General features: G+C 63.9%; 52 protein-coding genes and 1 other RNA gene (1 of these 53 cut by a window edge). 43 read left to right on the forward strand and 10 right to left on the reverse strand.

Annotation, left to right across the window (positions count from 1 at the left end; genetic code table 11):
• Nucleotides 1-140: 140 nt before the first annotated feature.
• The 12 genes from BTO32_RS13170 (at nt 141) to BTO32_RS13225 (ending at nt 10544) form a co-directional block, all read left to right on the forward strand.
• Complete coding sequence (locus BTO32_RS13170; RefSeq protein WP_076725113.1) at nt 141-1691, forward strand: 2-isopropylmalate synthase; 1551 nt, start codon at nt 141-143, stop codon at nt 1689-1691.
• 15 nt (nt 1692-1706) lie between these two features.
• Nucleotides 1707-2519, forward strand: coding sequence for a hypothetical protein (locus tag BTO32_RS13175; protein ID WP_076725114.1), 813 nt, complete (start codon nt 1707-1709; stop codon nt 2517-2519).
• Nucleotides 2519-3031 (forward strand): ribosomal protein S18-alanine N-acetyltransferase, encoded by a 513-nt coding sequence (rimI, locus tag BTO32_RS13180; RefSeq protein ID WP_076725396.1) that lies wholly within the window; start codon nt 2519-2521, stop codon nt 3029-3031. The genes BTO32_RS13175 and rimI overlap by 1 nt, the downstream gene beginning before the upstream one ends.
• Nucleotides 3032-3075: 44 nt before the next feature.
• Nucleotides 3076-4656: a peptide chain release factor 3 gene (gene prfC, locus BTO32_RS13185; protein ID WP_076725115.1), complete on the forward strand. Its 1581-nt coding sequence runs from the start codon at nt 3076-3078 to the stop codon at nt 4654-4656.
• A 15-nt stretch (nt 4657-4671) separates the two neighbouring features.
• Nucleotides 4672-5475 carry a TatD family hydrolase gene (locus BTO32_RS13190; protein ID WP_076725116.1) on the forward strand — a complete coding sequence of 268 codons (804 nt, stop codon included), beginning with the start codon at nt 4672-4674 and terminating at the stop codon, nt 5473-5475.
• A gap of 196 nt (nt 5476-5671) precedes the next feature.
• Complete coding sequence (gene rplM, locus BTO32_RS13195; protein ID WP_076725117.1) at nt 5672-6100, forward strand: 50S ribosomal protein L13; 429 nt, start codon at nt 5672-5674, stop codon at nt 6098-6100.
• A 12-nt stretch (nt 6101-6112) separates the two neighbouring features.
• A complete protein-coding gene (rpsI, locus tag BTO32_RS13200) occupies nt 6113-6505 on the forward strand; it encodes a 30S ribosomal protein S9 (protein ID WP_076725118.1) in 393 nt (130 codons plus the stop codon).
• Between the two features lie 239 nt (nt 6506-6744).
• On the forward strand, nt 6745-7338 hold the full coding sequence (gene petA, locus BTO32_RS13205; protein WP_076725119.1) for a ubiquinol-cytochrome c reductase iron-sulfur subunit: 594 nt from the start codon (nt 6745-6747) through the stop codon (nt 7336-7338).
• Nucleotides 7338-8570 carry a cytochrome b gene (locus BTO32_RS13210; protein ID WP_076725120.1) on the forward strand — a complete coding sequence of 411 codons (1233 nt, stop codon included), beginning with the start codon at nt 7338-7340 and terminating at the stop codon, nt 8568-8570. The genes petA and BTO32_RS13210 overlap by 1 nt, the downstream gene beginning before the upstream one ends.
• On the forward strand, nt 8570-9325 hold the full coding sequence (locus BTO32_RS13215; protein ID WP_076725121.1) for a cytochrome c1: 756 nt from the start codon (nt 8570-8572) through the stop codon (nt 9323-9325). The genes BTO32_RS13210 and BTO32_RS13215 overlap by 1 nt, the downstream gene beginning before the upstream one ends.
• A gap of 111 nt (nt 9326-9436) precedes the next feature.
• A complete protein-coding gene (sspA, locus tag BTO32_RS13220; protein WP_076725122.1) occupies nt 9437-10066 on the forward strand; it encodes a stringent starvation protein SspA in 630 nt (209 codons plus the stop codon).
• 58 nt (nt 10067-10124) lie between these two features.
• A complete protein-coding gene (locus BTO32_RS13225) occupies nt 10125-10544 on the forward strand; it encodes a ClpXP protease specificity-enhancing factor (RefSeq protein WP_217904786.1) in 420 nt (139 codons plus the stop codon).
• A 31-nt stretch (nt 10545-10575) separates the two neighbouring features.
• Here the strand turns inward: BTO32_RS13225 and BTO32_RS13230 are convergent, their stop codons facing one another.
• Genes BTO32_RS13230 through BTO32_RS13240 form a run of 3 tightly spaced genes read right to left on the reverse strand, consistent with a single transcriptional unit; the run spans nt 10576 to nt 13393 of the window.
• Nucleotides 10576-11166, reverse strand: coding sequence for a D-sedoheptulose-7-phosphate isomerase (locus BTO32_RS13230; RefSeq protein ID WP_076725124.1), 591 nt, complete (start codon nt 11164-11166; stop codon nt 10576-10578).
• An 8-nt stretch (nt 11167-11174) separates the two neighbouring features.
• Nucleotides 11175-11540, reverse strand: a complete 366-nt coding sequence (locus BTO32_RS13235) for a YraN family protein (protein WP_076725125.1) — start codon at nt 11538-11540, stop codon at nt 11175-11177.
• A gap of 14 nt (nt 11541-11554) precedes the next feature.
• Nucleotides 11555-13393, reverse strand: coding sequence for a penicillin-binding protein activator (locus BTO32_RS13240; RefSeq protein ID WP_076725126.1), 1839 nt, complete (start codon nt 13391-13393; stop codon nt 11555-11557).
• 136 nt (nt 13394-13529) lie between these two features.
• Between BTO32_RS13240 and rsmI the strand changes: the two genes are divergently transcribed.
• The 18 genes from rsmI to lpxC all read left to right on the forward strand — a co-directional run bounded on the left by rsmI (nt 13530) and on the right by lpxC (nt 33237).
• Nucleotides 13530-14438: a 16S rRNA (cytidine(1402)-2'-O)-methyltransferase gene (gene rsmI / locus BTO32_RS13245; RefSeq protein ID WP_076725127.1), complete on the forward strand. Its 909-nt coding sequence runs from the start codon at nt 13530-13532 to the stop codon at nt 14436-14438.
• Nucleotides 14439-14479: 41 nt separating this feature from the next.
• Nucleotides 14480-14832: RNase P RNA component class A (gene rnpB / locus BTO32_RS13250), an RNA gene on the forward strand.
• A 306-nt stretch (nt 14833-15138) separates the two neighbouring features.
• Nucleotides 15139-15591, forward strand: a complete 453-nt coding sequence (mraZ, locus tag BTO32_RS13255) for a division/cell wall cluster transcriptional repressor MraZ (protein WP_076725128.1) — start codon at nt 15139-15141, stop codon at nt 15589-15591.
• Nucleotides 15588-16571, forward strand: a complete 984-nt coding sequence (rsmH, locus tag BTO32_RS13260) for a 16S rRNA (cytosine(1402)-N(4))-methyltransferase RsmH (protein WP_076725129.1) — start codon at nt 15588-15590, stop codon at nt 16569-16571. The genes mraZ and rsmH overlap by 4 nt, the downstream gene beginning before the upstream one ends.
• A gap of 2 nt (nt 16572-16573) precedes the next feature.
• Nucleotides 16574-16978, forward strand: a complete 405-nt coding sequence (ftsL, locus tag BTO32_RS13265) for a cell division protein FtsL (protein ID WP_076725130.1) — start codon at nt 16574-16576, stop codon at nt 16976-16978.
• Nucleotides 16979-17070: 92 nt separating this feature from the next.
• Nucleotides 17071-18759, forward strand: coding sequence for a peptidoglycan D,D-transpeptidase FtsI family protein (locus BTO32_RS13270; protein ID WP_245820339.1), 1689 nt, complete (start codon nt 17071-17073; stop codon nt 18757-18759).
• 3 nt (nt 18760-18762) lie between these two features.
• The gene (locus BTO32_RS13275) at nt 18763-20247 is read left to right on the forward strand and encodes a UDP-N-acetylmuramoyl-L-alanyl-D-glutamate--2,6-diaminopimelate ligase (protein ID WP_076725131.1); all 1485 of its coding nucleotides are present in this window, start codon (nt 18763-18765) and stop codon (nt 20245-20247) included.
• Nucleotides 20244-21632, forward strand: a complete 1389-nt coding sequence (locus tag BTO32_RS13280) for a UDP-N-acetylmuramoyl-tripeptide--D-alanyl-D-alanine ligase (protein WP_076725132.1) — start codon at nt 20244-20246, stop codon at nt 21630-21632. The genes BTO32_RS13275 and BTO32_RS13280 overlap by 4 nt, the downstream gene beginning before the upstream one ends.
• A complete protein-coding gene (mraY, locus tag BTO32_RS13285; RefSeq protein ID WP_076725133.1) occupies nt 21617-22702 on the forward strand; it encodes a phospho-N-acetylmuramoyl-pentapeptide-transferase in 1086 nt (361 codons plus the stop codon). The genes BTO32_RS13280 and mraY overlap by 16 nt, the downstream gene beginning before the upstream one ends.
• A 13-nt stretch (nt 22703-22715) precedes the next feature.
• Nucleotides 22716-24059: a UDP-N-acetylmuramoyl-L-alanine--D-glutamate ligase gene (gene murD / locus BTO32_RS13290; RefSeq protein ID WP_076725134.1), complete on the forward strand. Its 1344-nt coding sequence runs from the start codon at nt 22716-22718 to the stop codon at nt 24057-24059.
• Complete coding sequence (gene ftsW / locus BTO32_RS13295; RefSeq protein WP_076725135.1) at nt 24059-25258, forward strand: putative lipid II flippase FtsW; 1200 nt, start codon at nt 24059-24061, stop codon at nt 25256-25258. Before murD ends, ftsW begins: the two co-directional genes overlap by 1 nt.
• A complete protein-coding gene (gene murG / locus BTO32_RS13300; RefSeq protein WP_076725136.1) occupies nt 25255-26340 on the forward strand; it encodes an undecaprenyldiphospho-muramoylpentapeptide beta-N-acetylglucosaminyltransferase in 1086 nt (361 codons plus the stop codon). Before ftsW ends, murG begins: the two co-directional genes overlap by 4 nt.
• Nucleotides 26333-27778, forward strand: coding sequence for a UDP-N-acetylmuramate--L-alanine ligase (gene murC, locus BTO32_RS13305; protein WP_076725137.1), 1446 nt, complete (start codon nt 26333-26335; stop codon nt 27776-27778). Before murG ends, murC begins: the two co-directional genes overlap by 8 nt.
• Nucleotides 27771-28745 (forward strand): D-alanine--D-alanine ligase, encoded by a 975-nt coding sequence (locus tag BTO32_RS13310; RefSeq protein ID WP_076725138.1) that lies wholly within the window; start codon nt 27771-27773, stop codon nt 28743-28745. Before murC ends, BTO32_RS13310 begins: the two co-directional genes overlap by 8 nt.
• Nucleotides 28738-29577: a cell division protein FtsQ/DivIB gene (locus tag BTO32_RS13315; RefSeq protein ID WP_076725139.1), complete on the forward strand. Its 840-nt coding sequence runs from the start codon at nt 28738-28740 to the stop codon at nt 29575-29577. The genes BTO32_RS13310 and BTO32_RS13315 overlap by 8 nt, the downstream gene beginning before the upstream one ends.
• Nucleotides 29578-29611: 34 nt before the next feature.
• Nucleotides 29612-30847 (forward strand): cell division protein FtsA, encoded by a 1236-nt coding sequence (ftsA, locus tag BTO32_RS13320; protein ID WP_076725140.1) that lies wholly within the window; start codon nt 29612-29614, stop codon nt 30845-30847.
• Nucleotides 30848-30942: 95 nt separating this feature from the next.
• The gene (gene ftsZ / locus BTO32_RS13330) at nt 30943-32100 is read left to right on the forward strand and encodes a cell division protein FtsZ (protein WP_076725141.1); all 1158 of its coding nucleotides are present in this window, start codon (nt 30943-30945) and stop codon (nt 32098-32100) included.
• A gap of 219 nt (nt 32101-32319) precedes the next feature.
• On the forward strand, nt 32320-33237 hold the full coding sequence (gene lpxC / locus BTO32_RS13335; RefSeq protein ID WP_076725142.1) for a UDP-3-O-acyl-N-acetylglucosamine deacetylase: 918 nt from the start codon (nt 32320-32322) through the stop codon (nt 33235-33237).
• Nucleotides 33238-33248: 11 nt separating this feature from the next.
• On the opposite strand, the gene BTO32_RS13340 is transcribed toward lpxC, so the two are convergent.
• Nucleotides 33249-33695, reverse strand: a complete 447-nt coding sequence (locus BTO32_RS13340; protein ID WP_076725143.1) for a DciA family protein — start codon at nt 33693-33695, stop codon at nt 33249-33251.
• Nucleotides 33696-33926: 231 nt separating this feature from the next.
• Between BTO32_RS13340 and BTO32_RS13345 the strand changes: the two genes are divergently transcribed.
• From BTO32_RS13345 to ribA, 6 genes are all read left to right on the forward strand, one after another.
• Nucleotides 33927-34862 (forward strand): M23 family metallopeptidase, encoded by a 936-nt coding sequence (locus BTO32_RS13345; protein WP_245820340.1) that lies wholly within the window; start codon nt 33927-33929, stop codon nt 34860-34862.
• Between the two features lie 175 nt (nt 34863-35037).
• Nucleotides 35038-37785, forward strand: coding sequence for a preprotein translocase subunit SecA (gene secA, locus BTO32_RS13350; protein ID WP_076725145.1), 2748 nt, complete (start codon nt 35038-35040; stop codon nt 37783-37785).
• A gap of 105 nt (nt 37786-37890) precedes the next feature.
• A complete protein-coding gene (argJ, locus tag BTO32_RS13355) occupies nt 37891-39108 on the forward strand; it encodes a bifunctional glutamate N-acetyltransferase/amino-acid acetyltransferase ArgJ (protein WP_076725146.1) in 1218 nt (405 codons plus the stop codon).
• A gap of 1 nt (nt 39109) precedes the next feature.
• Nucleotides 39110-40078, forward strand: a complete 969-nt coding sequence (locus tag BTO32_RS13360; RefSeq protein ID WP_076725147.1) for a Nudix family hydrolase — start codon at nt 39110-39112, stop codon at nt 40076-40078.
• Nucleotides 40079-40143: 65 nt separating this feature from the next.
• Nucleotides 40144-40626: a cyclic pyranopterin monophosphate synthase MoaC gene (moaC, locus tag BTO32_RS13365; RefSeq protein WP_076725148.1), complete on the forward strand. Its 483-nt coding sequence runs from the start codon at nt 40144-40146 to the stop codon at nt 40624-40626.
• An 80-nt stretch (nt 40627-40706) separates the two neighbouring features.
• Complete coding sequence (gene ribA, locus BTO32_RS13370) at nt 40707-41318, forward strand: GTP cyclohydrolase II (RefSeq protein ID WP_076725149.1); 612 nt, start codon at nt 40707-40709, stop codon at nt 41316-41318.
• Nucleotides 41319-41390: 72 nt separating this feature from the next.
• Here the strand turns inward: ribA and dxs are convergent, their stop codons facing one another.
• The 4 genes from dxs to BTO32_RS13390 all read right to left on the reverse strand — a co-directional run bounded on the left by dxs (nt 41391) and on the right by BTO32_RS13390 (nt 45374).
• Complete coding sequence (dxs, locus tag BTO32_RS13375) at nt 41391-43322, reverse strand: 1-deoxy-D-xylulose-5-phosphate synthase (protein WP_076725150.1); 1932 nt, start codon at nt 43320-43322, stop codon at nt 41391-41393.
• A gap of 73 nt (nt 43323-43395) precedes the next feature.
• On the reverse strand, nt 43396-44292 hold the full coding sequence (locus BTO32_RS13380) for a polyprenyl synthetase family protein (protein WP_076725151.1): 897 nt from the start codon (nt 44290-44292) through the stop codon (nt 43396-43398).
• Nucleotides 44292-44546 carry an exodeoxyribonuclease VII small subunit gene (locus BTO32_RS13385; RefSeq protein ID WP_076725152.1) on the reverse strand — a complete coding sequence of 85 codons (255 nt, stop codon included), beginning with the start codon at nt 44544-44546 and terminating at the stop codon, nt 44292-44294. The genes BTO32_RS13380 and BTO32_RS13385 overlap by 1 nt, the downstream gene beginning before the upstream one ends.
• 54 nt (nt 44547-44600) lie before the next feature.
• Entirely contained in the window at nt 44601-45374 is a 774-nt protein-coding gene (locus BTO32_RS13390; protein ID WP_076725153.1) for an NRDE family protein, read from the reverse strand.
• A 97-nt stretch (nt 45375-45471) separates the two neighbouring features.
• Here BTO32_RS13390 and BTO32_RS13395 point away from each other — a divergent pair, with 97 nt between their 5' ends.
• From BTO32_RS13395 to BTO32_RS13410, 4 genes are read left to right on the forward strand one after another with little or no spacing between them, the layout of a single operon-like run.
• On the forward strand, nt 45472-46269 hold the full coding sequence (locus BTO32_RS13395; RefSeq protein WP_076725154.1) for a sulfite exporter TauE/SafE family protein: 798 nt from the start codon (nt 45472-45474) through the stop codon (nt 46267-46269).
• Nucleotides 46270-46279: 10 nt separating this feature from the next.
• Nucleotides 46280-47068: a prolipoprotein diacylglyceryl transferase gene (lgt, locus tag BTO32_RS13400; protein ID WP_076725155.1), complete on the forward strand. Its 789-nt coding sequence runs from the start codon at nt 46280-46282 to the stop codon at nt 47066-47068.
• Nucleotides 47065-47904 (forward strand): thymidylate synthase, encoded by an 840-nt coding sequence (locus BTO32_RS13405; protein WP_076725156.1) that lies wholly within the window; start codon nt 47065-47067, stop codon nt 47902-47904. Before lgt ends, BTO32_RS13405 begins: the two co-directional genes overlap by 4 nt.
• Nucleotides 47905-47923: 19 nt before the next feature.
• Nucleotides 47924-48439: a dihydrofolate reductase gene (locus BTO32_RS13410; protein ID WP_076725157.1), complete on the forward strand. Its 516-nt coding sequence runs from the start codon at nt 47924-47926 to the stop codon at nt 48437-48439.
• On the opposite strand, the gene BTO32_RS13415 is transcribed toward BTO32_RS13410, so the two are convergent.
• Nucleotides 48436-49920: a DEAD/DEAH box helicase gene (locus BTO32_RS13415; protein ID WP_076725158.1), complete on the reverse strand. Its 1485-nt coding sequence runs from the start codon at nt 49918-49920 to the stop codon at nt 48436-48438. The genes BTO32_RS13410 and BTO32_RS13415 overlap by 4 nt on opposite strands.
• 147 nt (nt 49921-50067) lie before the next feature.
• The gene (locus BTO32_RS13420) at nt 50068-50538 is read right to left on the reverse strand and encodes an Lrp/AsnC family transcriptional regulator (protein ID WP_076725159.1); all 471 of its coding nucleotides are present in this window, start codon (nt 50536-50538) and stop codon (nt 50068-50070) included.
• A 157-nt stretch (nt 50539-50695) separates the two neighbouring features.
• On the opposite strand from BTO32_RS13420, the gene BTO32_RS13425 reads away from it, so the two are divergent.
• The 3 genes in view from BTO32_RS13425 to BTO32_RS13435 are tightly spaced (at most 51 nt apart) and all read left to right on the forward strand, a layout consistent with a single transcriptional unit that may run on beyond the window.
• On the forward strand, nt 50696-54214 hold the full coding sequence (locus BTO32_RS13425) for an indolepyruvate ferredoxin oxidoreductase family protein (protein ID WP_076725160.1): 3519 nt from the start codon (nt 50696-50698) through the stop codon (nt 54212-54214).
• Nucleotides 54207-55388, forward strand: coding sequence for an amino acid aminotransferase (locus BTO32_RS13430; protein WP_076725161.1), 1182 nt, complete (start codon nt 54207-54209; stop codon nt 55386-55388). Before BTO32_RS13425 ends, BTO32_RS13430 begins: the two co-directional genes overlap by 8 nt.
• Before the next feature lie 51 nt (nt 55389-55439).
• Nucleotides 55440-56413: the 5' portion of a sodium-dependent transporter gene (locus tag BTO32_RS13435; protein WP_076725162.1), read on the forward strand. 409 nt of this gene lie beyond the right edge of the window; the window shows 974 of its 1383 coding nt (coding positions 1-974); the start codon lies at nt 55440-55442; its stop codon lies off the right edge, out of view.

Consider the following 56413-nt stretch of genomic DNA (forward strand, 5'->3'; position numbering starts at 1 on the left):
TGGCATGGCCCATGCGAGAGTAGGTCATCGTCAGGCTCCTAATCAACAAGCCCCGACAGCGTATGCTGCCGGGGCTTTTTTCGTTGGTTTCGGTGATATACTGGTCCGACACGTAACCACAACCCTGATGAGGCGCTCCGATGTCCGCAACCGACCACCTCGTGATTTTCGACACCACCCTGCGCGACGGTGAGCAGAGTCCCGGTGCAACGATGAACAAGGCCGAGAAGCTCCGTATCGCCAAAGTGCTGGAGAAGCTTCGAGTGGATGTCATTGAAGCGGGGTTTGCGATCGCCAGCCAGGGCGATTTCGAGGCGGTGAAGAGCATCGCCGAGAACATCAGGGAATCCACCGTATGCAGCCTTGCCCGGGCGCTCGACAAGGATATCGACCGCGCCGCCGAGGCCATTCGCCCAGCGGAACGGGGGCGTATTCACACCTTCATTGCCACCTCGCCCATTCACATGAAATACAAGCTGCAGATGGAGCCGGAGGCGGTGATTGAGCAAGCGGTCCGGGCGGTCAAGCGTGCTCGTGGACACGTGGATGATGTTGAGTTTTCCTGCGAGGATGCGGGGCGCTCCGAACTCGACTTCCTGTGCCGAATCATCGAGGCGGCAATCGCCGCCGGTGCTCGGACCATTAACATTCCCGACACCGTGGGCTATGCCATTCCGGAGCAGTTCGGTGACACCATCCGACAAATCATGACCCGGGTGCCCAACGCTGACCAAGCGATTTTCTCGGTACACTGCCATAACGATCTGGGCCTTGCCGTAGCCAACTCCTTGGCGGCGGTGGTTCAGGGTGCCCGGCAGGTGGAGTGCACGATCAACGGTCTGGGCGAGCGCGCGGGCAACGCTTCCCTGGAGGAAATCGTGATGGCCGTTCGTACCCGTCAGGACCTGTTCCATCTCGATACCCGCATCGATACCCGCCACATTGTTCCTGCGTCCCGGCTGGTTTCCACCATCACTGGTTTTCCGGTTCAGCCTAACAAGGCCATCGTCGGGGCCAACGCCTTTGCCCACGAGTCCGGCATCCATCAGGATGGCGTGCTCAAGCATCGCGAGACCTATGAAATCATGCGCGCCGAAGATGTCGGTTGGCATACCAACAGCCTGGTGTTGGGTAAGCACTCCGGCCGCAACGCCTTTCGCACCCGGCTGCTGGAACTGGGTATTCAGTTTGAAACCGAAACCGAACTCAATGAAGCCTTCGCGCGTTTCAAGGCGCTGGCCGATCTCAAGCATGAAATCTTTGACGAGGACCTCCAGGCAATTGCCAGTGACACCCGACAGAAAGAAGAAGCAGGCCGCTACGGTTTGGTGTGCATGCGGGTATGCTCTGAAACCGGCGTGGTACCGAGATCCAGCATCACCATGACCGTCGACGGCAAGGAGCATACGGTGGAGGCTGAAGGCAGCGGTCCGGTGGATGCCACCTTCAAGGCCATTGAGTCCCTGGTGGATTCCGGCTGCACGCTGCAGCTCTATTCGGTCAATGCCATCACCAGCGGGACCGATGCTCAGGGCGAAGTTACGGTGCGTCTGGAGCGGGGAGGGCGAATCGTCAATGGTGTCGGTGCGGACACGGACATCATCATTGCCTCCGCCAAGGCGTATATCGAAGCCCTCAACCTCATAAGCCGGGAGGGCATTCGGCAGCATCCGCAAATCGCGGATGTCTGAGGCGGTGGCACGGCTATGGTACTGACCGAAGCAGAGCGCCAGTTCTATTTGGGGGTCGCGGGTATCCGGATGTGGTATGCACGCGAGCCCCTGGCCGGCGCGGCTCCGAGTCCGGAATTCCAGTTTCCGGCGGAGACCGAGGTCCGGCCCTGGTTGGAGTCGGCGCCTTCCGACTTGCCAGAGCCTGCACCCGCTCAAACCCGGGGTGCGGCTGCCGTTCGTGTTGCCGACCTGCAGTCGCTGGTGACGGAAGGGAAGCGCGCAGCGAACCGAGTCATGAAACCGTCCCCGGCAGCCTTGGACTCGGGGAAAACCGGGCGTGTGTCGGAGCCGGCGCGCCCCGAGCCGGAACGTGCGCCGGTGCCGGATGCCAGCACTGAAGCCGGCACGCTGGCACCCACCCAGCCCCTGCAGCTTCAGCTCTGGCTCGGAGAGCGCTTTGCATTGCTGGCCAAGCTGTCGGATGAGACCAGTCTCCGGCTGCAGGAAACCCTGGCCGTCAACATTCTGGCAAGCCTGGGGGAAGAGGCGCCCGAGGGGCATGGACCGGTGCATTGGCCGGTGTTCAATAACCCGCTGGTACCCGGTTGCCAGGTCGAGGACCTGGTTGCAATTGTGGGCAGCCTGCTCGAGCCGGTATCCGGACGCCGGTTGCTGTTATTGGGACTCCCGGAATGGTCCGATGGTGGCCAGGGGGGGCACTGGCTGGCCCGGGCCGGAAACTGGAGCCCCTCGCTGGTCTTCCCCCATTCCCTGGCCGAGCTTGCCGGGCAGCCGGCCCTGAAACGCGCCCTGTGGCAACGTTTGAAACCCTTGGTCGCGTGCTGATGTCGGGGGGGGGTTGCTATCGGGATGTGGCCGCGACCGGCTTGGCCATTCGTCCACTGAGCTTGGCCGACTTGCCCCGGGTGCTCGAAATCGAGCGTCTGGCGTATTCCCATCCCTGGTCGGAAGGTGTATTTCAGGACTGTTTCAAGGACAGTTACCGGTGTTGGGCTCTGTCGGAGGAGCTGGGCCTGGTGGGATATGCCATCGTCAACTATTTGGTGGACGAAGCACATCTGCTGAATCTGTGTGTTGCTCCCGACAAGCGCCGGCTCGGCGGAGGCCGTTGCTTGCTTCGTCATGTGCTGGCCCGGGCCCGGGCCGAAGGCATGGTGCAGGTTCTGCTGGAGGTCCGGGAGAGCAATGACGCGGCGTACCGCCTGTATCGACAGGAGGGGTTCCGGGAAATCGGGCGGCGCAAGGGCTATTATCCGGCGGCATCCGGCCGCGAGGATGCGCGGGTAATGGCCCTGTCCCTGGATTCCTGTTCACTGCCCGGTGCCTGCCCCCTATAATACCGGGTTTCGCAAATCCGCAGACCTAGAGTTCCATTCTGATTATGTCCAATCTTTCCCAGGAAGTGGCCAAACGCCGGACGTTTGCCATCATCTCACACCCGGATGCGGGTAAGACCACGATTACCGAAAAAGTGCTGCTGTTTGGCCAGGCCATTCAGAAGGCCGGCACGGTCAAGGGCAAGAAGTCCGGCCAGCATGCCAAGTCGGACTGGATGGAAATGGAAAAGGAACGGGGGATTTCCGTTACCACTTCGGTGATGCAGTTTCCTTATGGCGGTGCGCTGGTCAATCTGCTGGATACGCCGGGCCACGAGGACTTTTCCGAAGACACCTACCGGACCCTGACGGCGGTGGACTCCTGCCTGATGGTGATTGACAGTGCCAAGGGGGTCGAGGAGCGGACCATCAAGCTGATGGACGTCACTCGTCTGCGGGACACGCCGATCCTGACGTTCATGAACAAGCTGGATCGCGATACCCGGGATCCGATCGAGCTGATGGACGAAGTCGAGGAGGTGCTGAAGATTGCCTGTGCCCCGATCACCTGGCCGATCGGCATGGGTAAGAATTTCAAGGGGGTCTATCACCTGCTGCGGGACGAGGTCATCCTTTATCAGTCCGGCCAGGGCCACACCATTCAGGAAAAGCGGGTGGTGGCCGGGCTCGACAACCCACAGCTGGACGAGGTGCTGGGCAGCTATGCGGCGGATCTGCGCGATGAGATAGAGCTGGTCAAGGGGGCCTCTCATGAGTTTGACCGGGATGCGTTCCTGGCTGGCCGGCTGACTCCGGTGTTTTTCGGGACCGCGCTTGGTAACTTCGGGGTCGACCACATGCTGGACGGCCTGGTCGAGTGGGCGCCGGCGCCTCAGGCGCGGGAGACCGATGTCCGCCGGGTCGAGCCGACGGAAGCCGGGTTTTCCGGGTTCGTGTTCAAGATTCAGGCGAATATGGATCCCCAGCACCGCGACCGCATTGCCTTCCTGAGGATCGTTTCCGGGAAATACCAGCAGGGAATGAAGGCCCGCCACGTCCGCCTGGGTAAGGAGGTCCGTTTCGCCGATGCGCTGACATTTATGGCGGGAGACCGGGAGCACGCCGAGGAAGCCTACGCCGGTGACATCATCGGGCTGCACAATCATGGCACCATTCAGTTAGGGGATACGTTTACCGCTGGCGAGGACATGAAGTTCACCGGTATTCCCAACTTCGCGCCGGAGCTGTTCCGCCGGATTCGCCTGAAGGATCCGCTGAAGGCGAAACAGCTGCAGAAAGGCCTGATCCAGCTGTCTGAAGAGGGGGCAGTCCAGGTGTTCCGCCCGCTCAAGAACAACGACCTGATTGTTGGGGCTGTGGGGGTGTTGCAGTTTGATGTGGTGGTGAGCCGCCTGAAAAGCGAATACAAAGTCGATGCGGTTTACGAGCCGATCCATGTGGCGACTGCCCGCTGGGTAACCTGTGATGACGCCCGCAAGCTTGACGAATTCGCCCGCAAGAACAACGACTACTTGGCTCTGGACGGGGCTGACCGGTTGGCCTACATCGCGCCGACCATGGTCAACCTGAGTCTGGCCCAGGAGCGTTACCCTGAGGTACGCTTTCACAAGACGCGGGAGCACTGACGGGAGGGGCCAGCCATGCAGCTGGTGGATGCCCACTGCCATTTCGACGTTCCCCATTTCGAGGGGACCCGGGCGCGGGAGCTGGCAAAGGCCCGGGCACAGGGTGTCGTTGCCATTGTGTTGGCCGGCGTCCGTCGAGCGGATTGGGACCGGGTGCAGTCGGTGGCGGAGTCGCTTCCGGGCGCTTGGTATTGCCTGGGTATCCACCCCTGGTTCGTACAGGAGCATGAGCCGGGTGACCTGGCCATTCTGGAACAGCGGCTGTGTCGCCGCCCGGCGCGTTGTGTCGGACTGGGGGAGTGTGGTCTGGACCGGCTTCGGGGCGATCTGGCCGAACAGGAGCCCTGGTTCGAACAGCAGGTGGTGCTGGCCGCCCGTCTTCGGCTTCCCCTGGTCATCCACTCGGTGAAGGCCCATGATCAGGTGGCTGCGGTTCTGCGCCGGCGGCACTGGTCCGGTCAGGCTCTGGTGCATGGCTTCGCCGGCAGCTACCAGCAGGCGTGCCGGCTGGTGGGCCTGGGGTGTCGCATCGGTGTGGGGGGCGTGATCACCCACCCGCGGGCCCACAAAACCCGGGACGCCATCGCCCGCCTGCCCGTCGACGCACTGGTTCTGGAGACGGATGCCCCCGACATGGCGCCGGCCGGTGTCGAACGGGGGCAAAATTCGCCCGCCCGGCTGCCGAAGATTCTGGCGGCCCTGGCCGAGCTGCGGGGGGAATCTGCCGAAGCCCTGGCACCACGGCTGCTGGACAATGCCTGTGAACTCTATGGCTGGCAACGACAGGACCTGGGGCTTCCGGACGATATAGGGGAATGACGAAGCCCCCGCTGGCGGGGTTGGCTTTCGTCGGGTCTTCGAGTATACTTCGCGCCCTGGCTTTTCAAGGCGATGTCACTATCTCAGCCCCGAATGGTGCCACTGCCGACAAAAAATGGTGCGAACCGCCTCCGGACGCCAAGCGTTGGCCGGTGGTGGTTTTTAACGTTTATTTTTAGCGTTCAAGGCGGAATCAATGAAGACTCTGAGTGCGAAACCAGAAACTGTAAAACGTGACTGGTACGTTGTAGACGCAGCCGGCAAGACGCTGGGCCGTCTGTCAACAGAAATCGCCCGTCGTCTGCGGGGCAAGCATAAGCCTGAGTACACCCCTCACGTGGACACCGGTGACTACATTGTCGTAATCAACGCCAGTCAGGTGAAGGTGACCGGCAAGAAAGCATCTGCAAAGATGTACTACAGCCATACCGGCTTCCCGGGCGGAATCAAGTCCATCAGCTTCGAAAAGCTGGTTGACAAGGCTCCCGAGCAAATCATCCAGAAGGCCGTTAAGGGCATGCTCCCGAAAGGCCCGCTCGGCCGTGCCATGTTCAAGAAGCTGAAAGTATACGCAGGCGCTGAGCATCCTCACGCAGCCCAGCAGCCCAAAGAACTCGACATTTAACGGAAGGCGGATATGTCTGTAGCACAAAATTACGGTACTGGTCGCCGCAAAACCTCCACGGCTCGGGTTTTCATCAAGCCGGGAAGCGGTAACATCACTATCAATGGTCGTTCCATCGATGACTTCTTCGGTCGCGAAACCCTGCGGATGATCGTGCGTCAGCCGCTGGTGGTCGCCGAGTCCACGGATCGCTTTGACATCAGCATCACCGTCAAGGGTGGTGGCATCAGTGGCCAGGCCGGCGCCATCCGTCACGGTCTGACCCGTGCCCTGATGGACTACGATGAGACCCTGCGTCCGGCGCTGCGCAAGGCCGGTTACGTGACCCGCGACGCTCGTAAGGTTGAGCGTAAAAAAGTGGGTCTGCGCAAGGCGCGGAAGCGTCCGCAGTACTCCAAGCGTTGATCCTGGTTTCAGGATGGAAAAACCCGGCCCATGGCCGGGTTTTTTTATGCCCGGCGCCGGGTGGGGCAAATTTGATCTGGAGCAGGCCCGCGCCTTGCCGGGCGGCTTTCCGACTTGTAAGCCCTTAGCAATTTAATTACCATTTGGGCGCTTATATTTTTGGGTTGTGAAGTCCTTTTAAGATGCACATTGCCGGCTTTTGGGCGGGCTGTGACATCGCCTGATGGGAGAAAACCATAATGAGTAATGGCGACGTGAGCCAAGGCCGGCGCCGGTTCCTGATCGGCGCTACGTCCGTGGTGGGTGGAGTCGGCGTCGTCGGTGCAGCTGTCCCGTTCGTGGCATCCTGGAATCCCAGTGCCAAGGCGGAAGCAGCAGGTGCACCGGTAACCGTCAACATCAGCAAGATTGAGCCAGGCCAGCAAGTGACCGTCGAGTGGCGAGGCAAGCCGGTCTGGATCATCCGCCGTACCCCGGAAATGCTGGAAAACATCAAGAAACTGAGCGAGCGAGTGAAAGACCCCGAGTCGGAATCTCCTCAGCAGCCGCCCTATATCGAAGGTGAGTTCCGGGCCCTGAACCCGGAGTACGGCGTCTATATTGGCCTGTGCACCCATCTGGGTTGTGTACCCACCTACCGCCCTGAAGTGGCGCCGGCCGATCTCGGCGAGAACTGGCTGGGAGGCCTGTTCTGTCCGTGCCACGGTTCTCGCTATGACCTGGCGGGCCGGGTATTCCAGGCGCAGCCCGCTCCCCTGAACCTTGAGGTGCCGCCGTATCGTTTCGATGACGACTCGACCCTCACGATTGGTCTTGATCCGGAGGCTGCGTAATGCAAAAACTGATTCAGTGGGTAGACGAGCGTCTGCCGATCGTTGACGCCTGGAACAAACACCTGGCCAAGTATTACGCGCCGAAGAACTTCAACGTGTGGTACTTCTTTGGCTCTCTGGCCATGCTGGTGCTGGTGAACCAGCTGGTAACCGGCATTTGGCTCACCATGAGTTACAACCCGTCCTCAGAAGGTGCCTTCGCCTCCGTTGAATACATCATGCGTGACGTGGAGTGGGGTTGGCTGCTGCGCTACCTGCATTCCACCGGCGCATCCGCTTTCTTCATCGTGGTGTACCTGCACATGTTCCGTGGTCTGATGTATGGCTCCTATCAGAAGCCGCGGGAACTGATCTGGATCTTCGGTATGCTGATCTACCTGGTCCTGATGGCGGAAGCCTTCATGGGCTACCTGCTGCCGTGGGGGCAGATGTCCTACTGGGGGGCCCAGGTTATCGTCAACCTGTTCGGTGCCATCCCAGTGATTGGTGACGACTTGTCGCTGTGGATTCGTGGCGACTACCTGATCTCCGGCATTACCTTGAACCGCTTCTTTGCGCTGCATGTGGTGGCCCTGCCGATCGTGCTGCTTGGTTTGGTGGTCCTGCACATTCTGGCCCTGCACGAGGTGGGTTCCAACAACCCAGACGGTATCGAGATCAAGAAGAACAAGGACGAGAATGGCATCCCTAAAGATGGCATCCCGTTCCACCCCTACTACACCGTGCATGATCTGCTGGGTGTGGCTGTGTTCTTCTTCGTGTTCTTCCTGGTCGTGTTCTTCTTCCCGGAAATGGGCGGCCTGTTCCTTGAGAAGCCCAACTTCGAACCGGCCAACGCGCTGAAAACGCCCGCGCATATTGCTCCGGTCTGGTACTTCACGCCCTTCTACGCCATGCTGCGCGCAGTGACTGTCGACCTCTTCGGCCTGCCAGCCAAGTTCTGGGGCGTGGTGGTGATGGGCGGCGCCATTGCCATCCTGTTCGTGCTGCCATGGCTTGATCGCAGCCCGGTGCGCTCCATTCGCTACAAGGGCTGGCTGAGCCGGATTGCCTTGGTACTGTTCGCGATCAGTTTCGTCATCCTGGGCTATCTTGGCCTGGTTCCGGCGACCGAGGGGCGCACCATGGTCGCCCAGATCCTGACCGTAGTGTACTTCCTCTACTTCATTCTGATGCCGTTCTATACGCGCATTGAGAAAACCAAGCCAGTACCAGAGAGGGTGACAGGATAATGAGAAAGCTGATTTTTGGTCTTTTCATCGCAGTCCTGCCAGCACTCGGGCTGGCAGCCGGTGGCACTGTTCCTCTGGACCATATCGAGACAGACCACTCCGATAAGGCTTCACTGCAGCGTGGTGCGGCTCTTTTCACCAACTACTGCATGGGTTGCCACTCTCTGGAGTATGCCCGCTACAAGAGGGTGGCAGAGGATCTGGAGATTCCGGAAGACCTGTACAAGGAAAATCTGATTTTCACCGGTGCCAAGATCGGTGAGCTGATGAAGAATGCCATGAACAAGGAAATGGCTGCAGGCTGGTTCGGTGCGCCGCCACCTGATCTGACGCTGGAGTCGCGCCTGCGTGGTGAATCCTGGATCTACTCCTATCTGCGCGGATTCTACCAGGACGATACCCGCCCGTTGGGGGTTAACAATGTCGTGTTCCCTAATGTGGGTATGCCCCACGTGCTGGTTGACCTGCAGGGTCTGTGTGCAGTTGAGCCGAACATCGGTGTCAAGGCGACCGTGGAGCCGCTCAGCGGCAATGTGAAAAACGGTGAGCTGTGCCCGCAGTACGCGCTTGAGGGCTCCATGACCGAGGCGGAGTTCGATCAGGCCATGTATGACCTGACCAACTTCCTCTCCTACATGGGGGATCCGGTGAAGGAAGAGCGGGAGCGTCTGGGGATCTTCGTACTGATCTTCGTGGCGATCTTCTTTATCTTCGCCTACCTGCTCAATCGTGAGTACTGGAAAGACGTACATTAAGAAATAGGATATAATCCCGTTTCTTATGAAAGCTCCAGCGGGCCTCGAGGCCCGCTGGATTTTTGCGTTTGTTCAGGGTTATTTCGGTTTGTTTACTCGTGAGGTAGTTCTATGGGCGTTGTGACCAAGCGGTCATCAATGACGTTTTTCTCCGATCCGGCCAGCCACTACAGCCATCGAGTTCGCATCGTTCTCGCCGAGAAAGGCGTGACCGTTGATATCGTCGACGTGGACCCCGACAATCCGCCCGAGGAACTGGCGGACCTCAACCCCTATAATGCCTTGCCGACACTGGTGGACCGGGATCTGGTGCTCTATGAGCCCAACATCATGATGGAATACCTGGATGAGCGTTTCCCGCATCCGCCGCTGCTGCCGGTGTATCCGGTTGCCCGGGCCAACAGTCGTCTGATGATTCACCGGATTCAGCGTGACTGGTGTGGTCTGGTGGACCAGATCCTGGCCCAGCCCAACGCAAAAGCCTCCGAGTCCGCCCGCAAGGAACTGAAGGAGAGCCTGCTGGCGACCGCGCCGGTGTTTGCCGAAATGCCGTATTTCCTGTCGGAAGAGTTCACGATTGTTGATTGCTGCATCGCTCCCATTCTCTGGCGGTTGCCTGCGCTGGGCATCGAGCTGACTGAAAAGCAGGCGAAGCCTATCCTTAAATACATGGACAACATCTTCGGCCGGGAAAGCTTCAAGGCAAGCCTCTCGGATCTGGAAGAGGATATCCGCAGCTGAACTTCCGGAATCCCGTCACCGGGGGAGGAGACAGGCAGTGGCAGAGAGTAAAATCGCCATGACATCCAGCCGGCCCTATCTGGTTCGCGCCTTCAACGAATGGATCCTGGATAACGACTGCACGCCGTATATCGTTGTTGATGCCGGCGTTCAGGGCGTTCAGGTGCCGGCCGAGCATGTAGCGAACGGTCAGATCGTGCTCAACATCAGCCCGGGCGCGGTTCGCGGGCTGGTTATCGGCAACAGCGCGCTGGAATTCAGTGCCCGCTTCGGCGGTGTGCCGATGCAGGTATTCATCCCGCTCCAGGCCGTTATGGCCATCTACGCGAAGGAGAACGGGGAAGGCATGGTCTTCGGCAGCGAGCCTGGAACGCCGGATCCCGGTGGTCCGGGGTCCAGGGAGCGGGACGTAGGGCGCAATGCCGGCGTGCCCGAGGAACGCCCATCCGGGCGGCCCACCCTGAAAGTGGTCAAGTAGAAAAAATGCCAGGGATATCCCTGGCATTTTTTTATCCTCCGAACAGCTTGGCGTCCACCAGTCGGCACAGCATGTTAACGATCAGCAACAGCAATGGGGCCGCATCCGATGGGGGGAGGTTGCTGAGGGCGATTTCATGATCTTCCGGGTGCAGCAGGGAGGTGATGTCTGATTTCTCCCGGGCACTGAGCACCACCACCTGCATTTCCCGATCGTGAGCGGCCTGAATGGCCTGGATCAAGTTGGCCTTGTGGCCATCGTCTACGATCACGAACAGCAGGTCGCCCGGTTTCCCCAGTGCCCGGACCTGGCGTGAGAAGGTATCGTTAAACCGGTTGTCCCGGCAGATGGCGGAATAGGTGGTGGCGTCGGCTCCCAGATTGATGGCCGGGAGGGCCGGCCGGTCATGCTCCAGGCGGTTGAGCAGAGTGGTGCAGAAGTACTGAGCCAGGATGTTGGCGCTGCCATTGGCGCAGGTGATGATCTTGCCGTCCTGGAGCAGGGCCTGGACGAATGCGTCGGCTACCGGTTCGATCGGGCTCACCACCGTGGACGCTGCCTGGGCGGTCTGTTCCATGTGCGTGGCAAACCACTGACTGATTTGCTGTTCGGTCTCTGTCATCTTGCCTGTTACTCTGCCTGGATAGCGTTCTTGATCCACTGTACCCGGTACTTTTTGGCGGTGCCGGGCATTATACCTACGACATCGATACGGCTGGGCTGGTTCCACAGGCCGTGGCGATGAAGGTAGTAGGAAACGGCGCGAACAAGCGTCCGTGTCTTGCTGCGGGTTATGGAATCCAATGGGCTGGTCAGGCTTCCGGCGCCGCGGAAGCGAACTTCGAAAAATACCAGCGTGTCACCGTCCCTGCCAATCAGGTCAATTTCGCCACCCCGGTTGTAGACGTTGCGGGCAATGATGCTCACGCCCCGGCTTTGCAAGTAGCGGGCGGCTACGCCTTCGTAGTGGTTTCCGAGCTCCCGTTTGCCTTCCATGGCGTTTGGGCTGTCTAGTCCGTTGCCGCCGGCTCCTCCGGCGTCGGGGTGAGCAGCTTCGGTCGCCCATTTTCAAATCGGGCCCAGAGCTGCTCCCGGTGCACGCGGCCGTCCGGAGTCATGGTGAGGCGCCCGGTCTGACCGTCGATGGCGGCGCCGTCGACTTGTCGCAGCAGGGGGAGGCGTTTGCTCAGCTGCCAGGCATCGGCACCCATGGCGAACAGGCGCCCCAACTGGCCGTGGGTGCCGCTGAGATGGGCTTGGGCTTGCCGCCGCAAGGCATCCTGCTCCGCCAACACCCAGGGGATGTCGGTGAAGGTGACGCCGTTCAGGTCTCGGTCCCGGGCCGGGTTGGGGGTGCCCTCGTAAACAATGGACGGAGCGTAGACCGGCAAGTCGCCGCCGAAATAGAAGGCGAACAGCGGCTTGAACTGGCGGGCCACCGTCGGTTCGGCCACCATGACGATGGCGTCGGCATCCTGGCGGCGCCTGGGCTCGAATTCAACATTCACTCCGATCGTGCGCTCCACCTGGATCGCACGCTCCCGTGAGGCGGTGATGCCCAACACGTCGGCGGTCACCGTGCGCAGATTGTCTTCCCGGAAGAATCGCTCGACATCGAGAGCCGCGCCACCGTCCTCGCGCAGGCGGGAGAGAAGGGCCTTCTCCACCCGGTCTCCCCAGTCGCCCCGGGGGATGAGCACCAGAACCTGATTCAGGTGTTCCTGGGACAGGCGGTCGGCAATCTGGCGGGCTTCGTCCTCGGCGGAGAGTCCGTACTGATACAACCCCTCTGGTGCCACGGTGCCTTCTGGCAGGTAATTCAGGCCGAGCACCGGAACCGGTAGCGTATTCATGCCGGCGACGGCCGACAAGGCCTCCTTTTCAAGGGGGCCGACAATCAGATCGAAGTCCTGGCTGGCCAGTTCGCTGTAGAGACTGGCGAACGAACGGGTGGCCGTATTGAACACCCGGATGTCTGTTTTGCTCCGGTCCGCGGAGGCGTCCAGATAGTACGCCGCGAGGAAGCCGTCGCGAATGGCCTTGCCTGCACTGGCGAAGGCGCCATCCAGGGGGAGGGCCAGGGCGATTTTTTCCGGCCGGCTGGCGGCCAGTCCCGCGATCAGCTGCAACTCCGAGGGCAACACCTGGGCGGCGGGATGCCCGGGCCAGTGGTTCTGCCAGCGCCGGATTATTCGTCCCTGGTCGTCCAGGCTTAGGCCGGGCTGCCGTAATTGGGCCGCCAACTCCAGCCAGCCCTGGGACTCGTAGCCGATGGCCTGGCTACTGGCCTCGGCCAGACGGGGCTCCGGCACCCGCTTGAGGGCTTGCCAGATTTGATCGTGCAGGGCCTGAACGTCGGCCTCCGGATCGGCCTGGGCCAACAGAATCAGGGTCTGTGCACCGTCCAGGGGACGACCGGCCAGGGTATAGGTCTGTGCCTGGAGGTTGGCTGCCCGGGCCATCAAGTCACCGGGGTAACCCGTGAAGGTATCGGGTGACATCTGTGCCGCCAGTTCCCCGGCCCAGCCGGCATCGTCCAGCGCCACCGCGCTGGCCATGGACAGCAGCCACGCCTGCAGGCGCACGGTGTCGACCGGTGACTGTAGCTGGCTGCTGCGCAGCACGGTGCGGGCGGCGACGTGATTGCCTTGTTCCTGGAACCGGCTTGCCATGCGCAGCAGATAGCGTTGAGCCGCTTCGCGGTCGCTTTCCTGGGCGGCCACGTCCAGAGCCTCCGCCGGCGACTGGGCAATGTGGGATTGCAAGTTGACGTTGGCGCACCCGGAAATCAGCAGGAACGCCAGGGACAGGCAGGCCAGGGCATGGGGCCTGTATGACTTTTTCATCATGGCAAGCTCGACGTACTTCGGATGGTTGGGCTTGTGGCGTCGCGTTAACGGTGGCAAGTTTAACAGTTCCCGGGGCATTTCACATGACGTTCGTGTCACTCGCTCCGGCTTTCCCAAACCCTGATATGGAGCCTGGATGTCCGAACACGATCACGAACAGTCGGCCGTGACGGGCGCTGCCACCGCGGCTGGCGCCGGCACCCTGTACATCGTCGCAACGCCGATCGGCAATCTGGATGACCTGTCTGCCCGAGCCGGTCGAATTCTGGCGGCCGCGGACTTGGTTGTCGCGGAGGATACCCGCCGTACCGGCCAGCTGTTGCAACATCTGGGGGTTCGCAAATCCATGCTGGCCCTGCACGATCATAACGAGCGGGACCGGGTACCGCGGGTGCTGGCGGAATTGCGAGCAGGCCGGAACCTGGCGCTGGTATCGGATGCCGGCACGCCCTTGATTTCAGACCCCGGTTATGTGGTGGTCCGTGAAGCTAGGGCCGCTGGGATTGCCGTGGTCCCGGTGCCGGGGCCCTGCGCCTTGGTGGCGGCCCTGAGTGCGGCCGGGCTTCCGACCGACCGCTTCCTGTTCGCCGGTTTCCTGCCGGCCAAGCGGGCCGGGCGCCGCGCTGAACTGGAGTCGTTACGGCGCGAGGCCGCGACGCTGGTGTTCTATGAGTCGCCCCATCGAATTCTGGAAACGCTGGACGATATCCTTTCGGTCATGGGCGAAACCCGAGAGTTGGTGGTGGCGCGGGAGCTGACGAAAACGTTCGAAACCTTCTACGCGGGCCCGGTGGCGCAAGTCCGGGCGTGTCTGGCCGGGGACCCGAATGCAACGCGGGGTGAGTTTGTGCTGGTGCTGCGGGGCGCGGACCCGGAGTCGGCGGGTGCCGGTGCCGACGGACTGGATGTGGATCGCATGTTGCGCCTGCTGATGGCGGAGCTGCCGGTGAAAACGGTGGCGAAGATCGTGGCGGAGGCCACGGGTTTGGCCAAAAACGCGCTGTATCAGCGGGCGCTTGCCCTGAAAGGGGCGGAGTCGGAGTGACGGAGCTTGCAACCGCGCCGCCGGCGGAGTATTGTCTCGGCCGAGCTCGCCAGACAGTCGCCGCCGGTGGTTTACCGGGGGAGGAAAGTCCGGGCTCCGCAGGGCAAGGTGCCAGGTAACGCCTGGGCGGCGTGAGCCGACGGAAAGTGCAACAGAAAGTATACCGCCTAAGCGCCCACGGGCGCCGGTAAGGGTGAAATGGTGCGGTAAGAGCGCACCGCATGGCTGGTAACAGTCCATGGCGATGGTAAACCCCACCTGGAGCAAGACCAAATAGGAGTCCAATGGCGTGGCCCGCGCTGGACTCGGGTAGGTTGCTTGAGGCCTGTGGTGACGCAGGTCCTAGATGAATGACTGTCCTCGACAGAACCCGGCTTATCGGCGGGCTCAATTTCCCCATCTCTCCCTGCCTGTAGGTGTTGGTACCTATAGGCGGTCGGTTATAGCCAAAAAATCTTAGACCTCACTTTCTGTCTTCAGAACTTATTGCAGGTAGTTGATTTTTCTTCTTTTCTTTTCCGTAATCTGCGTTTCTTGGTAAGTCTTCGCGTGTAACCCCTTGTCATTAAAGGAAGTTTTTCCAGTGCGACGCAGTTTGCGGCGCTTGCATTGTCTATTGCGTGTTTCTATAGTGTGCATAAGTGGGAAAAAGTGGTTTCTAGTGGTTTTTTGTGGTTTCCGGCACCCAGAGACAGCGTAAATGGGCAATTTTCTCGGCAGTCATGCCATCAACATGGATGCGAAGGGACGCGTCGCGATCCCGGCCAAGGTCCGCGAGGAACTCTCGCAGATCTGCAGCGGGCGCATTGTGTTGACGGCCAACGCCGACGAGGAGCGCTGCCTGTTGCTGTATCCGGAACCCGAGTGGGAAACGCTGAGGCCGAAGATTGAGGCTCTGCCCAACATGAATCGGGCGGCGCGCCGCCTGCAGCGTCTGTTGTTGGGAAACGCGGCGCCCATGGAGCTGGACTCTGCGGGACGCATCCTGATACCGCCGCCCCTGCGCAGCTACGCGCATCTGGAAAAGAAGCTGATGCTGATCGGGCAAGGCAAAAAACTGGAACTGTGGAGCGAAGAGCGTTGGTATGCATGGCTGGACGAGTCCAGTGGCGATGACGAGATGCCGCCGGAGATGGAGGCGTTGTCACTATGATGGCCGGAGCTGACGATCGGGGGGCTTCGGCGTTTCCCCACCGTTCCGTGTTGCTGGACGCGTCCGTCGAGGCGTTGGTCCGAAAACCGGATGGCCGGTACATCGACGGCACCTTCGGCCGTGGTGGCCACAGCCGTCTGATCCTCGGGCGCCTGGGTGCGCAGGGCCGGTTGCTGGCGTTCGACAAGGACCCGGACGCCATTCGCGAAGCCGAGGCGCTGGCGGCCGAAGACGCGCGCTTTTCCTGGTTTCACGGCTCCTTTGCCGAGATCGCCCTGGCCATGGCGCGACGGGGCTGGGCGTCGGTGGACGGGGTGTTGCTGGATTTGGGGGTGTCGTCACCCCAGCTGGATGACCCCGCCCGTGGCTTCAGCTTCATGCGGGACGGCCCGCTCGACATGAGAATGGACCCCCGGCAGTCGCCCAGTGCCGCGGAGTGGCTGGCGACGGCGGAGGAGCAGGACATCGCGGACGTGATCTGGCGATACGGCGAGGAGAAGTTTTCCCGGCGTATCGCCCGGTTGCTTGTGGAACGCCGCCAGGAGGCGCCCATCGAAACCACGCGCCAGCTCGCGGAACTGGTATCGGAAGCTGTGCCCAGGAAGGAGCGCCACAAACATCCGGCGACCCGGACGTTTCAGGCGATCCGGATCTTCATCAATCGCGAGCTCGAAGACCTTGAAGTGTGTCTCCGGGCTGCCGCGGAGCGGTTGGCGCCCGGTGGCCGGCTGGTGGTGATCAGCTTTCATTCGTTGGAAGACCGGCTGGTCAAGCGTTTCATGAGGGACCTGGCCCGAGGGCCAAAGTTGCCGAGGGGCGTGCCGGTGACGGCGGATCAGGAACGGTCGGATTTCCGGTTGGTGGGCCGGGCCAACCGGGCCGATGAGCATGAAGTGAACGAGAACATCCGGGCGCGCAGCGCCGTCATGCGGGTGTTGGAACGAATCGAACGAACAGACTCAGAGCAGGGGAGCGCGTAACCATGGGCGCGGTAGTGATCGAGCGGCCGGCCAAGACGGCCAGGCTCAACAAGCAGAGAGTGCGCGACGGCGTCGCAACCGCGGTCCGGCTTTCCCGCCAGGTCTTCGAGGCGACCCGTCGCAGGGAGGTTCTGGTGTCCCTGGGGCTGGTGGGTGTGTTGCTTGCCTCGTCGGTGGGCGTGGTGGTGGCGGCCCATGAAAACCGGACTCTGTTCAACACGCTTGCGGAACTCCAGGGCGAACGGGATCGCTATCAACGGGAATGGAGCCAGCTGCTGCTGGAGCAAAGTGCCCTGAGCGCGCACGGCCGGGTGGAGAAACTGGCTGCGGAGCGTCTTGGCATGGTGGTGCCGGGGCGCGAGGACATCGTGCTGGTGCCCCTGATGTCGCCAGTGGCAAGCCGTTGATTCGATAACAACAAACGACAGACATTGTCAGGGTGGCCGACTTGTCCGATCACGGAGCACAGTCAAAGTGGCGTCGCAGGCTTGCCGCCGGCATGAAGGCCTGGCGGTTTGGCTCCGTGCTGGGCGCGTTTTTGCTGGTGGTCGGTGTATTGGGCTGGCGCCTGGTTGACCTCCAGGTGGTCGATAAGGACTTTCTCCGCAAGCAGGGGGATGTCCGGACCATACGGGTGGAAACGATCGACGCCCATCGCGGCGTGATTCTGGATCGCCACGGTGAACCGCTGGCGGTCAGTACACCGGTCCAGACCGTCTGGGCCAATCCCTCGGAAATGGATCCGGATGAGCCCCGCCTGGCCAACCTCGCGCGTTTGCTGGACCTGAACGAAGCCCGGCTGCGCGAGCGCCTACGTTCCTACGCCTCCCGGGAGTTCATTTATCTGCGCCGTAAAATTCAGCCGTCGCTGGCACGCCAGGTGATGGACCTGAACATCGCCGGTGTCTACAGTCGCCAGGAGTATCGCCGCTATTATCCCGCCGGTGAGGTGACGGCCCATGTGGTCGGCTTCACCAACATCGACGAGCATGGCCAGGAAGGCATTGAGCTGGCCTACGACCAGTGGCTGTCCGGGGAGCCCGGCCGCAAGCGTGTGCTCAAGGACAACCGGGGCCGGGTCATCAAGGACCTGACTCTGATCCGCGACGCCCAGCCGGGGCATGATCTGTCGCTCAGTATTGATCTGCGCCTGCAGTACCTCGCCTATCGCGAGTTGAAAGCGGTGGTCAGCGCCCATCATGCTCATGGCGGTACGCTGGTGATGCTGGATGTGGACACCGGTGAGGTCCTGGCCATGGTCAATCAGGGCTCCTACAACCCGAACGACCGCAGCCAGCTGGCGCCGGAAAATCTTCGCAACAAGGCCCTCACCGACCTGTTCGAACCGGGCTCCACCATGAAGCCCGTCAGCATGGCCGCCGCCCTCGAGTCCGGGCGCTATCCGGTCAACACCACCATCGACACCTCGCCGGGCTACCGCCGGTTCGGTCGGTTCACGATCCGGGATCACCGCAACTATGGCGTTTTGTCGTTGACCGACATCATCGTCAAGTCCAGTAACGTTGGCATCAGTAAGATCGCCACCGAGCTGGGTGGCGATCTGATCCGCGACCTGTACGCCCGCATGGGCTTCGGCCAGCCCACCGGTGTCGGTTTCCCCGGCGAGGCGGTGGGGGTGCTGCCGGCGCCGCCGAAGTGGCGGCCGGTGGAAGAGGCCACCATGTCTTATGGCTACGGAATGAGTGTCAACGCGTTGCAGTTGGCCCAGGCGTACATGGTCCTGGCCAATGGCGGCATCCGCTACCCGCTCAGCCTGATCAAGGTGGACGAGCCACCGGTGGGGGAACGGGTACTGTCGGAGAAGGTCACATATCAGGTGCGTGAAATGCTACGGCAAGTGGTGGAACGGGGTACCGGAACCCGGGCGCGCCCGGGCTTCTATTCGGCTGGCGGCAAAACCGGAACCGTTCACCTGGTGGGCTCCCATGGCTATGAAGACAGCCAGTACAAGGCGATCTTCGCCGGCATGGCGCCGATCGAGGACCCGAGAATCGTGACGGTGGTGGCCGTGGACGCGCCTCAGTCCGGTGAATACTACGGCGGCGAAGTGGCTGCTCCGGTATTTGCCCGGGTCATGAGCGACGCCCTGAGATTGCTCAACGTGAAGCCGGAGCTGGACGTGTCCGGGTCCGGCGAGGCCCCGGGTTCGGTCGGGGCGAGGGGGTAAGCTGTGTGCATCACATCTCTCAGCACCCTGTTGCATGGCATTGTCGATGTGCCCTCGGTGTTTGATGCCACCATCCACGGGCTCGTCAGCGACAGCCGTGAGGTCCGCCCCGGCGATGCCTTCGTGGCGGTATCCGGGGCGCGAACACCGGCCGATCGCTATGTGGATCAGGCCATTGCGGCCGGGGCCAACGTAGTGCTTTTGGAAACGGACGCGCCTCGGGCCTGTTTCGAGCGGCGGGGAGCCCTGGTGGTTCCTGTGCCCGGTCTCAAGCAAAATCTCGGTCGGATCGCTGACCGCTTTTTTGAACATCCATCCCGCCGGCTGCGGTTGATCGGTGTCACCGGGACCAATGGCAAGACCTCGGTGAGTCAGTACATTGCCCGGTTGCTTGGCGACACCGGCACACCCTGCGGCGTCCTGGGGACCCTGGGATATGGCATGCCGGGAGCCTTGCTGCCGGCCACGCATACCACGCCGGACGTGGTGCAGATCAATCGGATCCTGCACCGGATTCTGGACAAGGGCGCGCGCGCCGCCGCCATGGAAGTGTCCTCCCATGCCCTGGATCAGGGGCGGGTGGACGGTCTTACCATGACGGGCGCCGTCTTTACCAATCTGACCCGCGACCACTTGGACTACCACGGTTCCATGGAGGCCTATGGCGCCGCCAAGGCCAAACTGTTCACCCGCGAGGGGCTGCATTTTGCCGTGATCAATTTCGATGACCCGTTTGGTCGCCAGTTGTATGGCCAGCTGGACGGGCGTTGTGACCGAGTTCGTTACAGCCTCCACGAGTCCCAGACCGAGCTGTGGCTGCAGGACTTCCGCCCGACCGAGGGCGGTTTCGAGGCGCAGGTGGATGGTCAGTGGGGGCGCTTCGACATCCAGGTACCGCTGATGGGGAGTTTCAATGCCAGCAACGTGCTGGCCGCCATGGCCGCCGTTCTGACCCTGGGGGTGCCGGTCGAGCGGGTGCGGGGAGCGGTCGCGCGCCTGACGCCTCCGCCCGGGCGCCTGGAAGTGTTCGGCAATGGCGACGGGGTCCGGGTCGTAGTCGACTACGCCCACACTCCGGATGCCCTGGCCAATGCGCTGGCGGCCTTGCGGCCTCACGTGTCGGGCCGACTGATCTGCGTGTTCGGCTGTGGCGGCGACCGGGACCGGGGCAAGCGCCCGGACATGGCGCGGGAAGCGGAAGCGGTGGCGGACTGGGTGATCGTGACCGACGACAACCCCCGAACCGAGGCGCCGGCGGCCATTGTCGCGGACATCCTTGAGGGATTCCGCCATCCGGACCGTGTGGCCGTGATCCATGACCGGGCAGAGGCCATCCGGCGGGCCATCGCCTCGGCGGTGCCGGGTGACTTGGTACTGGTGGCTGGCAAGGGGCATGAAGATTACCAAGAGATTCAGGGGCAGAAGCTGCCATTCAGCGACGCGGAGCATGTACGCCACTGCTTGAACCTGAACGGAGGTGTGGCATGATGCGCGCCTTTTCCCTGGCGGAGGCCCGGCAATGGCTGGGCCTGGCGCCGGATCCGGGGACCGGGCTGTTGTCCTTCACCGGAGTTTGCACCGATACCCGGCGCCTGCAGCCGGGAGACCTGTTTGTGGCGTTGCGGGGCGACCGTTTCGACGGCCACCGCTTCCTTTCACAGGCCCGAGCCACCGGTGCGGTGGCCGCCGTGGTGGAAACGCCGGATCCGGCAGTGGCGCTGCCCCAGTTGGTGGTGCCGGACGCGGTCCAGGCGCTGGCCCGCCTGGCGCTTGGCAACCGGAACGAAAGCCAGGTCGGGCTGGTGGCCGTCACCGGCAGCAGTGGCAAGACCACCGTCCGGGAGATGACCGCGTCGATCCTGTCGGAAATGGGGCCGACCCTGGCGACCGAAGGCAATCTCAACAACCACATTGGGGTGCCCCTGACCCTGTTCCGGCTGGCACCGGAACACCGTTTTGCCGCAGTGGAGCTGGGCGCCAGTGGCCTGGGTGAGATTGCCCATACCGTGGCCATCGTCCGCCCCCGGGTGGTGATTCTGACCAATGCCGGTCAGGCCCATCTGGAAGGTTTCGGCAGTTACGACAACATTGTCCGGGCCAAGGGCGAGATCATCGAAGGGGTGACCCCGGGGGGACTGGTGCTGCTGAACCGGGATGATCCCGCCTTCGCGCGCTGGCGCGAACGGGCGGGGAAGCGCCGGGTAGCCTGCGTCAGTGCTCAGGGACACCCGGAAGCGGATTACGTGATCACCGGTGCCACCATGACCGGCGAGGGGCAGCGCCTGTCCGTCTCCGGCCCGAACGGGTGGCACAGTGAACCGGTGCTGCCGCTGCTGGGAGAGCACAACCGGCTCAACGCCCTGTTGGCCGTAGCGGCCGCCCGGGAGCTGGGGGCCTCGGACGCTCAGGTGATCGCTGGCCTGCAAGCGGTTAAGCCGGTGCCCGGCCGTCTCCAGCCCCTGACCTTGACCAAGGACCTGACGGTCATTGACGACAGTTACAACGCGAATCCGGCCTCGATGAAAGCGGCGCTGGCGGTACTGGCCGGTTTCCCTGGGCAGCGTATCGCGGTGCTGGGTGCCATGGCGGAACTGGGGACGGAGGCCCGGCGCTGGCACCAGGATGTGGGGGCCACGGCGCGGGCGTGCGGCATCGAACGTCTGCTCGTGGTGGGGCCGGGCTGCGAAGGGTATCTGGAAGGGTATGGACCGGCGGCGGAGTTTCATCCCGGACACGAGGCCGCGGTCGCCGCCATTTTGCGCCATCAGGCGGGGCCGACCACCGTGCTGGTGAAGGGATCCCGAAGTTCCGCCATGGATCGCGTGGTGGATGGGTTGAAAGAAAAGGTGAACAACGCATGCTGCTCTGGCTGACAGAGATACTCTCACAGTACTTTTCCGCGCTGACGGTGTTTCAGTATCTGACGCTGCGCGCGATTCTCGGTATCTTGACGGCGCTGTTGCTGTCGCTGGTGATCGGGCCGACCATGATCCGCAAGCTGAGTCAGTACCAGATCGGCCAGGCGGTACGCGACGACGGCCCCAAAACGCACCTGAGCAAGGCCGGCACGCCCACCATGGGCGGCGCTTTGATTCTGGTGGCCATTGCTGTGAGCACGCTGCTTTGGGCGGACCTGAGCAATCGTTATGTCTGGATCACCCTGCTGGTCACCTTGATGTTCGGCGCCATCGGCTGGGTCGACGACTATCGCAAGGTGGTGGAACGCAATCCCCGGGGCCTGCCTGCCCGCTGGAAGTATTTTTGGCAGTCGGTGATTGGCGCCGGCGCGGCCATCCTGCTGTTTTACAGTTCCGCGCTGCCCCAGGAAACGTCCCTGTACGTGCCGTTCGTCAAACAGGTCTCCCTGACGCTGGGGCCGGTGATGTTCGTGCTGCTGTCCTATTTCGTGATTGTCGGCAGCAGCAATGCCGTCAACCTGACCGACGGCCTCGACGGCCTGGCAATCATGCCGACGGTGATGGTGGCCGGTGCGCTCGCCATCTTTGCATACGTGTCCGGCCATGCCCAGTTCGCCAATTATCTGCTGATTCCCCACCTGCCGGGGACCGGCGAGCTGATCGTCTTCTGTGGCGCCATTGTCGGCGCCGGTCTCGGTTTTCTGTGGTTCAACACCTACCCGGCCCAGGTTTTCATGGGGGATGTGGGCGCGCTGGCTCTCGGTGCCGCGTTGGGGGTGGTCGCGGTCATCGTGCGCCAGGAAATCGTGCTGTTCATCATGGGCGGTGTGTTCGTGATGGAGACCATTTCCGTCATCCTGCAGGTGGCGTCGTACCGGCTGACCGGCCGGCGCATCTTCCGGATGGCCCCCCTGCATCACCATTTCGAACTTAAGGGTTGGCCGGAGCCCCGGGTCATCGTGCGCTTTTGGGTGGTCACGGTGGTGCTGGTGCTGATCGGCTTGGCCAGCCTGAAGATTCGGTAGGAGCAGCAGGTTTATGGGCGTCATTGCATCGGATCGTCGCACACTGGTGGTCGGGCTCGGGAAGACCGGGCTTTCGGTGGTGCGTCATCTGTCGGCGCAGGGGCGGGCGTTTGCGGTGGCCGACAACCGATCGAGCCCGCCTGGGCTGGCCGAGTTGAAGGCTGGGTGGCCGGATGTGCCGGTTTACCTCGGGCCGTTCGATGCCGAACGCTTTGCCCAGTTCAACGAACTGGTGGTCAGTCCTGGTATCAGCATCGCGGAACCGGCCATCGCTGCGGCGGTGGCTTCAGGCGCCCGGATCCGGGGTGACATCGACCTGTTTGCCGAGGTGGCGGATGCTCCGGTGGTGGCGATTACCGGTTCCAACGGCAAGACCACGGTGACCACGCTGGTCGGCGAGATGGCCCGGGCCGCCGGGCGCAAGGTGGCGGTTGGCGGCAACATCGGCACGCCGGCGCTGGATCTGTTGGGGCAGGGCGCGGAGCTGTATGTGCTGGAACTGTCGAGCTTCCAGCTGGAAACCACCGACCGGCTCAATGCGCTGGTGGCGACGATCCTCAATGTCAGCGATGACCATATGGACCGCTATCCGAACAAGATGGCGTATTTCCAGGCCAAGCAGCGGATTTTCCGGGGGGCCCGGCATGCGGTGGTCAACCTGGACGATCCGCTGAGCACACCCATGGTACGGGATGGCCTTGCCGTGCATTGCTACGGCTTCCATCGGGTCAATCCGGAGACCTTCAGCACCCGGGACGACGATCAGGGCACCTGGATCACCTATGGGTTCGACAACCTGCTGCTGACCCGTGAGCTGAAACTGATGGGGCAGCACAACGTCAGTAATGTGATGGCTGCGCTGGCGCTGGGGCGGGTGGCGGGCCTGCCGATGGCGGCGATGTTGGCGGTGGTTCGGGAATTCCGTGGCCTGCCGCACCGGTGCGAGTTTGTGCGCAGCCTTGATGGCGTCGACTACATCAACGACTCCAAGGGCACCAACGTGGGGGCCACGGTCGCGGCCATCCAGAGCCTGATGCCGGAACAGGGACAGGTGGTGCTGATTGCCGGTGGCGATGGTAAGGGCGCCGATTTCTCGCCCATGGCTGAACCGGTTGCCCGCTGCTGCCGGCGGGTCCTCGTTCTGGGGGCCGATGCCGACCGCCTGGCGTCCGCCCTGGCCGACACCGTTCCGGTGGAGCGGGTCGGCAGTCTGGATGAGGCCGTGGCGCGAGCCCGAGCGGTGGCTCGGCCGGGCGACCGGGTGTTGCTGTCCCCGGCCTGCGCCAGTTTCGACATGTTCCGGGACTATCAGGACCGGGGTGACCAGTTCCGGCAACGGGTGGAGGCGCTGTTGTGATGCGTAGCGACACTCTGGTTCAGGACCGGTCTCCATGGCTGGGCGAGCTGCAACCGCTGCCGGCGCTGGTGATCAGCGCGGCGGCGCTGATGGTGATCGGTATCGTCATGATCGCCTCGGCGTCCATGGACATGGCGTCGGAGACGCTGGGCAATAGCTATCACTACGTGATCCGGCAGCTGCTGTTCGCAGCCCTGGGTTGCGCGCTGGCACTGGTGGCGGTGAATGTGCCGGTGGCCTGGTGGCAGCGCAGCGGCTGGTTGTTGCTGGGCATTGGGCTGCTGGTGCTGGTGCTGGTGCTGACCCCGCTGGGGCGGACCGTGAACGGCTCCACTCGCTGGATTCCGTTCGGCCTGTTCAATGTACAGGTGTCCGAAGTGGCCAAGCTGTGCCTGATTGCCTATCTGGCCGGTTACGTGGTCCGGCGCCGGGAGGAACTGCTGAACACCTGGCCGGGCTTCCTGAAACCGCTGGTGGTGCTGGGCGTCGCGTCTGTGTTGCTGGTGATCCAGCCGGACTTCGGGGCAACGGTGGTGTTGGTTACCGCCGCCGCGGGCATGATTTTTCTCAGCGGCGTTCGGCTCAGCCGTTTTCTGCCGTTGATCGCGGTGCTCGTGGTGCTGGGGGTGGTGCTGGTGCTGACCCAGCCCTACCGGCTGAAGCGGGTGGTGAGTTATCTGGATCCCTGGAAAGATCAGTTCGACAGTGGTTATCAGCTGACCCAGTCGCTGATTGCCTTCGGCCGGGGTGAGTGGGCCGGTGTCGGCCTGGGCAACTCCATCCAGAAGCTGTTTTATCTGCCGGAGGCCCACACCGATTTCATTTTCGCGATCATCGCGGAAGAGTTCGGCCTGTTCGGTTCGCTCACGGTGTTGGCCCTGTTTGCCGTACTGGTGGTGTCCGGCCTGGTCATCGCCCGGCGGGCGGAGCGGGCCGGCATGGAGTTTGGCGCCTGCTTCGCCTACGGCATCACCCTGCTGATCGGGCTGCAGGCGGGTATCAACATGGCGGTCAGTACCGGTTTGCTGCCCACCAAGGGGCTGACTCTGCCGCTGGTCAGCTATGGCGGCTCGAGTCTGATGATTTCCTGTATCTGCATTGGCGTGCTGGCCCGGATCGAGCTGGAGCGCCTGGACCAGGCACGGGTTGCCCGGGAAGGACAGGGGAGCCGCCGACCGCGGAGAGGGGGGGCGTCATGACCCGGCCGCGTCGTTTCCTGATGATGGCCGGTGGCACCGGAGGGCACGTGTTCCCGGCCCTGGCGACCGCCCGCGCCCTGCAGGCCCTGGGGCATGAAGTGCACTGGCTGGGGGCCAGCGGCGGTATGGAACAGCGGCTGGTCGGGGAAACCGATATCCCGTTGTCGCTGATTCACGTGTCCGGCCTGAGGGGCAAGGGCAAGCTGGCGCTGGTGCTGGCGCCGTTCCGGCTGATGCGGGCGCTGGGTGAGGCATTTACGGTGCTGCGCAGGGTGCGTCCGGACTGTGTTGTCGGCATGGGGGGCTTTGTGACCGGCCCGGGTGGGCTGGCGGCCTGGCTGCGGGGAATCCCGCTGGTGATTCATGAGCAGAATGCCATCGCGGGGCTGACCAACCGTATCCTGGTGCGTTTTGCCAAGACGGTGCTGGAAGCCTTCCCCGGCAGTTTTGGCGCCGGGGTGGTGACCCGCTGTACCGGCAACCCGGTCCGCCAGGGGCTGACGGATCTGCCGGCTCCGGCGCAGCGTCTGGCCGGCCGGAGTGGCCGTCTGAAGTTGCTGGTGGTTGGCGGCAGCCTGGGGGCCCAGGTGTTCAATGAACGGGTACCGCAGGCACTGGCCCGGATTCCTGAGCCACAGCGTCCGGAAGTGCGTCACCAATGTGGCGAGCGGAACCTGGAGGCGGCCCGGGCAGCATATGAGGCGCAGGGGGTGACGGCGTCGGTAGAGCCGTTCATCAAGGACATGGCCGCGGCTTACGCCTGGGCCGACGTCGTGCTCTGTCGTTCCGGGGCGCTGACGGTGTCGGAACTGTGCGCGGCGGGTGCGGCCTCGATACTGGTGCCGTTCCCCCATGCCGTCGACGACCATCAGACCGCCAACGCCCGCCAGCTGGTGGCCGCCGGCGCGGCGGTGCTGATACCCCAGCCCCGGTTTTCCGTCGAGGCCCTGACGGAGCTGCTGCAGGACCTGGCCGGGGACCGGGCCCGAATCGAGAATATGGCGACGGCCGCCCGCGAGCTGGCCCGCCCGGATGCAACGGAGAGAGTCGTGAATTACTGTCTGGAGGCCGCTCATGGCTGACGTGACCAACCCGCCGCTGGTGTATCAGGTGCCGGAGATGCGCAGGATTCGTCGCATCCACTTTGTCGGCATCGGCGGTGCCGGCATGAGCGGCATTGCCGAAGTGCTGAAGAATCAGGGCTATGAGGTTTCCGGATCCGACTTGAGGGAGGGGCCGGTGACCGAGCGTCTCAAGGCCCTGGGGGTGGATGTCCGGATCGGGCACCGCGAGGAGAACAGTGCCCACGCCGATGTGGTGGTGGTCTCCTCTGCCGTGAAACCGGACAACCCGGAGGTGGCGGCGGCCCGTATCCGCCGGGTGCCGATCGTGCCCCGGGCGGAGATGCTGGCGGAAATCATGCGCTACCGCCACGGCATCGCGGTGGCGGGTACCCATGGTAAGACCACCACCACCAGCCTGATCGCCTCCATTCTTGGCGAGGCCGGCCTGGACCCGACGTTCGTGATCGGCGGCAAACTCAACAGTGCCGGCACCAACGCCCAGCTGGGTGGTTCCCGCTATCTGGTGGCGGAAGCGGACGAAAGTGACGCCTCGTTCCTGCACCTGACGCCGGTGATCTCGGTGGTGACCAACATCGAGGCGGACCACATGGACACCTACGGCGGCGATGTCGAAAAGCTGAAGCAGACGTTCGTCGACTTTTTGCACAATCTGCCGTTCTACGGGGTCGCGGTCATGTGCGTGGACGATGGCTACGTCCGCGAGATCATTCCACGTATTTCCCGGGCCATCATCACCTATGGCATCGACAATCTTGACGCCGATTATCGTGCCGAGGGGATCGTCACGGACGGCCTGAAAACCCGCTTCGTCGTCAAGCGCCCGGGGGGGCGTCCCGACCTGGCCGTGGAACTGGGCATGCCGGGGCGCCACAACGTGCTGAATGCCCTGGCGGCCATCGCCGTCGCCACCGACGAGGGGGTGGCGGATGCTGCCATTTGCCGGGGGCTGGCGGCTTTCGCCGGCGTTGGCCGGCGGTTCCAGGTCTATGGCGACTACCAGACGCCCAGGGGCCGGGTAACCCTGGTGGACGACTACGGTCACCATCCCACCGAGGTCGAGGCGGTGATCCGCGCGGCCCGGGATGCCTGGCCCGGACGGCGACTGGTGATGCTGTATCAGCCGCACCGGTTCACCCGCACCCGCGACCTGTACGAGGACTTTGTCCGGGTACTTTCGGAAGTCGATGCGCTGCTGCTGATGGATGTCTATTCCGCCGGTGAACCGGCCATCCCGGGCGCCGACGGTCGCTCCTTGTGCCGCAGCATCCGGCAACGCGGGCTCATTGAACCGGTGTTCGTCGAGGACAACGGCAAGATCGAGGGCCTGCTGGCCAATGTCTTGAAGGACGGCGACCTGCTCATTACTCAGGGCGCCGGGGATATCGGTGGCGTGGCCGCTCGGCTGGCGGCGGGGGGGGTAATTTCCAGTGACTGACAAGCATCACGGTGAAACCTTGAGTTTTCAGGCAGACCCTGCCCTGGTCAGGGCGCTGGGGCGGGTGGCGGTGTTCATGGGGGGGGATTCCGCCGAACGCGAGGTGTCGCTGAAAAGCGGCCAGGCCGTTCTCGCCGCGCTGCAGTCCGCCGGGGTCGATGCCTACGGAGTGGATGTGCGTGGCTGTCTGCTGAAGGTGGCCGAGTCGCCCCAGTACGACCGGGTGTTTATCGCCCTGCACGGCCGGCGCGGTGAGGATGGCACCCTTCAGGCGATTCTGGCGCAGGCTGGCATCCCCTATACCGGCAGTGGCGTTCTGGCCTCGGCCCTGGCCATGGATAAGTTGCGCACCAAGTATGTGTTCCAGGGCTACGGCCTGCCGACGCCTCGGTTTCGTGCCATGACCGGAGCCGGCCAGGCGGCTCAGATCCTGAAGGAGCTGCGTCCGCCCCTGAGCGTGAAGCCGGCCCACGAAGGCTCCAGCATCGGGGTGCGGAAAGTGTCCACCGAAGCGGAGCTGATCGACGCCTACAACGCCGCTGCGGCACTGGACGACTTAGTGCTGGTGGAAGAATGGATCGAAGGGGCGGAGTTCACGGTCAGTTTGCTGCAGGACAGAGCGCTGCCGGCGATTGGCCTGAGCACAGACCATCCGTTCTACGATTACGACGCCAAGTACCTCGCCGATGACACTCGCTACCGTATTCCCTGTGGTTTGGCGCCGGAGGATGAAGTACGGCTGCAGACGCTGGCGCTGGAGGCTTTCCGGGTCGTGGGCTGCCGGACCTGGGGCCGGGTGGATGTGATGCAGGATCGCGACGGGCAGTTCTGGCTGTTGGAGGTGAATACCGTACCCGGCATGACGGACCACAGCCTGGTACCGATGGCTGCGCGCGCGGCGGGGATCAGTTTCGAGGAGCTGGTGGTCCGGATTCTGGCCGACACGCTGGAGGATGCGGATGCTTGACAACCTGCGGGTCCGAAGCCGGGCGTTTCCGTCCGAGCCGCCGCGGCGCCGGGGGGCCACCTCCCTGGAGCCGGAGCGGGATCGGCTGGGCGTGCTCAGGGCCATTCTCGCGTCCGTGCCCTGGCTGCAGGTTGGGTTGGGAGCCCTGATCGTGCTCCTGGCCGCTCTGGTGCCCTGGGGCACCGGCAAGGTTCTGGAAGCGATGGACCAGCAGATTCTGGCCATCGACGTGAAGGGTGAATTCATCGGTGACAGTCGCGTGGCCATCGAGCGCGAGGCCAGCCGCTGGCTCGGCAAGAGCTATTTCGCCACCGATCTGTCCGAGATCAAGGCGGAACTGGAGCGCCGTCCCTGGGTGGCTTCGGCGGCCATCCGCCGGGTCTGGCCGGATCGCCTGGTGATTGACATCCGCGAGAAGAAACCGCTGGCGTACTGGAACGGCGGGCGCTTGGTCAGCCGAACCGGTGAATTGTTTGCCCCGGCCAATCCGGAGGTGGCGGGGCGATTGCCCCGACTGTCCGGACCGGATGAGCGGGTGCGGGACGTGATCCGCATGGCGCAGGACCTGAGTGGCCGGCTTGCCCGTCACGGGCTCGGTTTCGCCGGCCTGTCGCTGGAGGCCCGGGGGGCCTGGACCCTGAATCTGGCCAACGGTATCGAGGTGGTCCTGGGGCGGGACCATGTGGACGAACGGTTTGAGCGCTTTCTGGCGGTCTACGAGGCCCGGCTGGTGTCCCGTTCGGATGAAGTGAAACGCATCGATGCCCGCTACACCAATGGTGTGGCGGTGCAGTGGAAGCCGGCCCCGGCCGCTTCCGAACCGAATTCCTAGAACTTAACGGCAGACCTACGGTTTGGTGAAACACATGTCATCGGTTGAAACGGAAAACATGATTGTGGGCCTGGACATCGGAACCTCGAAGGTGGTTGCGATCGTCGGCAAGCGCAAGATGGACGGCACCATCGAAGTGGTGGGGATCGGTTCCCATCCGTCCCGGGGGCTCAAGCGTGGCGTGGTGGTCAATATCGAGACTACGGTCCAGGCCATTCAGCGCGCGGTGGAGGAGGCGGAGCTGATGGCAGGTTGCCGCATTCACTCGGTCTATGCCGGGATCGCCGGCAGCCACATCAAGAGCCTCAACTCCCACGGTATCGTGGCGATCCGTGACCGGGAAGTGACCCAGGCCGACATCGATCGTGTCATCGATGCGGCCCAAGCGGTGGCCATCCCTGCCGACCAGAAAATCCTGCACATTCTGCCGCAGGAGTTCGTGATCGACAGCCAGGAAGGGATCAAGGAGCCCCTGGGCATGTCCGGCGTGCGGCTGGAGGCCAAAGTCCATCTGGTGACCTGCGCCGTCAACGCCGCCCAGAACATTGAAAAGTGCGTCAGGCGCTGCGGCCTGGAGGTGGACGACATCATCCTTGAGCAGCTGGCTTCCAGTCACGCCATCCTGACCGAGGACGAAAAGGAGCTGGGCGTGTGTGTGGTGGACATCGGTGGCGGTACCACCGACATCGCCGTGTTCACCGGTGGCGCCATCCGCCACACCGCAGTCATTCCCATCGCCGGTGACCAAGTGACCAACGACATCGCCATGGCCCTGCGGACACCGACCCAGAATGCCGAGGAAATCAAGATCAAGTATGCCTGCGCGCTGACCCAGCTGGCTGGGGCCGACGAGACCATTAAGGTCCCGAGTGTCGGCGACCGCCCGCCCCGGGACCTATCGCGTCAGGCACTGGCGGAAGTGGTGGAGCCCCGTTACGAGGAGCTGTTCACCCTGGTCCAGTCGGAGCTGCGCCGCTCCGGTTTCGAGGACCTGATTCCGGCGGGCATCGTATTGACTGGCGGCTCATCCACCATGGAAGGGGTGGTGGAGCTGGCGGAGGAAATCTTCCACATGCCGGTCCGGCTGGCTTCGCCGCAGGCCGTGTCCGGCATGACGGAGGTGGTCAACAACCCGATTTACGCCACCGGCGTGGGCTTGTTGATCCATGGCTTCCGGCAAATGGATCTTGGCCGGACGCCGGTGCTCAAGGGGGAAGATGCGCCCTCGTTGTTTGAGCGCATGAAGGCCTGGTTCACCGGTCATTTCTGATTGGCCGGACGGGCAGTACACGAAGGTATCTCGAACAGACAAAACTCGATAAGCGGCCTGGACAAGGCCGCAGACAGCACGAAGGAGTAAGGGAAATGTTTGAACTCGTCGATAATGTCCAGCAGAACGCGGTCATTAAGGTCGTCGGTGTCGGTGGCGGTGGCGGTAACGCGGTACGTCACATGCTCAACAGCGACATCGAAGGCGTGGAATTCATCTGTGCCAACACCGATGCCCAGGCCCTGACCGATCTGGATCCGCGCCAGGTCATTCAGCTTGGCGGCAACATCACCAAGGGGCTTGGCGCCGGCGCCAATCCGGAAGTGGGCCGCCAGTCCGCGCTGGAAGACCGGGACCGGATCTCCGAAGCTCTGCAGGGTGCGGATATGGTGTTCATCACGGCCGGCATGGGGGGCGGCACGGGAACCGGCGCGGCGCCGGTGGTAGCCGAGGTGGCCCGGGAGCTGGGCATCCTGACCGTGGCGGTGGTCACCAAGCCGTTCATGTTCGAAGGCGGCAAGCGCATGAGCATCGCCGAGGCCGGCCTGAAGGAGCTGGAAGAAAACGTGGACTCGCTGATCACCATCCCGAACGAAAAGCTGCTGGCGGTGATGGGCAAGAAAACCAGTCTGCTGGATGCGTTCGCCGCAGCCAACGACGTGCTGCTGGGGGCGGTCCAGGGCATTGCTGACCTGATTACCCGCAACGGCATGATCAACGTCGACTTCGCCGACGTGAAGACGGTGATGTCCGAGATGGGCATGGCGATGATGGGCACCGGCCGGGCCACCGGCGAAAACCGTGCCCGCGAGGCCGCCGAGGCCGCGGTCCGCAGCCCGCTGCTGGAAGACATCAACCTGCAGGGCGCCAAGGGCATCCTGGTCAATATCACGGCTGGCATGGATCTCAACCTGGGCGAGTTCTCTGAGGTGGGTGACATCGTTCGTGAGTTCGCCTCCGACTCCGCGACCGTGGTTGTCGGTACCGTGATCGACCCGGAAATGACCGACGAACTGAAGGTGACCGTGGTGGCGACCGGCTTGGGTGGCGATCGGGAGAAACCGGCGAAGGTGGTCGACAACACCCGTACGCTGGATGGCAAGACCGACTACCGGCAACTGGATCGTCCGGCGGTGCTGCGTCGTCGTGCGGTGTCTTCCGGCAACGTGGCGATCGATCAGAGCAAGGAGAGCGAGGAGCAGGGCGTCGACTATCTCGATATTCCCGCATTCCTCCGTCGGCAGGCGGATTGATAATCTGTCTCAACTTTGAGCCAGACTCGTGCCGGCCCGTCGCTTCGCGCGATGGCGGGCGGGCCTGGTGGACGTGAGCCGAGAACCGGCCGGGCCCGGGCGATTGCAAAAGTTTCGCAAAGGCCGACCTGGTCAAATGGTACTCAGCTCCGAATTCTGATATTCTCCAGGCAGATTTTTGCCCAGAATATCGCTATTTTGTGACGGAATGATGAACCGATGATCAGACAACGGACACTCAAGAACACCATCCGCGCGACCGGTGTCGGCCTGCACTCGGGGGAAAAGGTCTACCTGACCCTCAAGCCCGCGCCGGCGGACACGGGCATCATTTTCCGCCGCACGGACCTGGACCCGATGGTCGAGATCCGCGCCTGTGCGGAAAACGTGGGCGAGACCATGTTGTCCACGACGCTGGTCAAGGACGGTGTCCGGGTGGCAACCGTTGAGCACCTGCTGTCCGCCATGGCGGGTCTCGGTATCGACAACTGCTACGTGGAACTGAGCGCGGCGGAAGTGCCGATCATGGACGGCTCCGCCGGTCCCTTCGTCTTCCTGCTGCAGTCGGCCGGCATCGCCGAGCAGGATGCGCCCAAGCGGTTCATCCGGATCAAGCGCGAAGTCAGTGTTCAGGAAGGCGACAAAAGTGCCACCTTCCTGCCGTTCGATGGCTTCAAGGTCAGCTTCGGCATCGACTTTGATCACCCGGTCTTCAAGGGCCGGGCCCAGACCGCAACCGTGGACTTTTCCAGCACCTCTTTCGTGAAGGAAGTGTCCCGGGCCCGGACCTTCGGTTTCATGCGCGACATCGAGAAGCTGCGCGCTATGAACCTGGCCCTGGGCGGCAGTGTCGACAATGCGATCGTGGTGGACGACTACAAGATCCTCAACGAGGACGGGCTGCGCTACGATGACGAATTCGTCAAGCACAAGGTGCTGGATGCCATCGGCGACCTGTATCTGCTGGGCAACAGCCTGATCGGCGAGTTCCGCGGCGTCAAATCCGGTCACGACCTGAACAACAAGCTGCTGCGCAAGCTCCGGGCGGAAGAGGATGCCTGGGAAGTGGTCACCTTCGATGATGAGGAAGCCGCTCCCATCTCCTACATGAAACCGGTGCTGGCGGCCCAGGGCTGAGGCAGGACGCCTCAGTCCCGGACGTGGCTTGCGAGTTTTTCGAGAACCTCCCGTAACGCTTTATCCTTCGTGTGCCCGGCTTCTTCCGCAAGAAGCCGGGCATTTTCCTTGCTCAGCCGGGGTTTGATCCGGCGGCGTTTTTCCCGGGCCTTCGGCGGCACGACTTTTACCTTCAGTTTCCAGACGTACTGGAAGGCTTCGTCCTGGCGCACACTGGCCATGATCTCGTGCTGACGGAAACGGATCTGACTGGCCTGGGTGGCGTTTTCCGCCGACAGGGTCAGTTCGCCGTCCTGGCAGGCCAGAAAGCGAACGCCCTGAGCCAAGTCCCGGGGCAATGCCCTCAGGACCGTCTGTTCGGCTTCCCGATGCTGTTCCGCCTTGGCGATCAGCTGGCGCAGCGTGGGTGGTCCCCGAAATTTGTCGAAGCTCAGTTTTTGATCGTTTTTTGACGCCATGGGTGCGGTTTTGCTCGACGGGTCCAATTACGATTGGTTACACTTCGGCACGGTTTGTGCGTAGTGCCTGCCTGACACTCGTTTTACATTGTCCGAAATGGGTGTGTCTACCGGGCGCTGCGATTTTTCAGCACGCAGTTGTTGCCAAGGATCGGCAGACCCGCGCGAAGACTCCGGGGCGCAACTCGACAGGATCAGGTTGGCGGCTCCCCGATGAAACCAGAAGACGATATGAACATTATTCTCGTTGGCAAGCGCCACGGCAAAGCCCGGGTGGTCTCCCTCGGTGGCGGACTCGTCGCCGGCATGACCCTGATGGTCCTGGGGCTGCTGGCTGCCGCTGCGTGGGCAGGCTATTACGCGGCCACGCTGGCGGCCAGTGCCGAGCAGCCGGAGCCGTCCGAGCTGGTGGCGCGGTGGCAGGCGAAGCTGGCGGAGCAGCAGCAGGCGCTGGCGGAGGTCAAGGAAGGGGCCCAGCAGCAGATTGATGCACTGACCCTGCGGCTGGGTGAACTGCAGGGGCGGATGCTGCGCCTGGATGCCCTGGGACAGCGCTTCGTCGAATCCGGACTGGTGGCGGCGGAGGAGTTCAACTTTGAGGAGCCGGCGGCCGTCGGTGGCCCGGAAGGTGCGTCGTCCAAGGAGCCGTTCACGGTGCCGGCTCTGACCGATATGATCGAGCGCCTGGAGGCTCAGCTGGAGGATCGGGAGCAGCAGCTGCGCCTGCTTGACACGCTGGCCTCCCGGCAGAAGCTCGAAGAGGAACGGTACGTGGCGGGACGCCCGATTACCTGGGGCTGGCTGTCCTCCAAGTACGGTTACCGTTCCGACCCCTTCACCGGCAAGCGCACCTGGCATGACGGCGTCGATCTGGCCGGTAAGGAAGGCAGTGACATCATTTCCGTGGCCGGCGGCGTCGTGACCTGGGCCGGGGAACGGTATGGTTACGGCAACCTGGTGGAAATCGACCATGGCGACGGCCTGGTGACGCGCTACGGTCACTGCAAGACGGTCAAGGTGAAGGTCGGAGATGTGGTGCAAAAGGGGCAGGTGATCGCCCTGATGGGCAGCACCGGACGCTCCACCGGGCCACACGTGCATTTCGAGGTGCTTCAGAACGGCCATTCCCGGGACCCGCTGAAATACATCGCCCGGGCCGATCGTTGATCGTTGGTTTCTCACGGCCAGCCGCCGCTGCCGTCCTCCCCGCCTCGCCGGGCTTTTCGAATACCGCTCAACCCGCGCACCCCGGCCGTTCACAGGCCGGGGTGCGACTTTTGTCTTGCCGGAAAATAAGGTTAGAATGCCGGCTCCCTTCGATTAATTAAAGAAGCAGTGGTCTATGTTCACAAAGCTTGCAACGAAAATTTTCGGAAGTAAAAATGCCAGAGAAATCAAGCGGATGCGCAAGATTGTCGAGCGTGTCAATGAACTTGAGGAGTCGTTTGGCAATCTCTCCGATGCCGAGTTGCAGGGCAAGACCGCTGAGTTCCGGCGCCGGCTCGCGGAGGGCGAATCCCTGGACGCCCTGCTGCCCGAAGCCTTTGCGACCGTGCGCGAGGCCAGTCGCCGGGTCATGGGCATGCGCCACTACGATGTCCAGCTGATTGGCGGCATCACGCTGCACGAGGGGCGGATCGCCGAGATGAAAACCGGGGAGGGCAAGACGCTGGTGGCCACGGCCCCGGTCTACCTGAATGCCCTGACCGGCCAAGGGGTGCACGTGGTCACGGTGAACGACTACCTGGCCCGCCGGGACGCCGAGTGGATGGGTAAGTTGTACCGCTTCCTCGGCCTGGAGGTGGGCGTGGTGGTTTCGGGCCAGTCCCCGGAGGAAAAACGGGCCGCCTACCAGGCGGACATCACCTACGGTACCAATAACGAGTTCGGCTTCGACTACCTGCGCGACAACATGGCCTTCAGTACCGCGGACAAGGTCCAACGCGGCCTGCATTTTGCGATCGTGGACGAAGTGGACTCCATCCTCATCGACGAGGCCCGGACGCCACTGATCATCTCAGGCGCGGCTGAGGACAGCTCCAAGCTCTATCAGGCGATCAATGCGCTGGTCCCCAAACTGCACAAGGGGGAAGCTCGGGAAGACGGCGAGCCCACCGGTGATTTCATCATCGACGAGAAGTCCCGGCAGGTGGAGCTGACCGAGGTGGGGCACGAGAAGGTCGAGCAGCTGCTGCTGGAACAGGGGTTGCTCAAGGAGGGCGACAGCCTCTACTCGGCAGCCAATCTGGGCCTGCTGCACCACGTCCATTCGGCACTCAGGGCCCATCACCTGTTCCAGAAGGACGTGGACTACATTGTTCAGGGTGGTCAGGTCATCATCGTGGATGAGCACACCGGCCGTACCATGCCCGGTCGCCGCTGGAGCGAGGGGCTGCACCAGGCCATCGAGGCCAAGGAAGGGGTGAGGATCCAGGCCGAGAGCCAGACCCTGGCCTCCACCACCTTCCAGAACTATTTCCGCCTCTACGACAAGCTCGCCGGCATGACCGGGACCGCCGATACTGAAGCCTTCGAGTTCCGTCAGATCTATGGCCTGGACGTGGTGGTCATCCCGCCCAACAAGCCGGTCCAGCGCATTGATTACAACGACTTGGTCTACCTGACCCAGGAAGAGAAGTTCCACGCCATCATCGATGAAATCAAGGATGTCACCGCAGAAGGTCGCCCGGTGCTGGTGGGCACCGCCTCCATCGAGGCCTCGGAGCTGTTGTCGTCACTGCTCAGGAAAGCGGGCATCGAGCACCAGATCCTGAACGCCAAGCATCACGAATCCGAGGCTAAGATCATCGCCCAGGCGGGCCGGCCCGGCGCGGTGACCATTGCCACCAATATGGCGGGCCGTGGTACCGACATCGTGCTTGGCGGCAACTGGGAGTATGAGGTTGCCGCCATGGAGAATCCGACCGAGGAGGACATTGCCCGTATCAAGGCGGAGTGGCAGGAGCGTCATAACCAGGTGCTGGAGGCCGGCGGCCTGCACATCATCGGTACCGAGCGCCATGAGTCGCGGCGGATCGACAACCAGCTTCGGGGCCGGGCCGGTCGTCAGGGCGATCCCGGTTCGTCCCGGTTCTTCCTGTCGCTGGAGGACAACCTGATGCGGATCTTTGCTCCGGACCGCGTCAAGAGCCTGATGCAGGCGATGGGGATGAAGAAGGGCGAGGCGATCGAGCATCGCATGGTCACCAACGCCATCGAGAAATCACAGCGCAAGGTCGAGGGCCGCAACTTCGACATGCGTAAGACGCTGCTGGAATACGACGACGTCGCCAACGATCAGCGTATGGTCATCTACGAGCAGCGCAATGAGGTCATGGCCTCGGACGATATTTCCGACCTGATCCGCACGGTCCGCGAGGATGTTGTCAACGAGCTGATCAGCGAGTTCATCCCGCCCCAGAGCATGCCGGAACAATGGGATGTGAAGGGGCTGGAGGCCCAGCTGCAGTCGGAAATGGCCATTGAGCTTCCGGTCCAGAAATGGCTGGAGGACGACAATAAGCTGTACGAGGAAAGCCTGCGCGAAAAAATCCTCGCCGAAATCGTCGCCGCCTACGAGGAGAAGGAAAGCATTGCCGGTGCCGAGGCCATGCGACGGTTCGAGAAGCAGGTGTTCCTGCAGGTTCTGGACACGCTCTGGAAGGAGCACCTGGCGAATATGGATCACCTGCGCCGGGGCATCCACCTGCGCGGCTACGCCCAAAAGAACCCGAAGCAGGAATACAAGCGGGAGGCGTTCAACCTGTTCCAGGACATGCTCGCCGCCATGAAACGGGATATCGTCCGTATCCTGTGCCACGTTCGCGTCCAGACTCGGGAGGAGATGGAAGAAGTCGAGCGCCAGCGTCGGGAAGCGCTGGAGAAGGAGCTGGCCCGGGCCCGGCTGCGTCACGACGAGACCAGCGCCACTGCGACCGCGCAGCCGCAGGGGCGGGGTGAGGGTGACGCAGGCCCGTCGGCGGCGACACCGGAGACCTTTGTCCGCCAAGAACGGAAAATCGGCCGGAACGAACCCTGTCCCTGCGGGTCCGGCAAGAAATATAAGCAGTGCTGCGGCAAGGTCAACTGACCGCCAGGCACTGGAGACCGCGCAAGACCCGCATCCTGATGGCCTCAGGTTGCGGGTTTTTGCGTTCAGACCATTCCACAGGTTTGTGAATAAAGGAGAGGTAGCATGGCCGTTGGTCCAGGTGGTTTACCCGATTTTTACCCCATCGCCGGTGTCCGTATCGGCATCGCCAGCGCCGGCATCAAGAAACCCGGGCGCAAGGACGTGGTGGTGTTCGAGCTGGCGCCGGGTAGCCAGGTCGCGGGTATCTTCACCCGAAACCAGTTCTGTGCCGCCCCGGTGGTGCTCAGCCGACGCCACTTGGCACAGGCGGCGCCGCGTTACCTGCTGATCAACACCGGCAATGCCAACGCCGGTACCGGCGAGCAGGGGCTGCGCGATGCCCTGGCCTGCTGCCAAGCCCTGGCGGACAAGGCCGGGGTCACCGCTGAGGAAGTGCTGCCGTTTTCCACCGGGGTCATCGGTGAACCCCTGCCGGTCGCTAAAATCGTGGCGGCCCTGGACGATGCTCTGGCTGAAGTGAGTGAAAGCCGCTGGCCCGAAGCCGCCGAAGGCATCATGACCACCGATACCCGGCCCAAGGGCGCATCCCGTCAGGTGCGGCTGGGGGAGCACACGGTGTCGATTTCCGGCATCAGCAAAGGCGCGGGCATGATCCGACCGAACATGGCGACCATGCTCGGGTTCATCGCCACCGATGCCCGGATTGAACCGGGACTGCTGCAATCCCTGGCCTCGGAGCTGGGCGAGGCCTCGTTCAACCGGATCACCGTCGACGGGGATACCTCCACCAATGATGCCTGCATGCTGGTGGCCACTGGCCAGTATGGGGGGCCGGAAGTGGCCGCTGACAGCCCGGAGCTGCCGGTTCTGCGCGAGGCATTGAAGGCCGTCTACCTGGAGCTGGCCCACGCCATCGTGCGCGACGGCGAAGGCGCCACCAAGTTCGTGACCATCGACGTGCGCAATGCGGCCAGCCAGGCCGAGGCTCTGGACGTGGCGTACGCCGTGGCCCATTCGCCACTGGTCAAGACGGCGCTGTTCGCCTCGGATCCTAACTGGGGGCGCATCCTGGCGGCGGTGGGCCGGGCCGGCGTGTCCGACTTGGACTTGCAGGCCCTGGAGATTTACCTCGGAGACGTGTGTCTCGTCCGCAACGGCGGCCGCGCCGAGGACTATTCCGAAGCGCGGGGACAGGCGGTGATGAACCAGGAAGAGGTCACCATCACCATCGATCTGCGCCGAGGCGAGGTCCGGGAAACCGTCTGGACCTGTGACTTCTCCCACGACTACGTCACCATCAACGCAGAATACCGGACCTGAAATGGCGGATCAGGCGCACCCCGTAAGGGAGGTCCATGTCGCGGTGGGCGTCGTGCAGCGGCGGGGCCGGGTGCTGATTGCCCGCCGGCCCGATCATGCCCACCAGGGGGGACTGCTGGAATTTCCTGGCGGTAAAGTGGAGCCGGGGGAGACGGTGCAGCAGGCTCTGATCCGGGAGCTGGCCGAGGAAACCGGGCTGCGGGTATCGCCCGATGCCCTGGAGCCGCTGATTGGCATCCGCCATGACTATGGTGATAAACGGGTATTCCTGGACGTCTGGCGCACCGGTCAGGCCGAGGGCGAGCCCGAGGGCCGGGAAGGCCAAGCGGTGGCTTGGCTGGCGCCCGAGGCGTTGCGGGACGAGGACTTCCCCGCCGCCAACCGGCCGATCATCCGGGCGCTCCGCCTGCCGCAGACACTGGCGATCACCGGCCATGTTCGCAGCGTAGGGGATGGGCTGGCGGCGCTGACCGCGAGTCTGGATCGGACACCGGTGTCGGCGCTGGTGCTGAGGGCCCCGGCGCTGGACGACGAAGCCTACCGGCGGTTCGCCGACGCCGCGGTGGCGCTGTGCCGCGACCGGGGCGTCGCACCCCTGCTCCACGGCGGGCCGGAGCGGTTGACCGCCGTGCCCGGGGCCGCCGGGTTGCACCTGCCCTGGCATGAAGCCCGGAGTCTGTCGTCTCGCCCTGTCCCGGCCTCGGTCTGGCTGGGGGTCTCTTGCCACGATGCCGGTCAGCTGGCCCGGGCGGCGGCGCTGGGGGCCGACTACGTGACGTTGGGTCCGGTTCGGCCTACGCCGACGCACCCGGCCCGGCCGGGCCGGGGCTGGCCCTGGTTCGCCGAGCGGGTCGCCGAGGCCGTGGTGCCGGTCTATGCCCTGGGGGGCGTCGGCCCCGACGATGTCACGACGGCCCGACAGGCCGGCGGGCAAGGCATTGCCGGCATCCGCTTCTGGTGGACGGCCTGAACGGTCCCCGTTCGAACTCTGGTATTCTTGTAGTCGTGCCCAGCCACCTGCGCCTTGGAGAAACTGTGAACAAGCTGACCCACCTGGACGACAAGGGCGAAGCCCGTATGGTCGATGTCACCGACAAGGCCGTCACTGCCCGCGAGGCCCGTGCCGAAGCGATCCTGCGCATGGCACCTGAAACCCTGCGCATGATCCTCGACGGCGAGCATCCCAAAGGGGATGTGCTGGCGGTAGCCCGGATCGCGGGGATCATGGCGGCCAAGAAAACCCACGAACTGATTCCCCTGTGCCACAGCCTGAACCTGACGTCGGTCAAGGTGGATCTGGAGGCCGGCGAGGATGGGACGTCGGTGGTGGTGCGGACCCGGTGCAAGTTGTCCGGTCAGACCGGGGTTGAAATGGAAGCGCTGACCGCCGCCAGCGTGGCGGCCCTGACACTCTACGACATGTGCAAGGCGGTGGATCGGGGCATGGTGATCGAGGCGGTCCGGCTGTTGGAGAAGACGGGAGGCCGCAGTGGCCACTGGCAGGCCGACCCGGCCTAGCGCCGTGTGCCGGGACTACGCGGGGTGGCCGGCCACGTGGTAGAATGCGCGCCCGACTGACTGAACCACGAGGAAACGCTGTGGCTGTTCGTTACATCCAGACTTGCCGGTTGCCCACTCCGTTCGGGGTATTCGACATGCACGGTTTCGAGGAACCCGATACCGGCAAGGAGCACATTGCCCTGACGCTCGGCAACCTGGATAGTGACGAGCCATTGCTGGCACGGACTCATTCCGAGTGCCTGACCGGCGATGCCCTGTACAGCATGCGCTGCGACTGTGGTTACCAGCTGGAGGAGGCCCTGCGCAGCATCGCCCGGGAAGGTCGGGGGATCCTGATGTATCTGCGCCAGGAAGGGCGGGGTATCGGTTTGCTGAACAAGATCCGCGCCTACCACCTGCAGGATCTGGGGGCGGATACGGTGGAAGCCAACGAGCAGCTGGGGTTTGCCGCGGATCTGCGGGACTACAGCATGTGCAAGGACATGCTGGAGCACCTTGGCATCAAGCGCATCCGGCTGATGACCAATAACCCCCGCAAGGTGCAGGCGCTGACCTCCTACGGTATTGAAGTGGTCGAGCGGGTGCCCCTGCATGTGGGGCGCAATCCGCACAACGAGAACTACCTCAAGACCAAACAGAGCAAGCTGGGGCACTGGCTGGAAACGCACCAGGACGACGACCCGGCATAACGCCCGGCCAGGCCACGCCAAAACCAAAAGCCCGCATCCAAGGATGCGGGCTTTTGGTTTGTTGCGAGGCGACTACTTGGCCACCTTCAGCCCGGCCTGCGCCATCTGCTTCAGGCGTTTCGCGATGGCCTGGCGGATACCCTGGGCATCCAGGCCGCACTCCGCCAGCAGCTCCTCCCGCTTGCCATGGTCGACAAAACGGTCCGGCAGTCCCAGCTGGAGCACTGGCTGAGTGACCTGACGCTGGTTCAGGCATTCGGTAACCGCACTGCCGGCGCCGCCGGCGACCACGTTCTCCTCGAGGGTGACCAGCAACTCATGCTGTTCGGCCAGCGCCAGCACCAGATCCTCGTCCAGTGGCTTGACGAAGCGCATGTCGGCGACGGTGGCGTCAAGGGCTTCGGCGGCCTGAAGGGCCGGCTCCAGCAGGGTTCCGAAGTTGAGAATGGCGACGGTCGAGCCTTCGCGTACACGCCGGCCCCGCCCCAGCGGCAGCGGCTGAAGGCCCGGCTCGATCCGGGCGCCGGGGCCGGTGCCCCGGGGGTAGCGGACTGCCGCGGGGCCATTGTACAGCAGGCCGGTCTGCAGCATCCGGCGGGTTTCGTTCTCGTCGGACGGCGTCATCACCACCAGGTTGGGGATGCAGCGCAGAAAGCTGATGTCGAAGGCGCCGGCGTGGGTCGGTCCGTCCTCGCCGACCAGGCCGGCCCGGTCGATGGCAAACAGTACGTCTAGGTTCTGAATGGCAACGTCGTGGATCAGCTGATCGTAGGCCCGTTGCAGGAAGGTGGAATAGATTGCCACCACCGGCTTGGCGCCGTCGCAGGCGAGCCCAGCGGCCAGAGTCACCGCGTGCTGTTCGGCGATCGCCACGTCGAAGTAGCGCTCCGGAAACCGCTGGGAGAAGGCGAGCAGATCAGAACCCTCGCACATCGCCGGGGTGATGCCGACCACCCGCTCGTCCTGTTCGGCGGCGTCACACAGCCATTGGCCGAACACATTGGCGTACTTGGGGCGGGGCGTTGCCGGCGGGACCGGCTTGGGCTGGCTGGGCGGCAGCGGGTCGATCTTGTTGATGGCGTGATAGCCGATCGGGTCGGCTTCGGCCGGCGCGAACCCCTTGCCTTTGGTGGTGACCACGTGCAGGAACTGGGGGCCGTCCAGCTCCCGGATGTTTTCCAGGGTTTCCACCAGCAGCGGCAGGTTGTGGCCGTCGATCGGACCGATGTAGTTGAAGCCCAGTTCCTCGAACAGGGTGCTGGGCGCGATCAGGCCCTTGACGTGTTCCTCGGTCTTGCGGGCCAGCGCCATCAGGTGCGGGGCACCTTGCAGCACCTTCTTGCCGCTGTCCCGGACTTGGTTGTAGGTGCGGCTCGACAGCAGCTTGGCGAAATAATTGGACAGGCCGCCGACATTCCGGGAAATGGACATGTCGTTGTCGTTGAGCACCACCAGCATGTCCGAATTCAGGTGGCCGGCATGGTTCAGTGCCTCGAATGCCATGCCGGCGGTCATGGCACCGTCGCCGATCACGGCGATGCTCTTGCGGCGGATGCCCTGCATGCGGGCGGCGATCGCCATGCCCAGGGCGGCGCTGATGGAGGTGCTGGAGTGACCGACACCAAAGGTGTCGTACTCGCTCTCGCCCCGCTTGGGAAAGCCGGCCAGTCCGCCCTTACGCCGGATGGTGCCCATCTGCTCCCGGCGACCGGTGAGGATCTTGTGCGGATAGGCCTGGTGGCCGACATCCCACACCAGCCGGTCTTCCGGGGTGTTGAAGACATAGTGCAGGGCGATGGTCAGCTCCAGCACGCCCAGGCCGGCGCCGAAATGCCCCCCGGTCTGGCCCACGGACCACAGCAGGAATGACCGCAGCTCCCGGGCGAGCTGGTGCAGCTGGTCGATGGGCAGCTCGCGAAGCTGGGCCGGGGCGTCAATCCGGTCCAGCAGCGGAGTGTTGGGCCGCCGTGACGGGATTTCCTTGAATGTGTATGTGTCCTGCATCTGCTCGGGTCTTCTGGGATTGTTTCGATTCTGTTTCCGGTACAACAAGTGTGCGCTTTTGGCGCAACCGGGTTCAATGGCTTCGTGCCACCACGAAGTCGGCCATGGCCCGTAGCGGATCGGCTTCCGGGCCAAAGCTGTCGAGGCTGGCCAGGGTGGCCTGGCGCAGGGTCGCCAGGTGCTCCTTGGCGCCGGCTAGCCCCAGCAGGGCCGGGTACGTCGGCTTGGCCCGGGCCGCGTCCGAACCCTGGGGCTTGCCGATGACATCGGTGTCGCCTTCCACGTCCAGCAGATCGTCCTGTACCTGGAACGCCAGGCCGAGGGTCCGGGCGTAGTTGGTGAGCGCGGTCAGGGCGGCTGTTCCGTTGGCACCGGCGGCGAGGGCCCCCATGCGCACGCTGGCCTCGATCAGGGCACCGGTCTTGTGACGGTGCATGGTTTCCAGCTGGGCCAGCGTCAGGGTCTTGCCCACCGACTCTAGGTCGATGGCCTGGCCGCCCACCATGCCCCGATGACCGGCCGCCCGGGCCAGTTCCTGAATCAGGGCGATGCGGATTTCCGGTGACCGCTCGTGGTCGTTTGCCAGCAGCTCGAAGGCCAGGGCCTGAAGGGCGTCGCCGGCGAGGATGGCGGTGGCTTCGTCGAATGCGATGTGGGTGGTCGGGCGGCCCCGGCGCAGTTCGTCATCGTCCATGGCGGGCAGGTCATCGTGGACCAGGGAATAGGCGTGAATCAGCTCCACGGCGCAGGCGGCGGCCAGGGCCGGTTCGTCACCGCCGCCCACGGCCCGGGCCGCCGCCAGGCACAGTGCGGGGCGGACGCGCTTGCCGCCGCCCAGCACGCTGTAGCGCATGGTCGCCTGCAGCCGGTCCGAGGCTCCGGTCTGTTCGATCCGGCGGTCGAGTTCGGCATCTACACGGGTACCGCAGGCCGTCAGGAACTCCCGTGCGTCCAGGTATTGCGTGATCATCAGGCGTTGTCGTCCGGGCTGAACGGTCGGGTTTCCAGGGTTCCGTCACTGCTCTGGATCAGTTGCTCCACCCGTTGTTCGGCGCTCTTGAGGGCCTGCTGGCATTCCCGGGTGAGCTTGACGCCGCGCTCGAAGGCGCTCAGGGACTGCTCCAGGGACAGCTCGCCCTGTTCAAGGTCTCGGACCAGCTTTTCCAGTTCATCCAGCGACTTCTCAAAGTCGGCGATGGATGCCGTGTCTTTTGCTTCGGCCATCGGCCCCTCCGGTCTGGTGGCGGAAATTTCGCGGATTATAACAGAGCCCGGCGGCTATCGCTGCCAGTGAAACCGCCGTTGGGGGCCAGGTTGCGCCATGGGGTGCCAAGTCTGTTCGGTGACCCGGATATCGCCGGATGCGGCGAGCGTGACGATGGTGGTGGTGCGGGTGCCGTACTCCGGGCCGACAATGAACGGCGAGGACAGAAATCGCTCGGTTTCCAGGCCGACGCCGGTATCGGGCAGCGCGTGATCCGGTGCGGGCGTGGTGTCCTGCAACAGCTCGAGCAGGCGCTGGTGCAGGGCCCAGGCGTCGTGTCCGGCATCCGGGACGGCCCGGGCCAGGGCGGTGCGCAGCCGCAGCAGTTTCGGCCAGGGGGTCTGCAGCAGGTGGTTGCTGAGCCCAAACACCCCCCGGTGTAACCAGCGGCCGGGGTGGGCGTCTCGGTTGCTGTAGTACCAGCCGCCGTCGGCCGACAGCCGGATCAGGTTGAAACCGGCATACTGGCGCCCCTCGTCCGCGAGCCGTTGCCAGAGCCGGGCGCGGGACTCGTGCAGGGCACGCAGGGGCAGTTCCCCCCGGCTGCGCCGGCCGGCCTCGGCAGCGCCCTCCCGGACGTTGGTGACCGCGGCGATGTCGCCGGCGGGAGTCAGTGCCAGCCAGGTGCCTCCGGATTTCAGATCCCGTCCGGCCAAGACGGTGTCCCCAGTACCGGTCCGCCACTCGTCCATGGCGGCGGTGGGGCGCTGGAAAAATTCGTCGCGGTTGGCGGCGAGCACCAAGGGAAATGAGCGGTTCTGGCCGAGGGCAAAGGCAATCAGGCACATGGCGACGATCGGGCTCCGGCGGTGGCGCTTTGGCCGTGAACTTGGGGGTGTCGCTGTGTATCATACCAGCCTTGCTATCCCACGGGCGTGAGGCGTTATGACTCTGTTTACCGTATTCGCAACCTATCTGCTGCTTGGCGCCCTGGCCGGGACGCTGGCCGGCCTGTTCGGCATTGGCGGTGGCCTGATCATCGTGCCGGTGCTGATTTTCAGTTTCGAACTGCAGGGCGTGAGCCCGGAGATCAGCGCGCACCTGGCCGTGGGTACCTCCCTGGCCACCATTGTTTTTACGTCCCTTTCGTCGATCCGCTCCCATCACCAGCGGGGCGCGGTCCGCTGGGACCTGTTCCGGCCGATGACGGTGGGCATCGTCGTGGGGGCGGTGCTCGGGGCCTGGACCGCGGCCTTCATGACCAGTGACCAGCTGCAGTTGGTGATCGGCACCTTTGTGATCCTGGTGGGGCTGAAAATGCTGCTGGAGTTCAGCCCCAAACCGGGGCGGGACGTCCCCGGCCCGGTGGGACTCGGGGCGGCCGGTGCCGGCATCGGCTGGGCATCGGCGATTTTTGGTATTGGCGGCGGCACCCTGACCGTGCCTTACCTGAGCTGGTGCAACGTACGCATGCAGAATGCCGTGGCCACGTCCGCCGCCTGCGGCCTTCCCATTGCCGTGGCCGGTGCGCTTGGTAACGTTTGGACCGGGTGGGGCCACGCGGATCTGCCCGCCTTCAGCGTGGGGTTTGTCTATCTTCCGGCGTTGCTGGGCGTGGTGCTCACCAGCGTGTTCTTTGCCCAGGTGGGGGCTCACCTGGCTCACCGGCTCAACGCCAAGGTCCTCAAGCGTATTTTCTCCATCATGCTGCTGATGGTGGGGCTCCGTTTTCTCCTGAGCTGAGAGGTAACCGATGCTGACGCATCCCCAGTTCGACCCGATCGCGGTTTCCCTCGGGCCGCTTAAGATTCACTGGTACGGACTCATGTACTTGGTCGGCTTTCTGGCCGGCTGGTGGCTGGGGCGCCTCCGCGCGCGCCGCCCCGGTTCGCCCATCACCGAAGCCCAGATGGGCGACCTGCTGTTCTATCTCGCGCTGGGGGTGATCCTGGGCGGCCGGTTCGGCTATGTGCTGTTTTACAATTTTGGCGCTTTCCTGCAGGACCCGCTCTGGCTGTTCCGCATCTGGGAGGGCGGCATGTCCTTCCACGGTGGTCTGCTGGGGGTGATCCTGGCGATGGTCTGGTACGGCCACAAGACCGGTGCCGGCTTCTGGCGGCTGGCGGATTTCGTGGCGCCGCTGGTGCCGGTGGGACTGGGCGCTGGCCGGATCGGCAATTTCATCAACGGCGAACTCTGGGGCAAGCCTACGGATGTGCCCTGGGCCATGGTGTTTCCCCAGGCGCCGGACGCCCTGGCGCGGCACCCTTCACAGCTGTATCAGTTCGCCCTGGAGGGCGTGGCCCTGTTTCTGATCCTGTGGTGGTTCTCCGCCCGGCCCCGGCCGAGGATGGCGGTGTCCGGTCTGTTCCTGCTGTGCTACGGGGTGTTCCGCTTCCTGGTGGAGTTCGTGCGCCAGCCGGACCCGCAACTGGGGTACCTGGCCTTTGACTGGCTGACCATGGGACAGGTCCTGTCCACCCCGATGATTGCCGCCGGTGCCCTGTTGATGTTTATTGCTTATCGGAGGAATGTGGCATGAAAGCCTACCTTGAGCTGCTGCGAGACGTGGTGGAAAACGGGGTCGACAAGGGCGACCGCACCGGAGTCGGTACCCGTTCGGTGTTTGGCCGCCAGCTCCGTTTCGACTTGCGGGAGGGGTTTCCCCTGGTCACCACCAAGAAGGTGCATCTGCGCAGCATCATCTGCGAGCTGCTCTGGTTCCTGCGCGGCTCCACCGACAACCGCTGGCTGAACGAGCGCAAGGTGACCATCTGGAATGAGTGGGCGCTGGAGAACGGCGACCTCGGGCCGATTTACGGCAAGCAGTGGCGCAGCTGGCAGTGTCCCGACGGCCGGGTGGTGGACCAGATCTCCGAGGTGATCGAGCAGATCCGCACCAAGCCCGATTCACGCCGTCTGATTGTCTCGGCGTGGAATCCAGCGGATCTGCCGGATGAAACCCTCAGCCCCCAGGACAACGTCCGCCAGGGGCGCATGGCGCTGGCGCCCTGCCACTGCCTGTTCCAGTTCTATGTCGCCAACGGCCGGCTGTCCTGTCAGCTGTACCAGCGCAGCGCCGACCTGTTCCTGGGGGTGCCGTTCAATATTGCCTCCTACGCGCTGCTGACGCACATGATCGCCCAGCAGTGCGACCTGGAGGTGGGGGAGTTCGTGCATACCTTTGGTGACTGCCACCTGTACCAGAACCACCTCACCGACGACATCGTGTTCGAACAGCTCCGGCGAGAGCCCCGGCCGCTGCCGCGCCTGGTCATCCGGCGCAAGCCGGCAAGCCTGTTCGAGTATGAGCTGGAGGACTTCGAGTTCGAGGGCTACGACCCGCACCCGGTGATCAAGGCGCCGATCGCGATCTGACCGCACAAGAGGAAACCGAATGCGCAAGGCATTGATCGTGGCCATGTCCCGCAACCGGGTGATTGGCCGCAACAACAAACTGCCCTGGTATCTGCCGGGGGATCTGCGTTACTTCAAACAGGCGACCATGGGCAAACCGATCATCATGGGCCGGAAGACCTGGGAGTCCATCGGCCGTGCGCTGCCGGGGCGTCTGAACTTGGTGATCTCCCGGGATCCGGACTGGCGGGTGCCGCCGGGTGCCGTTGGCGCCGCCTCCCTGGACGAGGCGCTGGCTAAGGCAGAGGCCCAGGCGCTGCTGGAGGGGGGTGACGAAGTGATGGTGATCGGTGGCGCTCAGGTGTATGCCCAGGCGTTGCCGCGGGTGGATCGCATGTACATCACCCAGGTGCACGCTGAGGTGGAAGGGGATGCGTATTTCCCGGAAGTGAACTGGGACGAGTGGGAGGAAATCGGCCGCGAAGATTTCTCCGCGACCGACCGCAATCCCTACGACTACAGTTTCGTGGTTTATCAGCGCCGCGAGGCCGACTAGCGGCCGCGCGACTTGCCCGATGGCTTGCCGCCCTTGCGGTGGCGGCTGGGGGCGCCGGATTTGAACCGGCGCTGCTCGCCGTTACGGGGGGCCGGTTTCCGGCCCTTGGCGGGGGGGCGCTGCTCGCGACGGGGCGCGGCGGACACGTCCGGCAGCGGTTCCGGGGTATCCAGGGGCAGGGCCCCCGGTTGCGCCATCTCGATCCAGCAGGCCAGGGCGCCGGCCACCATCGCCAGATCCATGTCGTTGCGCTCGGCGATGTCGTCGAGCAGGCCGATGGCTTTGGTGAGTTTCGGGTCATCCGAGAACGACAGCAGCTGGCTTTCGAACTGCTCGATCCGCAGCTTCAGGAGTTCCGCCGGTGACGGCAGCTGGTAGGGCTCCATCGGTGAGTTGGTGGCCCGTTCCAGGGTGCGCAGCCAGCTCCGTTCACGCGGGGTCACCAGCAAAATGGCCTTGCCGGAACGGCCGGCCCGACCGGTACGGCCAACCCGGTGGATGTAGGCCTCGGTGTCGTAGGGCACGTCGTAGTTGATGACGTGAGTGATCCTCGGCACGTCCAGGCCCCGGGCTGCCACGTCCGTGGCGATGATCAAGTCCTTCCGGCCACGCTTGAGGTCTTCCACGGTCTGTTCGCGCTGGCGCTGGTTCAGGTCACCGTTCAGGGGCGCGACGGCGTGGCCACGGGCGGACAGCTTTTCCGCCAGCAGCGTGGTTTCCGCCTTGGTCCGGACAAAGATGATGGCGGCGTCGAAGGGTTCCACCTCAAGGATCCGGGTCAGCGCGTCCAGCTTGCGTTCGGCGTAGACCGGCAGCACGAACTGGGCAATCCGCTCGACGGTCCGGGTCTCGCTGGCGATGCGTACTTCGGTGGCATCGCGCAGATAGGTCTGGGCCACCCGCTTGATCTGTGGCGGCATGGTGGCCGAGAACAGGGCGCGCTGGCAGTTGTCCGGTGTCTTGGCCAGGATGGCCTCGACATCGTCGATGAAGCCCATGCGCAGCATTTCATCGGCCTCGTCGAGGACCAGCGCCTTCAGCCGGTCCAGCTTCAGGGTGCCCCGGCGCAGGTGATCCAGCAGCCGTCCGGGCGTCCCAACCACGACCTGGGCGCCCCGGCGCAGTCCCTTGATCTGCGGGCTGAAATCCTGGCCGCCGTAGATCGGCAGGACATGGAAGTCCGAAAAGTGGCTGGCGTACGTGGTGAAGGCCTCGGCCACCTGGATGGCCAGCTCTCGGGTGGGCGCCAGGACCAGGATCTGCGGTTCCCGCGCGCGCGCGTCGATGCGGCTGAGCAGGGGCAGGGCGAACGCGGCGGTCTTGCCGGTGCCGGTCTGGGCTACGCCCAGCAGATGATTGCCTGCGAGCAGGGCCGGAATGGACTGGGCCTGGATCGGGGACGGGGTTTCATAGCCAACGGTGGTGACGGCTTCCAGAACGGCTGGCGCCAGTCCCAGGTCGGCAAAGGATTGTTCTGACATTGATTTACTCGGAATTCTGAGGGCGGGGCACCGTGGGCACGGTGCATGATGGCAAGCATTATAGTCGGTTTGTGCCGCCATTGACATCGGCAAACGCGCTCGCGGCATATGCATTTGCCCTGATCCGGCCGGTCCGGTGCGCCGGGCTCAGGCCAGGGGCAGGGTATGGCTGTTCTTGATCTCCCGCAGTGCGAAGTTGGAGTTGACCTGGGCGATGGCCTTGAGGGTGAAGATCTTTTCGTTCAGGAAACGGTCGTAGCTGGCCATGTCCGGGACCACCACCCGCAGGACATAGTCGGCGTTGCCAGTGACCGCGAAGCACTGCAACACCTCCGGATAGCTGGACACCTCCCGTTCGATCTCCGCGGTACTGTCCAGGGTGTGGCGGCGCAGGGACAGGTGCACCAGTACGCACAGCCCGTGGCCGACCGCCTCTGGGTCCAGCCTGGCACTGTAGCCGGTGATGACGCCGGCCTCCTCCAGGGCTTTCACCCGCCGCCAGCAGGCTGCCGGTGACAGGCCGACCTGCTCCGCCAGCGTCTGGTTGCTGATCCGGCCATCGTGCTGGAGGGCGTCCAGTATCTTGCGGTCGAGCCGATCCAGTTCTACCTGTTTCATTTGGTAACACCTCATTTTTTTAGAATTATATTTCGCTTAATTGTTATTTGTCGAAGAGGTTTTCGCAAACGGTCGATTTTCCTAATGAAAACGCAAACATTTTTACGCGGGTTCCCTCTAGAATTTTGTTCATAAAAGCAACAACCGGAGGGCGACCATGACCGCCGATACACCGCAACTCGATCATTACAAACTCGAGGATCGCTACCTGCGCGAATCCGGCCGGGTATTTCTGACCGGCACCCAGGCGCTGGTCCGAATCCCCCTGATGCAGGCCGCGCTGGATCGCCGCAATGGCCTCAATACCGCCGGCATGGTCAGTGGCTACCGCGGTTCGCCGCTGGGTGCCTACGACCAGGCCCTGTGGCAGGCCAAGGATCTGCTGCAGCAGAACCGCATCGACTTCGTCCCCGCCATCAACGAGGATCTGGCCGCCACCATCATGTTGGGTACCCAGCAGGTGGAGACCGACGAGAATCGTCAGGTCGACGGTGTGTTCGGGCTCTGGTACGGCAAGGGCCCCGGTGTCGACCGGGCCGGTGACGCTCTCAAGCATGGCACCACCTACGGCAGTTCGCCCCACGGCGGTGTCCTGGTGGTGGCGGGGGATGACCATGGTTGCGTGTCGTCCTCCATGCCCCATCAGTCCGATGTCGCGTTTATGGCCTGGTTCATGCCGACCCTGAATCCGGCCAACATCGCGGAGTATCTGGAGTTCGGCCTCTGGGGTTATGCTCTGTCTCGTTTCAGCGGCTGCTGGGTCGGCTTCAAGGCGATTTCCGAGACGGTGGAGAGCGCCGCCTCGGTGGAGCTGCCGCCGCTGCCGGAGTTCGTCACTCCGGATGATTTCACGCCGCCGGCGGACGGCCTGCACTATCGCTGGCCGGATCTGCCCGGGCCGCAGCTGGAAACCCGGATCGAGCACAAGCTGGCGGCGGTCCAGGCGTTTGCCCGGGCCAACCCCATCGACCGCTGTCTGTACCGGAACCCGAACGCCCGTTTCGGCATCGTCACCACCGGCAAGGCGCACCTGGACCTGCTGGAGGCACTGGAGCTGCTGGGTATCGACGAGGCCCGGGCCGCCGAGCTGGGTCTGGATGTCTACAAGGTGGGCATGGTGTGGCCGCTCGAACGCCGGGGCATCCTCGACTTTGTCCATGGCAAGCAGGAAGTGCTGGTCATCGAGGAAAAACGCGGCATCATCGAGAGCCAGATCAAGGAGTACATGTCGGAGCCGGATCGCCCCGGCGAGGTCCTGATCACCGGCAAGCAGGACGAGTCCGGCAAGCCGTTGATCCCCTATGTTGGCGAACTGAGTCCGAAACTGGTGGCGGGCTATCTGGCGGCCCGCCTGAGCCGGTTCTTCGGGGTGGACTTCAGCGAGCGGCTGAAGGCCATCAATGAGATGTCCGATGCCCAGGACCCGGGCGGCGTTCGGCGCCTGCCGTATTTCTGTTCCGGTTGTCCGCACAACACGTCCACCAAGGTGCCCGAGGGCAGCAAGGCGCTGGCGGGTATCGGCTGCCACTTCATGGCCTCCTGGATGGGGCGCAACACCGAATCCCTGATTCAGATGGGCGGCGAAGGTGTCAACTGGATCGGCAAGAGCCGTTACACCGGTAATCCCCATGTGTTCCAGAACCTTGGCGAGGGCACCTATTTCCATTCCGGCTCTATGGCCATCCGACAGGCGGTCGCGGCCGGCATCAACATCACCTACAAGATCCTGTTCAACGACGCGGTGGCGATGACCGGCGGCCAGCCGGTGGACGGCCAGATCACCGTGCCGATGATTGCCCAGCAGGTGACCGCCGAGGGGGTACGCCGGGTGGTGGTGGTCAGCGATGAACCGGAAAAGTACCGCGGCCACGAGTCGGCGTTCCCGAAGGGCGTCACCTTCCACGACCGTTCCGAGCTGGACCAGGTGCAGCGGGAACTGCGGGAGATTCCCGGTTGTACGGTGCTGATCTACGACCAGACCTGCGCCGCCGAGAAGCGTCGCCGGCGCAAGCGTGGCCAGTTCCCGGACCCGGCCCGGCGGGCCTACATCAACCATCACGTGTGTGAAGGTTGCGGTGACTGTTCGGTTCAGTCCAACTGTCTGTCGGTGGTGCCCCGGCACACCGAGCTGGGGCGCAAGCGCCGGATCGACCAGTCCTCCTGCAACAAGGACTTTTCCTGCGTGACCGGGTTCTGTCCCAGCTTCGTCACCATCGAGGGTGGCCAGCTGCGCAAGTCCCGGGGTATGGCTACCGGTTCCGTTCTCAGCCGTACCCTGGCGGAGCTGCCGGCGCCGTCTCTGCCGCCGCTTGAAGGGTCCTTCGACCTGCTGGTTGGAGGTGTGGGCGGCACCGGGGTGGTGACGGTGGGGCAGCTGATCGCCATGGCCGCGCACCTGGAGTCCCGGGGCGTGTCGGTGTTGGATTTCATGGGCTTCGCCCAGAAGGGGGGGACCGTGCTCAGCTACGTGCGGATGGCGCCGGCCCCCGATCGGCTGCACCAGGTTCGCATCGGCCACGGTCGGGCCGACGCTCTGATCGCCTGCGACATGGTGGTGGCAACCTCCCAGAAGGCCCTGAGCGTGCTGCGTCCGAACCACACCCGGGTGGTGGCCAACGAGGCTGAACTGCCGACCGCGGACTACGTGCTCTACCGGGACGCAGACATGCAGGCCGATAAGCGCCTGGGGGTATTGCGCCAGGCGGTGGGCGACGACCGGTTCGATGCTCTGGATGCCAACGGCATCGCCGAGAAACTGATGGGCGACACCGTCTTCTCCAACGTCATGATGCTGGGTTTCGCCTGGCAGAAAGGGCTGCTGCCGGTGTCCGAGGCGGCCCTGATGCGAGCCATCGAGCTCAATGGCGTGGCCATCGATCGCAACAAGGAAGCCTTTGGCTGGGGCCGGGTGGCCGCGGCGGAGCCGGCGGTGATCGACACGCTGCTGCAGGGCAGCCAGGACGTGTCCCGGGCCGCGGCGGAGCCGACGCTGGACGAGCTGATCGCCAGTCGCCACGGCCACCTGGAACGTTACCAGAACCGGCGCTGGGCGGACCGTTACCGGGACGATGTGAACCGGGTTCGGGCGGTGGAGCGGGCGCTGGGGCACGAGCACCTGCTGCTGACCCGGGTGGTGGCCCAGCAGCTGTACCGCTTCATGGCCTACAAGGATGAGTACGAGGTGGCCCGGTTGTTTGCCGAGACCGATTTCATGAAGGAGGTGAACGACACCTTCGAAGGCGACTTCAAGGTCCACTTCCACCTGGCGCCGCCCATTCTGAACACCGGCACCGACGCCCGTGGCCGGCCACGCAAACGCCGGTTCGGGCCCTGGATGTTCCGGGTGTTCAAGGTCCTGGCCCGGATGCGCGGCCTGCGCGGCAGTGTCTTCGACCCGTTCCGCTACTCCGCCGACCGGCGCCTGGACCGGGCGCTGCTTGCCGACTATCAGCAGCTGGTGGAGCGGATTGCCCGGGAACTGAATGCCGGCAACTACGACACCTTCCTGCAGTTGGCCGAACTGCCGTCCGAAGTCCGGGGATTCGGGCCGGTGCGGGAGCAAGCGGCGGAGGCGATCCAGGCGAAGCGGCAGCAGCTGCTGAAGGACCTGGAGTCCGGCCGTCCCACCCTGATCCGTGCCAAACACGCCGATGAAGAGGAGACGCACCATGTTTGAGGGACTCAAGCCGTTACCCCAGGACCCGATTTTGCAGCTGATGCAGCAGTTCCGCGAGGACCCGCGCCAGGACAAGGTGGATCTGGGCATCGGTGTCTACAAGGACGCCGCCGGTCACACCCCGATCATGGCGGCGGTGCGGGAGGCGGAGCGGCGCCTGCTGGCCACTGAAACCAGCAAGGGTTATGTGGGACCGGCCGGAAGCGCCGGTTTCAACGATGCCATGGCGGCGCTGATCCTGGGGCGCGACAACGCCCTGCGCCGGGATGGCCGGGTGTCGGTGGTGCAGACCCCGGGAGGCTGTGGCGCCCTGCGCATGGCGGCGGAATTCCTGCGGCTGTGCCGCCCGGACACCACCGTCTGGGTCAGCAACCCCACCTGGGGCAACCACCGGCCGCTGCTTGGCGGGGCCGGCCTGGCCATCCGTGAGTATCCGTACCTGGATCCGGCGACTCTGGAGGTGGACTTCGAGGCGATGCTGGAGGCCCTGGCACAGGCCAGGGCCGGTGACGTGGTGTTGCTGCACGGCTGTTGCCACAACCCATCCGGGGCGGACCTGACCTTGGCGCAATGGCGGCGGGTGACGGAGGTGATCCTGCGCCGGGGGCTACTGCCGTTCGTGGACCTGGCCTACCAGGGACTGGGGGAAGGGCTGGAGGAGGACGTGGCTGGCCTGCGACAGCTGGCGGCCGAGGTGCCGGAGATGATCGTGGCGGCGTCCTGTTCCAAGAACTTTGGCCTGTACCGGGAGCGGACCGGTGCCCTGATGCTGATCTGTGCGTCACCGGCCAACCGCGAGGCGGCCACCAGCCAGCTGCTGAGTGCCATTCGCTCGCACTATTCGATGCCGCCGGCCCACGGCGCGGCGATCGTCGAAACCATCCTGGCGGACGACGGCTTGCGCCGGCAGTGGCAGGACGAGCTGGGGGCCATGTGCCAGCGCATTCTCGGCCTGCGCCATGCCCTGGCCGATGCCCTGGCGCCCGCCGGCGATTTCGGTTTCATTGCCCGCCAGCGGGGCATGTTCTCGTTCCTCGGGATCGGCCCGGATCAGGTCCGCCGGCTGCGCGAGACGCACGGCATCTACATGCTGGAATCCAGCCGCGTCAATGTGGCGGGGCTGAACGAACAGACTCTGCCGGTGGTGGCCGAGGCCATCCGCGGCGTTTTGTAACGACCGAAACCACAACGGCTTTCCGACAACAACAACGACTCGGAGAACTCTATGACTCAACACACGCAACCGCACCAGGCGGCGTCCAGCCTCTGGTCTTCCCGCCTCGCGTTCATCCTCGCCGCCGCCGGCTCGGCGGTGGGCCTGGGTAACATCTGGAAGTTTCCGTACATCACCGGTGAGAACGGCGGCGGCGCCTTCGTGCTGGTGTACTTGGTCTGCATCGCCCTGATCGGCGTGCCGGTCCTGATCGCCGAGACGATGATCGGCCGCCGGGGTGGTCAGAGCCCCATCGCCACCATGCGTTCGCTGACAGGCCGGGACGGCGCCGCCCGGGGCTGGCGGGCGATTGGCTGGAACGGCGTGGTGGCGTCGTTTCTGGTCCTGTCGTTCTATTCGGTGATTGGCGGCTGGTCTCTGGTCTACATCGGTAAGGCGGCCGCCGGTGTCTTCACCGGAGCGGATGCCGAAGCCATCGGTGCCCAGTTCGGCGCCCTGCTGGCCAATCCCTGGGAGCTGTTGCTCTGGCACAGTGTGTTCATGGCGCTGGTGATTCTGATCGTCGGGCGGGGCATCCGCTCCGGCCTGGAACGGGCGGTGAACATGCTCATGCCGCTGTTGTTCGTGCTGCTGGTGGCGATGGTGATCTATGCCATGAACACCGACAGTTTCGCTCGGGGGGTCCGTTTCATGTTCTCACCGGATTTCAGCAAGCTGACCACCGAGGGCGTGCTGGTGGCGCTGGGGCACGCCGCGTTCACGCTCAGCATCGGCATCGGCGTGCTCATGGCCTACGGCTCCTATCTTCCGACCCGGGTCAACATCGCCCGCACCGCCGTCACCATCGCCGTGATCGATACCGGCGTGGCGCTGCTGGCGGGGCTTGCCATTTTCCCGCTGGTGTTCGCCAACGGCCTGGAGCCGGGCAGTGGCCCGGGGCTGATTTTCGTCACCCTGCCGCTGGCGTTCGGCAAGATGAGCGGCGGCGTGCTGTTCGGCGCGGTGTTCTTTGTGTTGCTGCTGGT

Origin of the sequence: Marinobacter lutaoensis, from assembly GCF_001981305.1 — a bacterium.
Classification (GTDB): domain Bacteria; phylum Pseudomonadota; class Gammaproteobacteria; order Pseudomonadales; family Oleiphilaceae; genus Marinobacter; species Marinobacter lutaoensis.

Excerpts from the sequence above, each read along its gene's own strand:
- BTO32_RS13170 (WP_076725113.1), top strand. The coding sequence starts at position 141 with ATGTCCGCAACCGACCACCTCGTGATTTTCGACACCACCCTGCGCGAC.
- BTO32_RS13175 (WP_076725114.1), top strand. The coding sequence starts at position 1,707 with ATGGTACTGACCGAAGCAGAGCGCCAGTTCTATTTGGGGGTCGCGGGT.
- rimI (WP_076725396.1), top strand. The coding sequence starts at position 2,519 with ATGTCGGGGGGGGGTTGCTATCGGGATGTGGCCGCGACCGGCTTGGCC.
- prfC (WP_076725115.1), top strand. The coding sequence starts at position 3,076 with ATGTCCAATCTTTCCCAGGAAGTGGCCAAACGCCGGACGTTTGCCATC.
- BTO32_RS13190 (WP_076725116.1), top strand. The coding sequence starts at position 4,672 with ATGCAGCTGGTGGATGCCCACTGCCATTTCGACGTTCCCCATTTCGAG.
- rplM (WP_076725117.1), top strand. The coding sequence starts at position 5,672 with ATGAAGACTCTGAGTGCGAAACCAGAAACTGTAAAACGTGACTGGTAC.
- rpsI (WP_076725118.1), top strand. The coding sequence starts at position 6,113 with ATGTCTGTAGCACAAAATTACGGTACTGGTCGCCGCAAAACCTCCACG.
- petA (WP_076725119.1), top strand. The coding sequence starts at position 6,745 with ATGAGTAATGGCGACGTGAGCCAAGGCCGGCGCCGGTTCCTGATCGGC.
- BTO32_RS13210 (WP_076725120.1), top strand. The coding sequence starts at position 7,338 with ATGCAAAAACTGATTCAGTGGGTAGACGAGCGTCTGCCGATCGTTGAC.
- BTO32_RS13215 (WP_076725121.1), top strand. The coding sequence starts at position 8,570 with ATGAGAAAGCTGATTTTTGGTCTTTTCATCGCAGTCCTGCCAGCACTC.
- sspA (WP_076725122.1), top strand. The coding sequence starts at position 9,437 with ATGGGCGTTGTGACCAAGCGGTCATCAATGACGTTTTTCTCCGATCCG.
- BTO32_RS13225 (WP_217904786.1), top strand. The coding sequence starts at position 10,125 with ATGACATCCAGCCGGCCCTATCTGGTTCGCGCCTTCAACGAATGGATC.
- BTO32_RS13230 (WP_076725124.1), bottom strand. The coding sequence starts at position 11,166 with ATGACAGAGACCGAACAGCAAATCAGTCAGTGGTTTGCCACGCACATG.
- BTO32_RS13235 (WP_076725125.1), bottom strand. The coding sequence starts at position 11,540 with ATGGAAGGCAAACGGGAGCTCGGAAACCACTACGAAGGCGTAGCCGCC.
- BTO32_RS13240 (WP_076725126.1), bottom strand. The coding sequence starts at position 13,393 with ATGATGAAAAAGTCATACAGGCCCCATGCCCTGGCCTGCCTGTCCCTG.
- rsmI (WP_076725127.1), top strand. The coding sequence starts at position 13,530 with ATGTCCGAACACGATCACGAACAGTCGGCCGTGACGGGCGCTGCCACC.
- mraZ (WP_076725128.1), top strand. The coding sequence starts at position 15,139 with ATGGGCAATTTTCTCGGCAGTCATGCCATCAACATGGATGCGAAGGGA.
- rsmH (WP_076725129.1), top strand. The coding sequence starts at position 15,588 with ATGATGGCCGGAGCTGACGATCGGGGGGCTTCGGCGTTTCCCCACCGT.
- ftsL (WP_076725130.1), top strand. The coding sequence starts at position 16,574 with ATGGGCGCGGTAGTGATCGAGCGGCCGGCCAAGACGGCCAGGCTCAAC.
- BTO32_RS13270 (WP_245820339.1), top strand. The coding sequence starts at position 17,071 with ATGAAGGCCTGGCGGTTTGGCTCCGTGCTGGGCGCGTTTTTGCTGGTG.
- BTO32_RS13280 (WP_076725132.1), top strand. The coding sequence starts at position 20,244 with ATGATGCGCGCCTTTTCCCTGGCGGAGGCCCGGCAATGGCTGGGCCTG.
- mraY (WP_076725133.1), top strand. The coding sequence starts at position 21,617 with ATGCTGCTCTGGCTGACAGAGATACTCTCACAGTACTTTTCCGCGCTG.
- murD (WP_076725134.1), top strand. The coding sequence starts at position 22,716 with ATGGGCGTCATTGCATCGGATCGTCGCACACTGGTGGTCGGGCTCGGG.
- ftsW (WP_076725135.1), top strand. The coding sequence starts at position 24,059 with ATGCGTAGCGACACTCTGGTTCAGGACCGGTCTCCATGGCTGGGCGAG.
- murG (WP_076725136.1), top strand. The coding sequence starts at position 25,255 with ATGACCCGGCCGCGTCGTTTCCTGATGATGGCCGGTGGCACCGGAGGG.
- murC (WP_076725137.1), top strand. The coding sequence starts at position 26,333 with ATGGCTGACGTGACCAACCCGCCGCTGGTGTATCAGGTGCCGGAGATG.
- BTO32_RS13315 (WP_076725139.1), top strand. The coding sequence starts at position 28,738 with ATGCTTGACAACCTGCGGGTCCGAAGCCGGGCGTTTCCGTCCGAGCCG.
- ftsA (WP_076725140.1), top strand. The coding sequence starts at position 29,612 with ATGTCATCGGTTGAAACGGAAAACATGATTGTGGGCCTGGACATCGGA.
- ftsZ (WP_076725141.1), top strand. The coding sequence starts at position 30,943 with ATGTTTGAACTCGTCGATAATGTCCAGCAGAACGCGGTCATTAAGGTC.
- lpxC (WP_076725142.1), top strand. The coding sequence starts at position 32,320 with ATGATCAGACAACGGACACTCAAGAACACCATCCGCGCGACCGGTGTC.
- BTO32_RS13340 (WP_076725143.1), bottom strand. The coding sequence starts at position 33,695 with ATGGCGTCAAAAAACGATCAAAAACTGAGCTTCGACAAATTTCGGGGA.
- BTO32_RS13345 (WP_245820340.1), top strand. The coding sequence starts at position 33,927 with ATGAACATTATTCTCGTTGGCAAGCGCCACGGCAAAGCCCGGGTGGTC.
- secA (WP_076725145.1), top strand. The coding sequence starts at position 35,038 with ATGTTCACAAAGCTTGCAACGAAAATTTTCGGAAGTAAAAATGCCAGA.
- argJ (WP_076725146.1), top strand. The coding sequence starts at position 37,891 with ATGGCCGTTGGTCCAGGTGGTTTACCCGATTTTTACCCCATCGCCGGT.
- BTO32_RS13360 (WP_076725147.1), top strand. The coding sequence starts at position 39,110 with ATGGCGGATCAGGCGCACCCCGTAAGGGAGGTCCATGTCGCGGTGGGC.
- dxs (WP_076725150.1), bottom strand. The coding sequence starts at position 43,322 with ATGCAGGACACATACACATTCAAGGAAATCCCGTCACGGCGGCCCAAC.
- BTO32_RS13380 (WP_076725151.1), bottom strand. The coding sequence starts at position 44,292 with ATGATCACGCAATACCTGGACGCACGGGAGTTCCTGACGGCCTGCGGT.
- BTO32_RS13385 (WP_076725152.1), bottom strand. The coding sequence starts at position 44,546 with ATGGCCGAAGCAAAAGACACGGCATCCATCGCCGACTTTGAGAAGTCG.
- BTO32_RS13390 (WP_076725153.1), bottom strand. The coding sequence starts at position 45,374 with ATGTGCCTGATTGCCTTTGCCCTCGGCCAGAACCGCTCATTTCCCTTG.
- BTO32_RS13395 (WP_076725154.1), top strand. The coding sequence starts at position 45,472 with ATGACTCTGTTTACCGTATTCGCAACCTATCTGCTGCTTGGCGCCCTG.
- lgt (WP_076725155.1), top strand. The coding sequence starts at position 46,280 with ATGCTGACGCATCCCCAGTTCGACCCGATCGCGGTTTCCCTCGGGCCG.
- BTO32_RS13405 (WP_076725156.1), top strand. The coding sequence starts at position 47,065 with ATGAAAGCCTACCTTGAGCTGCTGCGAGACGTGGTGGAAAACGGGGTC.
- BTO32_RS13410 (WP_076725157.1), top strand. The coding sequence starts at position 47,924 with ATGCGCAAGGCATTGATCGTGGCCATGTCCCGCAACCGGGTGATTGGC.
- BTO32_RS13415 (WP_076725158.1), bottom strand. The coding sequence starts at position 49,920 with ATGTCAGAACAATCCTTTGCCGACCTGGGACTGGCGCCAGCCGTTCTG.
- BTO32_RS13420 (WP_076725159.1), bottom strand. The coding sequence starts at position 50,538 with ATGAAACAGGTAGAACTGGATCGGCTCGACCGCAAGATACTGGACGCC.
- BTO32_RS13425 (WP_076725160.1), top strand. The coding sequence starts at position 50,696 with ATGACCGCCGATACACCGCAACTCGATCATTACAAACTCGAGGATCGC.
- BTO32_RS13430 (WP_076725161.1), top strand. The coding sequence starts at position 54,207 with ATGTTTGAGGGACTCAAGCCGTTACCCCAGGACCCGATTTTGCAGCTG.